Here is a 55,278-nt window from a genome sequence, read left to right as displayed (position 1 = left end):
AAGTCCATAAGACAACAAAAGTGAGTAAAAAGTATCTACATATACAGTTTACACCAAAAAGCCGGGAGAACCCTCCAATTCAAATTCTAAGTTATTTTCCGAAAGCTGGTGCAAGTGTTCCCAATCAATCGGTAGATCGAGCGAATTGCTGTCACTGGCAGAACCTACAATAGATTCAGTAGACTCATGTGCTGTAAATATAACACTTGCCCAATGCAAAAGCGTTGCTGCCAATTTTTCTTTCAATACAGGCTTACTCAAATAGTCATCCATACCAGCATCTAGACACATTTGTCGATCTTCTTTCATCGCATTAGCCGTCATCGCCACCACTATCGGGCGACGACGACTAGCAAAAGAACTTTCCTGCCAACGATGAATTTCTCTTGTGGTTTCTAAACCATCAAGAATTGGCATTTGGCAATCCATAAGAATCAAGTCATAGGGAACTTTTTCTAAAAGCTGTAAAACTTCTTTTCCATTAGCAGCAACATCTGCTTTATATCCCAAACTCTGAAGCTGCTTGAGAGCTACTTTCTGATTCACCACATTATCCTCAGCTAACAAAATTCTTAAGTTGGACACACACTCCCTGTCTCCCCCACTCCCTGTTTCCCCCACTCCCTGTTTCCCCCACTCCCTGTCTCCCTCACTCTTTTCTTGGGTGTCCAGAATATTCATAATAGTATCAAGTAGTCGAGATGCTTTCACAGGCTTGACTAAATAAGCAGAAAATCCGATATTAAGTGCGCGTTGCACTTCATCGCGTTGATTAGTAGAGGTGAGCATAATTAAAGGTATTTTAGCAATCTTCAAATTTGCCTTAATTTGTTCTCCCAGAGTTAAGCCATCAGTTGCGGGCATTTGCATATCTATCAAGACAAAATCATAGGGTATGCCCTGCTTAGCAGCATCTTGTAAAGCTAGTAGTGCATCTTCTGCACTACTAGCTTGATCTACCTGCATCCCCCAACGAGTAGCTTGATGATGGACAATTTTGCGATTTGTAGCGTTGTCATCTACCACTAAGACACGCCGATTGAATAGAAACCTAGTATCCTGTACTGAGGAAACAGATTCTTGTCCTCCCAGCCATCGTGAAATAGCCGCACCAATGAAAGAAGCAAGTATTGCCTTCCCCATCGTCAAGCCGGATACATCCTGAAGTAGTTCTTCCACTACAAAGAGAACTCCGGCGATGGGGGTATTGAAAGCAGCTGCTAACCCTGCTCCAGCCCCAGCCGCTATCATCTGGCGACGGTAATCTGGAGAAGTAGGAAATATGCGACTGAGTTGATTAGCTAATGCCGCTCCTACCTGTAGTGTTGGACCTTCCCTACCTAAGGGCAAACCCGAACCTAATGCTATCACTGCACTGAGCAGTTTAACGACAGCAACCCGTAAATTCAATGCCATTGGTACTTTAGCAAGTACAGCCTTGACTTGTGAAATGCCGCTACCACCAGCTTCTGGAGCCACTCGCTCCACTAGCCAACCTGATAGCAGTCCCCCCACTAAGCCAATTGCTGGTAATACCAACCAAGCTGGTAGTAGATGAGTTGTATGGACTCGCCATCCGCCTAAAGCACCGACGCCTTGCTTTAAGAATACTGCCGCTAGTGCTGCAACTAAACCAATTACACAAGCTTGAAAAATAGCAAAGCGTTTAGGTTGCAACAGTTGGCGGTAAAGCTTGAGCCAAAAAATCTTTCCCCTGACTAACATTTTTAGTAACTAATTTTAAAAGTTGTTTGAGGCGACAGTTTTAGAGCGCCTGAATACCGTTTCATCTCCATAGTTTGATACTAAAAAATGAAATAAAAATGAAATATTTATACTCCAAATGGTAGATGTTTTATCTATCTTTTTAAGAAAAATATTAACTAATTTACAGGTAGCCGCACTGTAAATGTACTGCCTGAACCAATTTGACTGTGTACCTGAATACTGCCTTTGTGTGCTGTAGTGATCGCCTGGACAATCGCCAATCCTAAACCAGAACCGCCAGAGGCGCGAGAGCGGTCTTGATTAACTCGATAGAAACGGTCAAAAATGCGACTTTGATGCTCAGGAGCAATACCAACTCCTGTATCTTGGACTTTAATTAAGACGTGGCGATCGCTACGTTGGAGAAAAACGATAACTTTTCCGCCGTGGGGAGTGGCTTGAATTGCATTTACAATTAAGTTGGAAATCAAGCGATAAAGCTGTTCTTCGTTTCCCATAACATACAGTTTTTCTTGCTGGGATACCTGCGTATGTAGTGTTACTTGAGCATCAATCGCTAAAAATGCCAATTCCTCTACTAAATCGCTAATTAAATCATTAACACAGCAAACCTTATACTCTCCTGTTTGTTGTTGCTGATCTAGCCTTGCCAATAGCAGCAAATCTCTCACCAATTGTGATAGGCGAGTATTCTGCCGCTGGAGAACTTGCAAAATTCCACTTGCTGCTGGCTCAGATAGAGATGGGGTTGAACCGTACAATCTAAAAGCAGCTTCAATGGTAGAGTGCATTGCGGCCAAAGGCGTGCGAAACTCATGGGCTGCATCAGCAGTAAACTGTTCCATTTATTGATAGGATCGGTAGACAGGTTGCATAGCTAAACCTGCCAACCACCAACTTGACCAACCAATCAAAATCATGGAAATAGGCCATCCTAATAATAGAGTTAATTTCAAAGCAGCTAGATGCTGATCTAAGTCTTTGAGACTTCTCCCCAGTTGCAAATAGCCAGAAACTTTGTACTGGGTATGCAGTGGTAAAGTTATTTGACGATAGCTCTTGCCAGAGCGATCTTTGCGGATTTGCCCATGCTGTAGTGATGTAATCGGTAATTGCTCAAGATATAATCCTGCTAGGGCAATTGGTTTTCCTGAACCATCTAGCAAACGCATGTAGTAATTGACAGGATCGGCTGCTTTTGCAAAAGATTGTGTAATGACTGCTTTTTTATTCCAACAATTTGTAGGCGCGACACAAAGTTCTAAAGAAAGTTGTTGGGCTTGCTGTAAGCGATCGCCTTGCTGCCATACTGGTTCAATACTTTGATGGAGTGCTTCTGCTACTGATTCGAGGCCTTGATCGATCGTTTCACGGTAAGCATGGGCAACCACTTGATAAACCCCCACACCAGATAGCCCTAAAATGCATCCCATTACTAGCGCATACCAAGCCGCTAATCGCGTGCGAGTCACGCGGAAAAGTTGATTGCGATTCATTACTGTTTACTTTAAACTTTCAAGCGATAGCCCACACCATAGATTGTTTCAATCAAAGATTCGCTGCCATCATCTCCTAGCTTACGTCTAAGTAAGCGAATTTGTGCTGCTACCACATTGCTCGCTGGTTCTGTACCAATTTCCCACAGTTGATTAATGATTTGATCGCGAGTAACGATTTGGTTTGGATGTTTCATCAGGTATTCCAGCAGTTGAAATTCTTTGATAGTTAATGAGTTTAAAAGTTTGTTCCCTTGGGAATATATACGAGTTACTTCGTGGGTGCTATAATTGGGTGTTAGGCAACCTACTTGAAGGTGTTGAGGTTGGAGTTGAGGCGAGCGCCGCCGTAATGCACGCAACCTTGCCAGTAGTTCTGCCATGTCAAATGGCTTTATTAAGTAGTCATCAGCCCCTGCATCAAGTCCAATAATCTTTTCTTCCAATCGGTCTTTAGCAGTTAACATAAGTACTGGTATACAACTGTTATGCGTTCGCGTAGCGTCTCCGTAGCTGGTTCGCAGCCGTTTACACAACTCTATTCCTGATAAACCAGGCAACATCCAATCAATAATTGCTACTGTATACTCAGTCCATCCACTCTCTACATATAGCCATGCTTGTGTGCCATTAACAAACCAATCAACCACATACGCTTCATGGCTGAGAACTTGTTTAATTGCCGCACCTAAATCTGGCTCATCCTCAACTAATAAAAGTCGCATTTTTTCGCTTGCTAGGAATATTTGTTATCAATCACTATAGACCAAAACGTACCAATCCCTGCCAGATAGAACCTTTCTATACAAGAGATAGGAGTGTTAGTTAGGTTGGAAAACTGGGAAGAATAAATTTGGTAAGACTGTTGAAGTAACTGATTAAATAAAGCTTTAATGATGAATTCTGATTTTGAACCACCACCAAAAAGTTTGTCTTTGTTAGCTTCTGTAGGTGGAGTAGTTACTGCTGTTGTAGCGATCGCTCTGCTCAATTTATGGTCTAAGCACCTGAACAAAACGAATGTTGTACAAACGGTAACACAACAAACTGCCTCAAGCGACAAAAAAGCTCCAACAATAGCGCAACTTGATGCTACGGTAGTTTTGCCAGGGACACCAGTGAGTTCCAACCAACTAACAACCGCCATAACTCCTTATGTTGCGCCGTCCGTGGGAAAACTGACAACAGAAGAAATGGCGATCGCCCGTATGGCTTGGGCTTACTTTCAGCGCAACTGGAACGAGCAGACTGGCTTAGTCAATTCCGTTGATGGCTTTACTTCAGTCACTATGTGGGATCAAGCAGCTGCGATCGCTGCCTTGGTAAGTGCCAAAGAACTCAATATCGTTTCTGCTGAAGAATTTGAAACGAAAATGAGCAAAATGTTGAAGACTCTAGCATCAATGCCTCTGTATAAACAAGAACTACCCAACAAAGTCTACAACTCTAAAACTCTTTTACCCGTTAACTACGGTCAATTAGACAAACGTGAAGAAATTGGTTGGTCGGCTCTCGATTTGGGGCGAATGGCCATCTGGCTCAAAATTGTCGAAGCAAAATATCCGCAGTTACGACGACAAACAAAAGCCGTTTGGAGTCATTGGCAGGTAGCACGTCTGACCAAAAATGGGCAAATGTACGGTACTGCTGTAAAAAAAAGTAAATAATTATACAACTAAGAAGGTCGCTTAGGCTATGAAAATTATGCCGCCTACGGTTTAAAGTTGTGGGGTTTAAATGTTAAAAAAGCTACAGAATATCAGTCTCATACTGCCTTTGTCAATCTCTACGGACAAGGAGTTCCCTATGATCGCCGTGACTATAAAACCTCCGGAGCCAACAACTACGTCCTCAGCGAACCTTATATATTAGATGGGATTGAAACTGGGTTTCAAGCTCTACCAAAAGCCTATGCCGATAGAATCTTAGCTGCTCAAGAAGCTCGCTACCAAGCCACAAAACAATTAAGTGCAGTCACAGAAGACAACTTAGATCGTGCGCCCTACTTTAGTTTACAGTAGCTTATTTGTCAACGGAGAACCTTGGGCTACCATCACAGATACCCGACAAAAGCACAACAATTTACGCTTCCTCAGTGCCAAAGCAGCTGTAGGATGGCATGTACTTTACAACACCACTTACACCCGCCAGTTATTTGATTTTGTCCAAACCAATCTTAAATCTAAAGATGGTTGGTACAACGGGTACTACGAATCTCTACGCGAACCGAATCGATCCCTCACTGCTAATAATAATGGTGTAATTTTGGAAAGCTTACTCTACAAGCAAGTTGGAAAACCACTGATAGTTTGGGCGGGAGTAAGAATCAAATGATACATACTCGTCCACAAAAGTTATTGAAATTGATCGCACTGTTCTTAATTGGAACATTGATGCAATTTTGGTTTTACATCCCGACACCAGTTTTATCGCAAAATCCTCCCAACAACTCCAACAGTTGTAGTAGCATTACAGCCCCGCTGACACCTGATGAGGTAAATTATGCTCGTGCTGCTTGGCAGTATTTTGTCAAAAATTATCAGCCGGCAACTGGATTTACAAATTCCACTGGAGGTTATCCTTCCGGTACACTGTGGGATATGGGCAATTACCTCATGGCATTGAATGCGGTGCGATGGCTAAATCTTACGGATCAAGCAGACTTTGATAGTCGTTTGAATAAGTTTTTGACAACGCTGGGCAACTTGAAACTATTTGAAGATACCTTACCAGATAAAGTTTATCACGCAGCAACCGGACAGATGGTTGATTATGGAAACAATCCGATTGAGCGAGGGATTGGTTGGTCAGCTCTAGACATTGGTCGTGTACTGGCTGCATTTGATGTGATTCGTACTTGTCATCCTCAATATGAAAGTTGGCTCAAGGGGATTGTGTCCAAGTGGCAATTAGGACGAAGTGTCAAAGATGGAGAACTTCAAGGAGCCACAGTACTACCAGATAAAAGTACTCTTTTAGTACAAGAGGGAAGACTGGGCTATGAGGAATATGCTGCTAGAGGCTATGAACTTTGGGGCTTCAAAGCATCAAAGGCAATGGATTTCAAGCCGTTTAAGTTCGTTGAGATTAACGGTGTGCAAATTCCGGTTGATACCCGTGACTTTAAAAGTACTAACGCTAGTAATTACGTTGTCGGCGAGTCTTATATCTTAGATGGAATTGAATTTGGCTTGAAAGGAGAGTTAGCTGATTATGCTGCTAGGGTGTTAGAGGTACAAAAGCGGCGATACGATACTACAGGTCAGTTAACTGCTGTATCGGAAGACAATATTGATCAAGCTCCTTATTTTATCTACAACACCGTTTATGCCAACGGTGAAACTTGGGCAGCAATCACAGATACTAATCAACCTTACCCCAAGTTCCGCAGTATTAGTACAAAGGCTGCTTTTGGCTGGCGTTATCTTTTTCCAGATAATGCTTATGCCCAAAAAGTTTTTGATGCAGTTAAGGATTTAAAAAGTCCTGATGACAGTGGTTACTACGCTGGTATATACGAAGAATCCAAGCAACCTAATAAAGCTTTGACTGGCAATACCAATGGGTTAATTTTAGAGATTTTGTACTACAAAGCTAGGGGAAACCGTCCTTTAATTGGATCGACTGCTAGTGTGGCAACTGCAAAACCCAATTCCAACCCCCAAGTGCCAACAACAACTTCTAGCAGTTCTTCCTCAGTCGGAGCTACCACCTCTGGGGTTACCGAGGTGAGTGTCGCACCAATTCCACCTGTTAGTAGTCCACAGCCATCTACTATCAAGCTAGCTCGACCTTTGACAGTAATTGAACGGCGCTATGCACAAGCAGCATGGCATTACTTTAACGCCAATTATCACTCAAAGAGTGGGTTAATTGATGACCGCAGTGACTTGAAAGGTGCAACTCTATAGGGATTAGGAGATTATTTGGCGGCACTTCATGCAGCGCGAACACTCGATATCATTTCCGCTCCAGAATTTGATCGACGCACCCGCCATCTTTTAGGGGCGCTATCTAAGTTACCCTTGTTTGCGATGGAGTTACCGCATCGGGGTTATGATACGCGATCGCTTAAACCAATAGATTACGGTTAGCAATCCATTCTTGCTCTATGGTCTTGAATTTGGTCTAGATCCGCAATGGTGATCGCTATTACAGCTAATTTTCACTGCTCAAGCTGAACGGTATCGTCGCACCGGAACTCTCACAGCTTCAGGCACGACCTTAATTGATCGTAAACCCTATATAGTTCACAGCACAATTATTGGTCAAAATCAGCCTTGGGTAGCCTTAGGAGATGACGGCAAGCCTATACCATCCGGGCGAGTGGTAAGTACTGCAGTTGCTTTTGCCTATCATGCCTTGCTTCCCGAAGATAAATATAGTCAAGAGTTACTCAAAGCGACAACCGATCAATACAATCCACTTGTGGGTTTTTATGAAGGCTTTTATGAAACAACTGGCAAAACGGCGGTTGGTTTCACCAGCAGTACTAACAGCATGATTCTCCAATCCCTGCTCTACACCGTCATGAATCGGCAACCTCTGATTCGTCCAACTACTGCCTTCAACTCTCCTTGGTGGCAAACAATTACCAAGGGAAATTCTGGTAGAGGGTTACCCAGCACGGCGAAGCAAAAAGCCAAGATGATTTCCGATGGCTCTGGAAGTTACTGGGTTTCAGGCAGATAGGAATCAGGAGTCAGGAGACGGGAGAAAGGAAAATAAATTTTGTAATTAATTGTGTCGGAGTACTTACACCCCTCCCTACCCTCCCCGATCTTCGGGGAGGGTGCGCGGTAGCGCGGGAGGGGTATTTTGTACTTCATTAAGTTGAAATCTGCTGTATTTGACACCGAAATTTGGGCAGGGTTGTTAGTAATGAAATTCTCTGGGGAATACTCAGTAATAAGGCTTTGATTTTTAATAACACAATGACTTCAGTTTCCATTGTTGAAAATTCATCAACCTTTTCGGGTAACAGCCGCTCGAAGTTGAAAGAAAGAACGTTGCTATTTCGCTACCTAGCAGAAATCAATTTAATATTTGGTTTCTGGTATTTACAGTGGGGTATTACTCATTCGATCAACTTTGATGCACTATGGCTGTCTGTACCGTTAGTGCTGGCTGAAATTTACAGCTATTTCGGCGGTGTAATGTTTGTAATCGGGCTGTGGCGTCCCCTAGTTCGACAGATTAAGTCTCTCGATCAGGTTTCACCACCCCTACCCATTTCTGAATGGCCTACTGTAGATGTGTTTTTAACGTGTTATAATGAGCCGCCGGAAATTGTGGAACAAACAGCTAGAGGTGCTTTAGCAATAGATTACCCAGCCACAAAGCTGCGCGTTTATGTGCTGGATGATGGCAACTCGGCTGCTATGCGAACTATGGCAGAAAAACTTTGCCTGGAAGATTTGCGATCGCCTTCATTACAACAACAAGCAAATCGGATTGAAGCAGAGCGCTCTGCTCTATTGGAGCGTTACCAGCAGTTGTGCGATTTCACACCTTTAATTCAAGCAGTGGAACAATGGCTACAAGACTTATCATCACGACAAGTTTACAGTCAAGACCCTTATACTACTGAATTGTTACAGAATCTTTACTCATTCATTCTGTGGTCAGATCCTCAAAATCAAAGTAGAAGTGATTCTCCAGCAAACACGCTTTTGGATCGCTTGAAGGTTGAATGGCTCGAACTAGAAAAAGCTATCCACCAAAAAGAACTCGAACTAGTTGAGCTTGCTCGTTTTCGCTACATTGCTCGTCCCAAACCAGCTGGTGTACCGCATCATGCTAAAGCAGGTAACTTGAATTACGCGATTTTTTCCGGAGAAACTTCAGGGCAATTTATTCTTACCCTGGATGCGGATCATATTCCTAAGCCTCCAATTCTTAAGCGAGTCCTGCCGTATTTCTATACATACAATATTTTTACAGGAAAATACGAGCAAAACAGAATTGCTTTCGTACAGACACCCCAAGATTTTTATAACATCCCAAAAGGCGATCCTTTTGGACACTCAGCACATTTATTTTATGGTCCGCTGCAACAGGGTAAAGATGGACTGAATGCTGCTTTTTATACAGGTACAGATGATATACTGAGACGCGAGGCACTGGTTAGTGTTGGACTGCAATATTTTTCTGATGAGTTTGCCCTTAATGAAAAACGTTTAGATGAATTTGAATTAGTTGGTGGCGTATCTAGCAACAGTATTACAGAAGATATGAATACTGCGATGCGTCTGCATAGTGCAGGGTGGAAATCTGTTTACCACAATGAACTTTTGGCAGAAGGTTTAGCACCCGATGACTTGGGTTCTACTCTGAAACAGCGACTACGATGGGCGCAAGGTACTATCCAAGTGTTAGTCCGCGAAAATCCTTTGACTAAACCAGGGCTAACGTTTTGGCAACGTTTGCACTATTTTAAAACAATGTATAGTTATTTTTCTGGTTTTGCTACTGTTATTTTTATCAGTTGCCCAATTATCTATTTTTTTACAGGAGTCATTCCAGTTAAAACTTACGATCCTGATTTTGCCTTACACTTTTTTCCTGCTTTTATTATTAACCGCCTGACTTTCGTTGCAGCTACTTGGGGTATTCCTGCTCGAGAAGTTTGGCGCTCTGAGCAATATGCGATCGCTTTATTTCCCCTGTTAATCCAAGCTGTATTAAGTGTCTTTACAGGAAAACCACTGAAATTTCAAGTCACACCTAAGCAGCGACAATCAGGAATTTATCTCCATCTAATATGGCCGCAAATGATTGTCTTTGCTCTGATTATTTTGGGCATACTGTGGAGCCTTTACCGCTTTGCCACTGGAAATTTAAATGATCCTTGGGTTCACTTACTCAATGGCGCTTGGTCTGTGTATAACTTATCACTTTTATCTGTAATCATCCGCGCTGCTGTTTGGCAACCACCAACGGAGCAGGGGAGTGGGGGAGTAGGGGAAAAAACTCCTGACTCCTGACTCCTGACTCCTGATTAGAAAAAATAGCTATGAACACTTTGGACTCTCATAACTTAAATCAGCGAAATGTTTTAACAATTTATGCTCATGCTGATGATGAAGTTTTGCCTGCGGCTGGCACTTTAAGTCTGATGTCTAAGGCAGGATGGAACATTCGTTGCCTAATTTTGACGGATGGCAATCTTTCTAGTTCGGCTGTTAAAGGTAAACGTCATCAGGAAGCTGAGGCGGCTGGTAAAATTATTGGTGCAAGTTATGATTTTTATGCACTTGAGGAGTGTAACTTTTCTACTCAAGCTGTAATTAAAGTTACTGAAGAAGCTATTAAGCATTGCCTACCAGACATTATTATTACTCACGCGCCGCAACCCGAACAGTTTGGGCATAGAGATCATGAAGTGTGTGCGATCGCCGTTTCCAATGTTGCTACCCGTAAAAATATCCCTCTATGGTACTCAGCGCCACCTGTTTTTTTACGTGGTTTTGAACCTAATTTCTTTGTGGATATTACCTCTGTAATTGAGGAAAAAATCGCGGCAATTGGTTGTTATGAGTCTGAGCAGGAAAAAGCATTTATGCAACTTGATGCTATCTTAGTTTTGTCTATATTTTGGGCAAGAGAATTAGGTCAAAAGGATGGTTATTTTGAAGCTTTTCAAATTTCTCGTCACTGTGTTGATGCTAGCTTTTTTAGTGCTCTAGCTCATCTTAAAAATCCTGTATTATCATCTAGATAATTTCCTTAAATATATTTTGAAGAAACCTTGCATCTTCGTTTATTATAATGCCAAAATATCAATATAAATTAGTCAAATAAATCTATGAATCCAATTGTAAAAGTAATTCAACCCTCTGGTATTTTAGATGGTATTAGAGGTAATGAACTGCGGCGCGAAGTTAGTGAAGTAGTTAACATTGGAGCAGATATTGTCTTGATTGACCTTCAAGATGTCAAGTTTGTCGATAGTTCTGGTTTGGGTGCTTTAGTATCAGCCATGAAAACAGTACGTAACGCCAATGGTAAACTTTTTCTCTGCTCCATGAACGACCAAGTTAAGATGTTATTCGATTTAACTAAAATGGATCGAATTTTTGAAAAATTTGCTGATCGCGATGAATTCAATCGTCTCATTCTTGCGACTCTATAAAATATATAGTACTGATCGTGTCCTTTGGTAGGGGCAGACGCCCTTAGTTGTGGGCGTTACTAAGTGTGGTTTTGCTTAGGGTAGTGGTAAAGAGATTACGTAAAGAAAAATATACTAAGTAAAAGCACTGAGAAAAAGAAAAGTAAATAAAATAAATGAGGAGAGATTTGGCAAAGCGATCGCATAATCGCTCGCTAATGTAACGGACTGCAACGTATAATGAAAACGATAAAACGATTAAGAAATATTGAAGAGCAGTAAAGTTAAATGCGGGTAGCGATCGCAGGAGCAGGTTTAGCAGGACTTTCTTGTGCAAAATATCTCATCGACGCGGGTTACACACCCATTGTCTTGGAAAGCCGAGACGTACTAGGGGGTTTGGTAGCAGCGTGGCAAGACAAAGACGGCGACTGGTATGAAACCGGGCTGCACGTCTTTTTTGGTGCATATCCTAATATGCTCAAGCTGTTAAAAGAACTGGGCATTGAAGACCGATTGCAGTGGAAAAAACACACAATGATCTTCAACCAGCCGGACAACCCAGGCACTTACAGCAGGTTCGATTTTCCAGATTTGCCCGCGCCCTTGAATGGGATTGCGGCAATACTCAAAAACAACGACATGCTGACTTGGGGCGAAAAGATCCAATTAGCTAAAGGCTTGGTTCCAGCCATGCTGCGTGGACAAAAGTATGTGGAGGAAACGGATAAGTACACATTTTCTGAATGGTTAAAGCGGCAAGGAGTAGGCGAGGAAGTACAACAAGATATTTTTATCGCCGCCGCCAAATCGCTCAACTTTATTAACCCAGACGAAATTTCGGCAGTAGTCTTGCTGACGGCTTTGAGGGCTTTCCTGCAAGAAAAAGACGGCTCGAAAATGGCATTTCTGGACGGTTCTCCCACTGAGAGATTGTGTCAACCATTAGTAGATTACATTACCTCTGGCGGCGGAACAGTGAGATTAAATGCGCCCTTAAAAGAAATTTTGCTTGATGGAGATGGAAATGTTAAGGGTTTTTTAATTCGTGGGTTGAATGGAGCATCAGATGAAGTGGTAACTGCTGATGTGTATGTTAGTGCCATGTCAGTAGACTGCATCAAGGTGATGTTACCAAAACCGTGGCAGCAAATGGAATTTTTCCAAAAGCTGGATGGATTAGAAGGCGTACCTGTGATAAACTTGCAACTGTGGTTTGACCGTAAGCTTACAGATATAGATCAGTTGCTATTTTCACGCTCGTCCCTACTCAGCGTTTATGCTGATATGAGTAACACCTGTCGTGAGTACGCCAATACCGAGCAATCAATGCTGGAATTGGTTCTAGCTCCGGCAAAAGATTGGATTAACTCGTCAAATGAGGAGATTGTACAGGTAACTTTATCCGAATTACAAAAACTTTTCCCCGCCCACTTTGGGGGAGATAATCCAGCCAAATTACTGAAATATCATGTGGTGAAAACGCCGCGTTCAGTTTATAAAGCGACTCCAGGGTGTCAGCAGTATAGACCATCACAAGTAACCCCAATTCCCAACTTCTATTTAGCAGGAAGTTACACTATGCAACAGTACCTGGGGAGTATGGAAGGAGCTGTACTTTCTGGTAAGCTGACAGCGAATGAGATCGCGCAACGCGCAACGCCGCCAGCGGCAAACTCTGAAGCACACCTAGTGGCAAATTCCTGAGAATAAACGCAAACCTTGAGCGCCTGCAACGAATGCTGCAACTGCCTGATTCCCCCCCACGCATGAAACCGTCGGTAACACTAGAGGAGTCCTATCAACTTTGTCGCCAGCTTACCGCAAAGTATGCCAAAACTTTCTACCTTGGTACTTTGCTCATGAACGCGACAAAGAGTCGAGCTATTTGGGCAATTTATGCTTGGTGTCGTCGAACAGATGAACTAGTAGATGGTCCGGCTGCTGCAATTACCACACCAGAAACTTTAGACTTGTGGGAGCAGCACCTGGAAACTATTTTTTCCGGACGCCCAGTAGAAAATTACGATGTAGCTTTGGTTGATACACTCCAGCGCTTCCCCATGCAAATTCAGCCCTTTCGGGATATGATTGCAGGGCAGCGTATGGATTTATACCGTAGTCGTTATGAAACGTTTGACGAGTTATACCTGTACTGTTACCGCGTCGCAGGCACTGTAGGCTTGATGTCAACAGCAGTTATGGGAGTAGATAACTCAACCAACACAGCGCCTTGGCATCAAAACCAACAACTCTACATTCCCAGCGAAGAAGCGATCGCTTTGGGAATTGCTTGTCAACTCACCAATATTCTCCGGGATGTGGGGGAAGATGCAAGGCGAGGGCGAATTTATATTCCCCTTGAAGATATGGCGCGGTTCAACTACACAGAACAAGACTTGTTGAAAGGAGTAGTGGACGAACGGTGGCGCTCGCTGATGCGCTATTCTATCCAGCGAGCGCGACAATTCTACATTAAAGCGGAAACAGGAATTAGTTACCTATCTCCTGATGCCCGTTTGCCTGTATGGGCAGCACTAATGCACTACAGTCGAATTTTAGGTGTAATTGAACGCAATAATTATCAGGTGTTCAATCAACGCGCCTACGTTCCTCAGTGGCAAAAGTTACGTACTTTACCAGTAGCTTGGCTGCGTGCGCAAGTGCTATAGAAGTAAAAAGTAAAAAGTAAAAAGTAAAAAGTAATTTCTTTTAACTTTTGCCTTTTAACTTTTTACTTGTTTTACCTCTTGACATCCCAATTAGAGTTTGATAACATCGTTATTCGTAGACCAGGAGAGGTGGCTGAGTGGTCGAAAGCGGCAGATTGCTAATCTGTTAGGGGATATTATCCTCTCGAGGGTTCGAATCCCTCCCTCTCCATTAAATAAAATTTCGTAGAGACGTTCCGCCGGAACGTCTCTACTGCCATTTGCCCTAAACAACAAATCCTGCCCAGTAATAATGCCGCATCAACTCCATTGTCATCTCTTACTGATAAATGGCAATTAATAAGTGTAAAATTTTACATAGAATGAATATATTCTGATCGGCAGCGAATTTTATTGGCGATCGCTCTTACTAGAGAAGTGGGCATATTTAGATCTTTAGGTAGATGTTATAATTTATCCTTTGGAGTCATAAAATATAAAACCTAGCTCGACCTTGACGGTTTTGAAGCAGATGTTTTTCTCCCATCAATTCCAAAATTGCAGAAGTTGATTTTGTTTAAGCCTATTAAGATATAACAGTTCTCAATTTAGATGAGGTAAATCCTCGTCATCTTTTTGTCAATGTGTGAATCCTAGAGGAGTAAAAAAAATATATGCAAAGAGTTAGAGCAGCTTGCGCCTTGACTTTAATTACCGTCATCACAGGTTTCCTCGCTGCCGCTTGTCAACAAACAAACACTAGTACGGGAAATAGTGAAGGCAGTGCCAACCCAACAGCCACAACTGTTGCTGCTAGCAATGGCGGGGGGTTAAAAATTGGTTCACTGTTACCAGCAACTGGAGATTTGGCATCAATCGGACAACAAATGATCGGTGCTGTTCCTTTGGCTGTTGAAGCTGTTAACGCTTGTGGCGGGGTAAATGGCGAAAAAGTAACCCTCGTAGCAGTAGACGATCAAACAGATCCCAAAGCTGGTGCAGCAGGCATGAGCAAACTAGCAACCTTAGATAAAGTAGCTGGTGTAGTTGGATCGTTTGCTAGCAGTGTCTCAACTGCGGCAGTTTCAATTGCCTCCCAAAATAAAGTAATGCTAATTTCTCCAGGTAGTACTAGTCCTATATTTACCGAAAAAGCGCAAAAGGGAGACTATAAAGGCTATTGGGCGCGTACAGCTCCTCCTGATACTTATCAAGCATTAGCCTTAGCCCAACTTGCTAATAAAAAAGGTTTCAAAAAAGTTTCCACAGCCGTAATTAACAATGACTACGGTGTGGGGTTTGAAAAAGCATTTGTGCAAGCTTTTGAAAAACTAGGGGGAACCGTAGTTAACAAAAACAAACCCGTCCGCTATGATCCCAAAGCGACTACATTTGATACCGAAGCTCAAGCAGCTTTTGCTGGTAAGCCAGATGCAGTACTAGTTGTAGCTTACGAAGAGACTGCTAGTATACTGTTAAAATCAGCCTATCAGCAAGGTGTCGCTCAAGGTGTACAGATTATGCTCACTGATGGCACAAAATCAGATACTTTCCCAGAAAGAGTTGGTAAAGGTTCTGATGGTAAATATATAGTGGCTGGAGCCATTGGTACTGTACCTGGTTCCAATGGTAAAGGATTAGACGCTTTCTCTAAGCTCTGGGAATCTAAAAAAGGCGCTCCACCTGCACCATACACAGCACACGCTTGGGATGCTACTGCTTTATTAATGCTAGCAGCACAATCAGCTAAGCAAAACACAGGTGTGGGCATAGCCAGTAAAATTCGCGAAGTTTCCGAAGGATCTGGTACACAAGTTAGTGATGTCTGCGAGGGTTTAAAGTTACTTAAAGAGGGCAAAAAAATCAACTTTCAGGGAGCTAGCGGTAACGTAGATATTGACAAAAACGGCGATGTCATCGGCGTTTACGATGTTTGGCTCGTTGGCGACGACGGCAAAATCCAGACTGTGGACAAAGTTAGTCCTAAATAAAAGTTAATAATTTCTAATTCCTGTAGAGACGCGATATATCGCGTCTCTACGTCTTTTTCTAAAGTCCTCGGAAGTTGTAACCAACTCCTACCGTCAATCCCACTTGAACATCATCAAAAAATCCGGCATTGACAGCGGCTGTTGCTGTAAATCGAGGACTGATGGGTACATCGACACCACCAGTAAGCAGAAAGCCTACTTCAGTGTCATCACCAGTTTTAATCGCTGCACCAGCACCAACGTAAGGGGCAATCGGTAAAGGATCAGAAAATGGATCTGTTAACTGGTTCAAGGAAAAGTCATAGGCAACGGGAAGTAGAAATGTTGTGTTGTCTCCAATAATTGCAGCGGGACGTACCGAGATAGTATTAGAAAGTCCTATTTTGCTAATGACGGCAAAGTTACTGTCACCTAGAGCAGATTCACCACCGCCCAAGCCAATGTTTCCGGCTATTCCCACGTAACTGGAGCCGCCACGAGTACGTCTACCTGGATCGATGTTAATATCTGCTTGAGCTACATTGGCATTAGATTTGGTGGTAACTGTTGATTTTTGAGTAGTTACAGCATTGGTGTGGGTTTGTGTATCCACAGTGGCGATCGCCTCACTTGTCGTTGCTGTTGTTCCTGGCACCGGTGTAGCTACACGTTGTTCGGTTTGCTGTTGAGTGCTAAGAATAAACTCTGGCTGCGACACTTGAGGTGTATTTTCTCCTAGCGTAGTTTCTTCTGTTTGAGAGGAGAAAGTCTCTATTCTAGTACTTACTTCAGTTGAAGAAGTTTCAGTTTCGTTTGCCTGAGTTAACTGAAAACTATTAGTAGTATCTATAGTTTCAGCAACAGCAGCCTTACCACCTCCGATCACTGTCAAAGCTGATAAGCTGAGCAACCAAAAAACTTCTTTTCCTTTACGAGAAAAAATATTGTTCACGTTCACTCCTTTAAGAATATTGCCGCAATAGATAGCGGATGTATGTTGTTTTGTGTCAATTATTGGCAACATTCAAAATCTAACACCAAAACATGAGTTTCTACATCCTTAGTTTGACGGTGTGGATTCTTAATATTTAACACAAAACAATAAGTAATGTATCTTCTATTCGGTAGATATTACAACTATATAGACAAATAATTATGCATAAAAAAGTACTAAGCTGTTCTCGATAAAATTGCACAGAAAAAGCGTTGCGTTGTACAGTAACGACAGTTAACCTTTGACAGTTAACAGTTTACAGCTGACGACCACTACGAGTATTTAATCCTATTTATGAATACTTCAGCTATCCTCCATAAATTTACAGTTGCCTTCATATGTCTATCTTTTGCGCAAGTTTGTTCCCTACGGAACTAATACGCTCAGAAAACTTTACATAATTTTCATATACTGAGCGGATACTAAATCTAAGTTAGTATAGTTAAAGCTCAAAAGAGCGTACAAATAGATTGGTCAAATAGGGTTTGAATCGGGGAAAATATTATATAAATCAAAAAGATTGTGTTCAAGATATTGAAGAGAAGATATTCCTTTTTGATATTAATTTTAAATATTAGACATGTAGAGACGTTCCGGCGGAACGTCTCTACAACTATCCCAAACTACCGATCGCATCCGCCACTAGCTTAGAGACAAAAGGCAAAATTGTGCGATTCTTCGCGTTGATGCCTTCAGTAAATACTACTAAAAGATAAGGACGTTGATCGGGAATTTCAATATATGCGGCGTCGTGGCGAACTTGACTTGTCCAACCTGCCTTTGACCACATTCTGGCAAATTGAGGAATACCACCACCCAAAAAGCCTGTTACTTGGTCTTCTTCAACATCTTGTGGTAAACTTTCAGAATCGAGAATACGTTCGAGTAAAGCCATCATTGCTTGCGATCGCCCACTGGAAACCGCTACTCCACCGATAATACTATGTAGTAACCTAGCGGTGGCGTTAGTTGTTAACATGTTACGATTTTCCAACAACTCACCCGCAAAAGCTCTTTCCCGCCCATATGCACCATCACACCAGGTTTTTTGACAAACGTTGATTGTCTCCAACTCCTCCCACCCCAAAGATTGAAAATAGCGGTTGACAATATTGCGCTGATTCTTCCAAGTTTCAAATGGTCCTGGTGGTAATTCTGGTCCTGATGTAGTTCCACTTAACACATCTACAACCAAACTAGTAGCATCATTACTCGAGTCAATTATCATATCACTAATGGCTCTTTCTAATTCCCGTGAATTATTCACCATTCCTTTTTCTAGCCACTCGTTGATTGCTACTAAATAAAACAGCTTCACTACAGAAGCAGGGTAAATTCGCTCATCACCGCGATAAGTAAAACCTCGGTGAGGATGTTCCCAAAATGCATTGGGAGTCAGAGCGCCACCAGTATTTACCAGTACAGGCGGATCGTAGACAATATACGTCAGAGCAATTTGGTTGCGAGCTAAAGTTGGAAAAGCTGCCCAAGTCTCCTGTAGGATGTGATTACCTAACTGTTCTAGTTGTTCGTCTTTGTTGAAAAAAATCATCTTTTCATCCCAAATCCACTCATTGGCAATGTTCCCTAATCCAAAATCTCAAACTTACATTCCCAGGCAGGAACCTGGCAACGAGCCAAATCCAAAATTGGCAGAGTATCAGTGCTTGGCAGACTTAAACATTTATGATTCTCCCAATTGCGATCGCTTGGCAACTCAAGCTGCAACTGGACGACATCTACGCATCTTATCAGACGATCGCACCGAACAACCGTTGCATGACAATGTAGAGACGCGCCATGGAACCTCTCTACAAATTTGTTTGTGTGAAGACGACTACCCAGGTTGGTTGTTAGTCGAAGATTTCAGTTTATTACAACCGTGTAGTGTAACCTACCTGGCTAAATTATATTCAGAAATTGAGATTAAAAAACTTCTTCCACAGGTGATAGCTTTTACTCATCAAGCGATGCAACAACCAAATGAATATCTTTGGGGTGGTACGCTAGGGCCAAATTATGATTGTTCTGGATTGATGCAGGCGGCGTTTGCTTCGGTTGGTATTTGGATACCTAGAGATGCTTATCAGCAGGAGGCTTTTTGTGTTCCAATTACTATTCCACAATTACAACCGGGAGATTTGGTGTTTTTTGGTGTTCAAAAAGCAACTCATGTGGGACTTTATTTAGGGGAAAGTTGTTATATTCATAGTTCTGGGAAAAATCAAGGGCGTGATGGGATTGGTATTGATTGTTTGTCGGAACAAGGAACGGAGGTTAGTCGGTCATACTACCAGCAACTGCGAGGTGTTGGAAGAGTTGTGAAGAGTTATGAACCGCGAAGACGCTAAGGACGCTAAGGTGTATGAGGAGTGAGTTGGTTCGGAATGGGTTTGCTGGACAAAATGCGGCGATGTCGTCTTTTGTTCCTGATGTTTCTATTGTTGTGCCTGTGCATGATGAGGTGGAAAGTTTGCCTCATTTGCTTGAGGCGATCACGAATACAATGAGGGATTGTCAAATTAGTTACGAGATTATTTGTGTGGATGATGGTTCTACTGATGGTTCAGTAGCGTTTTTGAAGGAACAAGCGCTTGTGCGTAGTGATTTAAACGCGGTGATTTTACGTCGAAATTACGGTCAAACTGCGGCTATGGCGGCGGGGTTTAATTATGCACGGGGTAAGGCTATTGTTACTTTAGATGCTGATCTTCAGAATGATCCAGTGGATATACCGATGCTGTTAGCGAAGTTGGAGGAAGGTTATGATTTGGTAAGTGGTTGGCGGCAAAAACGTCAAGATGCTACTTTGACGCGGTTACTTCCTTCTCAAGCTGCTAATTGGTTGATTCGTCGTCTGACAAGTGTTTATATACACGATTATGGGTGTTCGCTCAAGGCTTATCGCGCTGAATTGGTGGCGGATATGAATTTGTATGGGGAACTGCACAGATTTCTTCCGGCTTTGGCTTATATTGAAGGGGCAAGAATTACGGAAATGCCCGTGCGTCACCATGCTCGTCGTTTTGGACGCAGTAAGTATGGGTTGTCACGGACTTTTCGAGTGTTGATGGATTTGTTAACCATCACGTTTATGAAAAAGTTCCTCACACGCCCTATGCACGTTTTTGGATTGTTGGGTTTAGTTTCGATAGTATCAGGTGGGGCGATCGGTGTTTATTTGACTTTTATCAAATTAGCTTTTCAGGTGGATATTGGTAATCGTCCTCTGCTAATTTTGGCGGTTTTGTTGCTAGTGACGGGTGTACAATTGTTCTGCTTTGGTCTTTTGGCAGAGTTACTTATGCGTACTTACCACGAGTCGCAAGGACGCCCTATTTATCGAGTACGTGAGGTAATCAGAAAACAAGAACTGGGCATTAATGATTAACATCGCATTTAATTAAATTATGTAGGGGCGAACAGCAGCTCGCCTCTACGTGAATGAATGCTTGATGAAAAGTTATGGAATCGATTAACCCAGAAGTTAAACAGCGTGTTCAAGAACTCAGGCAACTACTGCAACAGGCAAGTTATGCCTATTATGTGCTTGATGCTCCAATTATGGAGGATGCAGTATACGATCGCCTGTATCGCGAGTTGCAACAGTTGGAAAGTCAGTATCCAGAGTTGGTGACACCAGATAGCCCTACTCAAAGGGTTGGTGAGAAACCAGCAACGCAGTTTACCTCGGTGCGCCATAACATTTCACTATATAGTTTAGAAAATGCTTTCAATCTTGATGAATTAAAAAGTTGGGATCAGCGTTGGCGACGACAATCACCCCCCCTTAATCCTCCCCGATTTTCGGGGGGGAATGAAGAACCCCCCCTTGGAAAGGGGGGGAATGGGGAATCCCCTCTTAATCCCCCCCGATTTTCGGGGGGGCAGGGGGGGGTAGAATACGTCTGTGAACTCAAAATTGATGGTTCTGCCCTGGCGTTGACTTATGAAAATGGTATTCTTATTAGAGGTGCAACTAGGGGTGATGGAGTAACAGGCGAAGACATTACTCAAAATGTGCGCACAATTCGTTCTATTCCCTTACGGTTAAATGTAGATGCATTTAACGCAAAATTACCGGAAAGAATAGAAGTACGTGGTGAGGCGTTTTTACCACTTGAAGTGTTTCAACAAATAAATCAAGAACGGATTAAAGCAGGTGAAGCAGTTTTTGCTAATCCTCGTAACGCTGCTGCTGGAACACTCAGACAACTTGACTCACGGATTGTGGCGCAACGACGGCTCGATTTCTTTGCTTATACTTTGCAAATTCCTGGTAGAGATGATGGGAGTTTCGCTAATAGTCAGTGGGAAGCTTTGGATTTGTTGCAAAAGATGGGGTTTCGGGTTAACCCCAATCAGCGATTGTGTTCTTCTTTGGATGAGGTTGCAGAGTATTATCAGCACTGGGATACTGAACGGTTAAATTTACCCTACATGACTGATGGGGTGGTGGTTAAACTCAATTCTTTTCAGCTTCAAGAACAACTGGGGTTTACGCAGAAGTTTCCCCGGTGGGCGGTGGCGCTGAAGTACGCGGCAGAAGAAGCTCCTACCCGTGTAGAAAATATTGCTGTGAATGTCGGTAGAACAGGGGCGCTTACTCCTCTAGCACAAATGCGTCCCGTACAATTAGCAGGGACGACTGTTTCCCGTGCTACACTGCATAATGGCGATCGCATTGCCCAATTAGATATTCGCATTGGTGATACTGTGATCGTGCGTAAGGCTGGGGAAATTATCCCAGAAGTGGTGCGCGTTCTCACTGAACTCCGCCCTGATCATACCAATGCCTTTGTCATGCCTACTCATTGTCCGGTATGCGGTCAACCAGTAGTACGGGAAATTGATGAAGCGGTAACTCGCTGTGTGAATGCATCTTGTCCTGCTATCCTCAAAGGAGCGCTTGAACATTGGGTTAGTCGTGATGCTTTAGATATTAATGGCATGGGAGAAAAGCTGGTGCATCAACTTGTGGATAAACAAATGGTGCATTCGGTTGCTGATATTTATGACTTGACAGAAGAAGATTTTTGTGAATTAGAAAGAATGGGCAAAAAGTCGGCGCAGAAGTTGGTGGAGGCGATGGCTCAATCGAAAAATCAACCTTGGTCGCGGGTGTTGTATGGTTTAGGTATTCGTCATGTTGGCAGCGTTAATGCCCAATTGTTGACACAGAAGTTTCCTACAGTAGAACAATTAGCACAAGCAACGCCAGCGCAGATTGAAACTGTTTACGGTATAGGAGCGGAAATTGCTCAATCTGTCTACCAGTGGTTTCGCATTAGTGCAAATCAAACTTTGATTTCTCGCCTCCAAGCTGCTGGCTTGCAATTTGCACAGTCCGTAGAGACGCAAAATTTTACGTCAGGAGCCTTGGCAGGTAAAACTTTTGTGGTAACTGGTACGCTACCCACCTTAAAGCGAGATGAAGCAAAGGCATTGATTCAAAAAGCAGGTGGGAAAGTCACAGATTCTGTAAGTAAAAAAACAGATTATTTGGTAGTAGGAGAAGATGCGGGTTCTAAGTTGACAAAAGCACAAGAATTGGGAATTACTCAGTTGAGTGAAGAGCAACTTCTGGAGCTTTTAAACCAGTAACATAACTAAACGTGGGAATGCGATATAAGCTACAATCAAAAAATAGATACTTCAATCTAACACTTCTTTACAACCATGGCTGAAGCTAAACAAGAACGTAGAGTACGTCGGGGAAGAATCTTCCCTGAGATTCAGTGGAGCGAAGAACAACAAGCCCAGTGGAAAGCCGAAATTACTGCATTTCGCGTGCGGTGTCAAGAGATTTTTGACAGGGTTAAGCCAGAACTAATGCAAACGCACTACAACTGGTACATTGCAGTCGAGCCCGATAGTGGTGAGTATTTTGTCGATAAAGATTTAGAAGTGGTTTCACAAAGATGCCGCCACCTTCACCCAAATAAGATACCCCATGTTTTCCGGATTAATGAAACAGGGGTGTGTGGCACGATATGATTTCCGGGTTTTTTGGTGATGAGGATGGATTATTTTTTGAGATAGAATTGATAGCTAGTGACGGATTAGAAATACCAGTCGATGCAATGCTTGATACAGGTTTTTCGTATTGGCTGGCGATTGATAACCAGGATGTAGATGCACTTGATTGGCTTCGCTTGGAGCGACAAACAATGCGAACCGCACGGGGAGATTTCGATTTTAATATCCATGCTGGTAAGATACGAATTGATGAACAAGAATTTGATATTCCCGTTCACGTAGGACAAGGAGTACCCGAAGTTTTGCTCGGTCTAAGATGGTTGAAGACACGGCGGTTGTTGGTGGATATGCCGTCAGGGGTGTTGACTTTGGGCGAATGACCTAAAAAAACCAATTATGCCACAACATAGCGGTTCTTAATTGAATGCAGTAGACAATTTTTCTAGTGGGGTGAGCATCTTCGCCTTCCGGGGCAGGCTAGAAGCTACCCCACAAGATGTGTATTTCAAGCTATTATTTTGCCTCACACTTTAGACTGGGGTGGCGACAGAATTAATTACACTCATGTCATCTGATTCTTGTAGGAACATCGGATGAGCGAAGATCGCATCTTCTAGTGTTTCTATGAGTTGTTGGGCGCTTTGACTACTAAGTTTGTACTTCCAGCGTTTTTGAGTTAGAGCAGCCAGATTTTGCGCGTTCAGGATAGTTGTGCAAAGATGGTGGATTTCTTCGTAGCGCGAGAATGCGATCGCAGAATGTAACCACCTCTCCATCATCAGTAAAAAGCTGCACACCTTCGGTATTTAACCAAGTCAGGAAGCGATTGACAGTTTCTTTTCTTTTACTTAAATTGACTGCTATTGCTAGCTTTAATGGTGGTAGATTTTAGGTATAAGTTTCGCTTGGGGCGACGTAACTGATAGATTGTCGAAGATCCCGCGCTTATTAGCTGTAAGTTTTGCCTACATTCACTGCTATTGTTCCATTCTAAATTACGCAAGAGCATCTGAGCTTGGAAACGAGAATACGATCTGCTTCCGCTGCAATTCGTAATTCGTAATTCGTAATTAAGACGCCATACCGTGATGCTGGAGCTTGAATACGGCTGTATCCTATCAGAAGTCGGAAAGCTGGGTCAAAACCATCAATACTTAGGTATGTCAAGATACAAAAAATCATTTCTAAAAAGTTCAATTACGTAGGTAGTGAATATGAATTTCTCAAAATAAAATTCATCAAAACTTTTTTATGTCCAAATAAAATCGTCTAGATGGCTTGGTATCTCGTTCTTTTTCATAATTTTAAGTTCAGATAAATTCTTTGACTAAAAATGATTAACATACTTATTTTTATTGTGTACAAGTTGATTTCTATTTAAGTACTACTCGTTATATAACTCTGAAAATTGTTTTTTTACTAAATTATATATAAATTTTCTTCATATAAAAAATCAGAATAATTTCTCATGTTCTAAACTTATCAGCCCGTTTATAGTCGAAACAAGCAAACAGGCGGAGAAAATTTCATGTTGTTTCGACCCATCCTGATATCTTTAACCTGTATAGCTTTTGCAAGTTGCAATGCAAATGCAGAAATTAAAGTACCGAAAAATATCGATTCGGAGGAATCATCTGCCAATATCAAAAATACGGCTGATTTTATATCTGAGGTATCGCAAAATTTCACTAGCCAGAAGTTGAGTAAGGGTAATCGTAAGTCACAAAAAATATCAACTGGTCCAGCGTTTTACGGAAATGGTAATTACATGAATCTCATCCCTACAGGGCAGGTAAATTCATTAGGAAATCCGCTCTATGAATTGCGTTTATTCGCAAATGGGCAGTTAGTTGGTAGTTACATGACTGTATCTGGTAGGGCTTATACCCAAGACAGAAATCGGAACAAATCTGGAACAGAAGCACCATTGCCTGATGGAAGATACCAAGTTGGATATTTAGTAACTCGCGGCTCAATCCCTGAAGCAGGCGATCGCTTTCTTCCCATACAGCCTCTATTTGCTACTGGTCGTTCTTCCTTAGGTATTCATTACGACCCTTCTTTTGAGAAAAACAATGGCGAAGATGGTACATCAGGATGTGTCGGATTAACAAACCGTGAGGATTTGAGCCAGGTATTAGAATACGTTTATACCTACAAACCTCAATTTCTTGATGTTGCTATTCGGTAATTTTCTACTTTTTTGACTTTACTTCCAAATCAATCACTCTGAAGATTAAGGAGCATCAACCATGTTTAAGGCTTTTTTGACAGGAGCATTAATTCTGACATCAGCAGCATTACCAGCAGCAGCACAAGAAATCGGTCCCGGAATTGGGGGAACAAGAGTCGCCAATGAAAGTTATTACGTTGCTCATGTTTGTACTAATAACTCAAATGGTCGTCTCTCACTGCGTACAGGACCAAGCCAGAGCAACAGAAAGATCATGGAACTTTCCAATCGAACGAATATTGACGTGCTAGGTAACATAGAAGGTCGAGATGGTTTCGTATGGTTTAAAGTCAGATACAATGTTACTGGGGCAAATGGTTGGGTTCGTTCTGATTACGTCTGCAACGGGTCTATAGCTACGACAGAAAGATATTAATTTTTCGGCGTTGCACAATTAAGAGATGACTATGAATGGGGTAGGCATCTTGCCTGCCTCCAATTGTCAGGGACGGGTTAACACAATTGATATAATGAATGCGATCAAGTATCCCTCTGCCTACTTTGCTAGTAAAGTCAAATAAATAAGCGCGTTAATTATGACCACTACCTTACCCAAACTTGTAACCTATGAAGAATTTATCGCATGGCTCCCCATTGATGGTAAGCGCTACGAGCTACATGATGGAGTGATTGTTGAAATGTCGCAACCAACGGGGAAACACGAAAAGGTTACAAGTTTTTTAACGCTAGAGCTAGCTTTACAAATTAGAAGTTTGGGAGTTCCTTATTTACTACCCAAAACTGCATTAGTTAAACCGCTGGAAAAAGATTCGGGATACTTCCCAGATATTTTGTTGATCAATTCTGAGAATCTCCCCAATGAACCCTTGTGGGAAAAAGAGTCAACTGTTACCCAAGGAGCGTCAATACCTTTAGTAATTGAAGTTGTCTCAACAAATTGGCGCGATGACTACTATAAAAAATTTGCTGATTATGAAGAGATGGGCATTCCCGAATATTGGATAACTGATTATGCCGCATTGGGCGGACGTGATTTTATCGGCAATCCCAAACAACCCGCTCTTTTTGTGTGTGAACTTGTGGATGGGGAATATGTAAGAACATTGTTCCGGGGTAACACCCCAATTGTCTCCCCAACTTTCCCCCATCTGAACCTTAGTGCACAACAGATTTTTGCTGCGGCTTCGTAAACAGTAAGAGAAACCCTTGGTAGCACTCTTAGATTTCTTTTCGATGTCTCCAAACTTATCGCCAATTTCCTCAAAGGTGCGACCGTCAGCCGACATCTCAAAGGAACTGAGTGGCGGACCCACCGCTTGGGAAGCTAAAGACGAATTCTTGAGGCTGACTTTGACCAATTCTAGCTTACTTGGGTTGTCTGCCTTGCCAACAAAGGCATTGGGGTCTCTTAAGCCAAAAGGATTCACGCCGTTGAAGATGTCCTGCGCCCGTCGCTCCCGACCTGCATATCCCAGAAAAAAGCTTTTCCCAACTCGATAGCGGCTGTTCTGTCTCTAATGAAGTCTGTGAGATTGTCAGGCTCCGGAACCGACACGGTTTTGAGTGAAGCCAGTGGCGGAGGTCCTGCAATCTGCGCCGACACAGTGTGTCCACTTATGACTGCTACAACAACCATTACAGCAATTTTAATAGTCCTGGAAAACTTTGATAGCAGTCGGGTAGGTTTAAGCAGTAAATAAAGTAATACGCTCATAAAAAGCGATACTAAAATCAGAGCTAGTAATATGCCCATGACGACAATTTTTATTCCGACAAAAATTATTGATACTGTTTATTTGTATAAAAAAGCGCAAATTTAAATAATAAATCAGAAAACTTATTACTTCTTAATTCCTACATCAGTTTCTTGGTAATGCCGCCACCAAAGTAACAACAAAATGGCGCTTCGGCGATCGCGCTAGCTTAAAAATTATGCCAGAATTACTTCAGCAACCATCTATTCGTAACCCAATTGCCGTAAGCTTAGGCGCAATAGCAGGAGCTTTAACCCGTTACTACTTGAGCTTGTGGTTTGCCCAGCACTTCGGTACTAGTTTCCCATACGGTACTTTTTTCATCAACATAACTGGGTGCTTAGTCATGGGGTTCTTTACCACTGTGACATTGGAACAAATTGCCATTATTCCCCCAGAAGTCCGATTGTTGGTAGCAGTGGGATTTTTAGGATCTTACACAACCTTTTCCACCTATGGTTTAGATGCTCTGACTCTACTGAGACGCAGCCCAGAAATAGCAATTTTTTACTGGGCTGGTAGTGCTTTTCTCGGACTTGTCAGCGTTCAGCTAGGTGTAATTTTAGCTCGATTATTTAGGTAAAAAAGGTTCTTTGAATATCAGTTTTACTTATCACCAAAAACTCAATAGAGCCAGAAAAACTCATTCTTTAAATCTGTGCGATCAACTGTACTCTTGATAGAATAATTTAGATTTATTTGCGCTCAAGAAAAATTTTTGAATTTCTAGAGTGTTTAATCACTAAATCTCTCTATAGCTTTGAGGCTTTTCTCATTGTTCTAAATCAGGGTCCTACCATTCTTGGTGTCAACAATCATACCTAGATGGAGGCAAAATCATGAACTTGACTGAACCTAATGTGCTTGCTGGCTGTGTAGCTCACAACTTCGATGCTGTAGTTACGCCTCGCAATCCTTTAGAACCTAACGATAATGTCAATGCATCTGGTGGGGGTGGTTTAGGTACACCAGAGGATATCAATACTTGGAGTGGTGGCAATAACACGCTCATAGGAGATGTGAAAGATGAGCTGATTGATGGTAACAAGGGCAATATCATGTTTGCTCGTGGTAACTATACCAATGAAAAGCTCTATGGTGAGAAAAATACAGATCTTCTAATCGGAGACAAAAATATCCTCGACAGTGGCGCGATCGCACCTGGATTCAATGATGCTAATTTGGTCAAGGCAGAGGTGCAAAATTTAGAGACTCCATCACCATCGCCTCTTTCTCCCGGAGCACCAACTAACAGTTCTGGCAAAGTGTATTACGTCTCACCCAATGGTAGTGATGACAATCCAGGTACAAGCGATAAACCTTGGAAAACGGTTAACTATGCGGTGAGTGAAAAATCTTCAATCAAGCCAGGTGATACTGTTTTGGTTCAACCAGGTACTTATAGTGAGCTAATTACCCTTGGTAAATCTGGTAATAGTGAGTCTGGTCATATCACACTTAAAGCCAATGGTAATGTGACATTGCGCGATCCTGATCCCATCAATGGCGGTTTTCGAGAAGGAGTGATCCAGTCAGCTAATAAGGGCTTTTGGGTTATTGATGGCTTCCGGATTGAGAACACCTCTTGGGCGGGAATCGCTTTGCGTGATGCCAACAACATGATTGTTCAAAACAATCGTACCTACGAGACTGGTGCCTCAGGTATCATCGTTATGCCTGAAACTTACTATGATGGTGGGGAAAGCGAAGTAACCAGTAAAAATATTAAGGTACTTAACAACACTATCGAACGAGCTAACTGGAGATGGCAGGGCGGTAATGATCAAAATGGAACACAGGAGGCTCTCAGTATTTGGGGTGTTGATGGATTTGAGGTAGCTAATAATACTCTCAAAGAAGGCAAACGCGAGGGTCTTGATATCAAAACAGGTTCCCGCAATGGCTCAGTTCACGATAACGTCATCTCTGGTCAAGCGCTAGTTTCTGGTACACCCAGAGGCTACAATGGTGGTCCCGCTCTCTACGTTGATGGCAACCGTGCTAATTCCTTTAACATTGATATCTACAACAATGTTGTCTTCAACAATACCGCTGATGGTATTTTGATTGCTGATGAAGTTCCTAATCAAGGCGATGTATATGATATCAGAGTATACAACAACATTGTCTATGGAAATGGACAGCAGGGAGTGAATGGAGGTCGCGGAATTACTGTCACCAATAATGTTCGTAATGTTGAGATTGTCAACAATACTGTTGCCAAAAATGTCCAAGCTTTTTACATCGATGGCGCTGATTACACCGGCGGTTATAAACCTCGTGACGTAGTGTTGCGCAACAATATCTTTGCTAATAGCACTTACCGAAATGGGTTTGTTGAAGATATGAGCAATTTGACTTTGGATCGTAACTTATTTACAGATAGATTTGAGAAGCTTTATGAAGGAGGAAGTAGAGTTGATAACGCCAAAGTTAAAGACAATACGAAAGTTCCATCGGTTGGATTTACTAATTTAGATGGTAATAATTTCCGTCTCTCTTCTGGTTCACCAGCAATTAATACTGGCTCTGCGGAAATTGGTAAATATGCACAACTCGATAAGGACGGTGTACCACGTAATAAAGGTGGTGCGGCTGATATAGGTGCTTATGAGTTTTAAGGTTGGAGTTGAGAACATTGTTTGGACTTAATTCTTCTAGTAGAGGAGAGAGATAATTAGAAAGGCATATACTGCAATTACCAAGCAATGAATTTAAAAGCTCCTAGTCCAAAGACCTAGCTAGGAGCTTTTTCTTAGCTATTCAACTATTCCTTATGGCTATTAATAATTAGTACTCATGACAGAGGAGATACTAATATTTGAATTGTTATTCTGTAACTGTCAGATAAAAACGTTTACCAAATTAAGAACAATGAACTTTCTTGCTTGGATTGTTTTAGGTCTTTTGGCGGGTGCGATCGCTAAAGCTATCTACCCCGGTCATCAAGGTGGTGGTTTCTTGGGAACAATCTTGCTAGGAATCATCGGTGCTTTTGTCGGTGGTAGTTTGGGTGTATTCTTTAGCACGGGACAATTTGCATTAGCGGCTCCTACTCTCAGCATTCCCGGTGTTGCCGTTGCCGTTCTGGGTGCCATTGTTGCAGTTTTCATTTGGAACTTAGTAACTCGCAGAACCACTGTTTAAGTATTTAAATCTCATTCAATTCATAGTAAACCTCAGGGAAGCTTAACTATTTTTTCTCCCTGAATTTAATTAAATTTATAGCGCTGCTCTGTAGTCAGGGTAGCGCTATTATCATTTTAAAAATCGTTCAATTCCACCTCAAAAGTTTGTTCTCCTACTGTGACGCGATCGCCTGAAACTAATTGCCGTCCTCGTCGCGTTTCCTGTGTATCATTAACTTTGACCTCACCACCTTGAATCATTAATTTAGCTTGTCCGCCAGTGGGCGCTACACCCACTAATTTAAGAAATTGGTCGAGTTTAATCGTGTTGTTACTTGTCTTCATAATTGGTGCTGCACAAAAACTTTAACGTATAAGTCATCAAAGACGTACCGATTTTGTTAAGTATTACATCAATGTACGATCAATGCTGTACTATCGCGGTTGATAATGATTATCGTTAATTCTTGTATATAGCAAATGCCCGAATCGGGATTTTCCGGTTTTGTCCAGTTGTATTAGACCTAAGAGACAACTAGGAATTGCTATTTGTAAAAATTATAGATAAACCAGATGAAAATTAGCATACCGCTGGGGATAGTAGCCGGCACTCTACTGCTCGGTAGTGGCGTGAAAGCAGCTACCCTGACGACAAGCCAGACAACAAATACTGTGATTGAATGGAATAAAGCGGCTTTACAAGCAATTCGTGATACCCGCTCTACTCCGCCGATCGCAGCTCGTGCCTTGGCAATAACACATACTAGTATCTACGATGCGTGGTCAACCTACAATCCAGTAGCAATTAGCACCACTTTTGGTGACACTCTACAACGTCCAGAGTCAGAAAATACTCTAGAAAACAAAAACAAGGCAATCAGTTACGCTGCATACCGCACATTGGTGGACTTATTTCCACAAGAAGTAACAAAATTTAATCATGTGATGGCTAGCCTCGGTTACGACCCCACTGATACGAATAGTGACACTACTACCGCTACCGGAATCGGTAACGCAGCAGCACAAGCCTTGCTAGATTTTCGGCATCGAGATGGCTCAAATCAATTAGGAGATTTACATCCTGGTGCTTACTCCGATTACACTGGCTATACCTCGATAAATACTGCTGACACCCTAGTCGATCCCAGTCGTTGGCAGCCTTTGCGCATCTGGGATGGTAGAGGAGGTACACAAGAGCAAAAGTTTCTCACTCCTCACTGGGGATTAGTAACTCCCTTTGCCCTCACCAACGGTGCGCAATTTCGACCAGATGCTCCGTTAACGCTCTCGGACGATCCCGAAGGATATAGGCAGCAGGCTGAGCAAATTCTCAATCTAAGTGCCAACCTGACTGATGAACATAAGGCGATCGCAGAGTATTGGGCAGATGGACCTGGTTCAGAAACACCTCCCGGTCACTGGAACCTGTTAGCTCAGTTTATCTCACAACGAGACAGTCACGACCTAGATGATGATGTCAAGCTATTCTTTGCTCTGACAAATGCTCAGTTAGATGCTAGCATCGCCGCTTGGGATACTAAAGTTGCCTACGATTCTGTTCGTCCTGTCACTGCCATTCGCTACTTGTTTAACGGTGAACAGGTGGAAACATGGGGTAGCGCTAGGCTAATCAACGGCGAGAATTGGCAGTCTTACATTCCCACTCCTGCTTTTGGTGAATACGTATCAGGACACAGTGCTTTTAGCGCTGCTAGTACGGAAATTTTAAAGCAGTTTACTCTCAGTGATGCTTTTGGCTTTTCTTATACAAAATTAGCAGGAACTTCTTTTATTGAAACTGGACCTGCAACTGATATCACCTTGTATTGGGATACCTTTTCGACGGCTGCTAATCAAGCTGGACTTTCCCGTCTCTACGGTGGAATTCACTTTGAGGATGGGAATTTAGAAGGAAGAAACTTAGGGCGAAAAGTTGCAGCAGTTGCTTGGAACAAGGCGCAAAGTTACATCTCACCACCACAAAGTGTTCCTGAATCGGTTTCTATTTGGGGGCTTTTGGTGATAGGAGCTATTTTCTTATGTAAGATGAAATAGACTTCAATTTAGTTAATGAGTATTTTTAACCACAGATGCACACAGATAAACACAGATAATTTATCTGTGTTTATCTGTGGTTTTATATCAAATCCGCGCTTATCTGAATGATTGAAAAACCGCAGAGACGCTGAGAACGCAGAGGTATAATTGCGTTCTCAGCGGATTTGATATTATTTTTGAAATGCAGGTTTTGTGGATGTAGCTACTAATTAGCCTTTACCTTAAACCTGTTCTTACCAATAAATGCCAGTACACCCAATACACCGATGCTTAGCACGGTAGATGGTTCTGGTACTTGTGCTACTTGAAAATCAAAGTTGAAGGTACCTGATTGTGCTATGGGTGTGCGACCATTTGCAGTGTTAACATCCCAAAGTCGGAATTGGGCGGAGTAATTGCCTGCGGGTGCTGAACTGGCTGTGTAGAAGGTGGGTGTGAATGAGAAATTATCGCCTCTACCTATGGTGTAGGTGTCGCTAGAGGCAAACAAATCTACGCCTTCTGAGTTAGCAACTCCTAAGCCTGGTGTAATTGATACTAGTTGCAAAGCTATTTCGGCATCACCTAGTAATCCTTGCCAGCGTTGAGAGCTAGTGGCGTTGTATAAGTTCTGGGCTTGTATATCGCCTTGGGCTGCTATGTCTACAAGGGTGTTAACAGGTCTTATGGTCAAGTTGGTGTATTCGTTTTCAGTGTTTACACTAATGTATTTGTTGTCAAACACACCTGTGCCGGGAACAAGAGTGATGGGTGGTTGCTGTGTGTAAAGTTCTGGAATTCGATTATTAGTACTTGTTGGTGAAATAATTGGGTTATCTGGTGTACCGCCTGTGATACTGTAAGCTCCGATAGAGTGGAAGTGATTGTTGGTTGACTCTTCAAATAGGTGGGAGAATAGGAAAGTTAGGCGATCGTAGTTGGGGTTAGCTATTGAAGTACCCCCTGGACCTGGTGAGAATTGACGCCCATCTCGTCCAACGTAGAAGTGTTCAAATTCTGGCTTTGGTCCAGAAGGTCCTGGGGCATTCTCATCTACTTGTGCAACAGCAATTTGCACAGGGGCTAGAGAAGTAAGCACTGTTAGTGGTGCAGCTAAAATCAAGCCGACGATAGGGATAGGTAGACGCATTATTTACTCTCCTAATTAAGTTAAATTACGTAGAAAATTTGAATTGACGCACACTTCAGACTCTGATTAAAGTATTTAATGTTCTAAAAGAACCTTATAAATACGTACTGTTTCAGGTAAATTTGACTCATCTTTAAGAATGAATATCATTTTCATTTACTAGTGTCAACTAAAAGCTGAGCAACAATGAAAACCTTTAGTAAATCTTTAGAATAGAAATGTTGCTCTCAGCGTACCGATAACTACATCAGGATTGAGATTAGTTTGGTTAGGCGCAGTCAGCCAAATGACTCCTGGAGTAATCAAGATGTTGTCTGTCAAGCGATACCTGTAAAAGGCTTCAACGTGAAATGGAGTCGCTCGCTCGTCTATGAGACTAAGCAAGTCACTAGTCCCTATAGCATCGGTATTATTAGGAACTCTAGGCGACTGATCTAAAGGAGATGGAACCCTTGATTTAGTTACATAAGGAGAAGCACCAAACACAATACCGCCTAAATTTCCCCGCTTGCCTAAATCGGGAAAAGCTAGAGCGATACCGTAGGTGAGAACATCAGCACTGCTACCGGAGTATCTTGTTCCACTAGCTGTGGTGCCAGATAAACTACTAACATCGCTGTAAGAAACCCAACCGTTGATGGCAAACTTAGGACTAACTTGCCATAACCCAGCAAATCCGTAAGAATCGACTAAATTTGAAGAATTCAATGGATAAATGGGGTTATTCGCTAAACTAGTACCCAAATCGCTAGTAAATATCGGTAAACCAAGCGGATGGTAGCTTTTGCTGTAAATTAAGCCGAAAGATAAACTATCACTGGGTTTGACTGTTAACTGTGCAAGAGCAGAGTATCTACCATTAAACAAACCACCAGCGAAGGTACTATTACGCACTGGTTCAGCAGGATTATTAGCATATGTACCTACATACCCTGCACTCAGACTGATAGCATCGCTAAATTTGTAAGTCAACCCAATACCTGCTCCCGTACCAGTACCGACTCCCATGTTGTAAATAGCACTACGCTGACCGAAATTAGATAAAGAGCCAGTACCGCCATTATCATCATCCCAACTGCTAAAGGTGGTAGGAACATATTCGTGATGCTCTCCACCTACAGCCATCACTACAACATTAAGTTTAGAACCAACGGCAAACTCATAATTTAACTTGCCCAATCCGACACTGTTGTTAGATGGCAATCCACCAAATTCGTTAAAAGTCTGTTGCCCTTCCGTAGTTCTTTGGGCAAAATCTCCGCCCACTGACAGAAAAGCGCCTACAGGATCGGGTCCGTAGCTGAAACCACCATCAGGTCTGTTAGGATGAGGGAAATTACCTGCTTCCAAACGCAGCTTTAAAGCATCTTTACCTGTAAAGCTGGTGATGAAGTTGAGACGAATGCGGTCAGCTAAAACTGTGTTTTGTTTTTCAATCCTAGCATTTAATGGAGCGAAAGGAGGACGATTTACTCCTACCGGGATCGGTCTTCTGCGGGTAAAGGTGACTGTTTGGTTGTCTCCAGAGAGTACATCAGTAAGTGCAAAAATAGCTTCACCTCTGAGTTTGGTGGTGGTAGAAAACTGATTGGCTTCTATTTCGGCAGCTTTTACTTCTACTCTATCCACTCGCCCACGGACCGATGCTAATTCCGCAGCAAATTCCTGTTGTAGTCGTTGCAGCGTAGTTAAATCTTCTTTGTTGACTAAATCAGCAGTGGCTGTAGCAATTAATTCGTTAACACGATCTAAGCAAGCATTCACACCAGCGGCAAACTCGTATCTTGTCAACGCCCGATTACCTCGATAAGTACCATTAGGATACCCTGCTATACAGCCGTAACGCTCTACCAAAGACTGTAACGCAGCAAACGCCCAGTCAGTAGGTTGAACGTCAGAAAACTGTGACACCGAAGTTACTTGCTCTAACGACTCATTGCCTTCGCTTATTGGTGCTACCTCTGTTTCAATTCCTTCATCTGCAATTGCACTTGCTACCGTAGCTAGTAGCGAAATACTTATTGCAAATGTATGACATAAAACGTAATACCACTTTCTCAACATTATAATTTTTTTACTCACACCTGGTTAAAGATAACCATTATCATGATCATCGATCTGATGTAAAGTTAAAAAATTAGAACGGGAGAGGACAGGGGGTGCTTGTGATCAATCAACACTTTCGATCTAATTTCAACCTGGAATCGCAAACAGGTAAGACTTTAGGGTTTTTATATGCCATCATGCCACAACTGTTGGTAGGAGAAGAGCAGTTACATCACGGAATCGAGGCGTTGAAACAGAAGCATTCCCATCTACCTTTTGACAGCAAAGTTGAATCCTTACTATTTGCCAATCTGCCTTCTGAGTTACTGGGGATGTTGCTGCCCACGATGGTGTTAGAACTTAACGTGGCTCGCTTGCGTGGGTTGTTGTCAGGCGTGTCACCCCAAGAGCGATTTACCAGTTTCGTCAAACAATTACAAAATCCAGAAGTAGCGATCGCACTACTACAGGAGTACCCGGTTCTCGCACAACAAGTAGTACTCTACATTAATCAGTGGGTTGCGGCAACATTGGAATTTCTCGAACGCCTGTGTACTGATTGGGAGAAAATCTGCACCACTTTTAGCCAAGAGCAACCCGGTATACTAGTACAAGTATGGAATACAGGCGATCGCCATTGCGGTGGAACAAGCGTAAGCATTGCCAAATTTAGCTCTGGTTTTCAGGTGGTTTACAAACCCAAACCCCTAGCTGTGGATATCCACTTTCAACAACTCCTGACTTGGCTCAACCAAAAAGGCAACCATCCTCAATTCCAAACTGTAAAAATTCTTAACAAAGGTAACTACGGTTGGGTGGAATTTATTACCCCTTCCAGTTGCACATCCTCCGCACAAATCCAGCGTTTTTACCAACGTCTTGGCGGCTATTTAGCTGTACTTTACGCCCTAGAAGCAACAGACTTCCACCAAGAAAATATCATAGCAGCAGGTGAACATCCAATTCCGATTGACCTAGAAACACTTTTCCACCCACGCCTTGTCACACCTAACTCACCAGAATCAATCTTTGTTACTCACCAAGTTCTTGCTAATTCCGTGATGCGCGTTGGGTTACTACCTCAACGTCAGTGGGTAAGAGGTGCAGATGAGGGCATCGACATGAGTGGTATTAGTACTGTCACCGAGCAAATGATTCCTAAGGGTATTCTTTCTGCATCAAAAGTAGGAACCGATGAAATGCAAATTACCCGCAAGCACAAATCAATGCCTAAGAGTCAAAATCGACCGCATTTGAACAACTTAGAGGTGAATGCCCTAGAATATCAACAGGCGATTATTAGTGGATTTACTAATATATATCAGTTATTAATAAAACATAGAGATGTATTACACGATTTACTAACTCACTTTGAATCAGACGAAGTGCGTGTCGTCTTGCGTGATACCCAAACTTATCGGTTATTATTACAAGAGAGTTTCCATCCCGATGTTTTACGTAATACTGTAGACCGTGAACAACTCTTCGATAAACTTTGGGCTGATGTTCCATATCGCTCCTATTTAACTCAGGTAATTCCTTTAGAAAAAAAAGCTTTATGGCATCAAGATGTTCCCTTGTTTAGAACCTGCCCTAATTCAAGGGATTTATGGTTACTTGACGAGCGAATAACCGATTTTTTACCAGAATCAGGCATGACGCTGGTACGGCGACGTATTGAACAGTTAAATGAACAAGATTTAGAAAGACAAGTTTGGTTGATTCAGAATTCCTTAGCAACACTAGCGATGATAGATGCGCAATCGGTGCTGAATACGAGTATGAACTGTGTTTTTGAACCTCACGCAAAGACAAGGCAGTGCGTTGCGGAGGTTCCCTCCGTTGAAGCAACTGCCGCGCAAAGACGCGAAGAAAAGCTTTGCGCCTTTGCGCCTTTGCGTGAGGTTTTCATCCCAAGATTCAGCAACGCCTTACAAGCTGCCTGCGCTATTGCAGACAGGTTGGAGTCACTAGCTTTAAGCGATCGCCAATCAGGTTGGATTGGTTTAGTTAATGTTGGTCAAAGCCATTGGTCTGTTGCTCCCCTGGGTTGGTCTTTGTTTGATGGTCTTCCTGGTATTGCCTTATTTTTGGCTTATTTGGGAGCGATTACTCAACAACAACGCTACACCAAATTAGCCCAAGCTACGCTCTTGACTTTACAACATCAGCTAGAATATGATAAGAACTTAATAAAATCTATAGGTGCTTTTGATGGTTGGGGTGGACTGCTTTATACCCTCACACATCTGGGAGTGTTATGGCATCAATTAGAAGATGATCAGAACTCGCCTTTATTACAGCAAGCAGTTGAAATAGTAGAACTTCTGCCGCCACTGATAGAAAGCGATGAAAAATTGGATATTATTGGGGGTGCAGCAGGCTGTATAGGAGCTTTGCTGAGCTTATATCATTGTATAGGCGATGAACGCATCAAAGAAGTAGCGATCAAATGTGGCGATCGCATATTGTACCGTCTTAAAATGGCACAAGAAACTCAACTTTTGACAGGGTTTTCTCATGGCGCTGCTGGAATAGCTTGGGCATTACTAGAATTAGCTGCACTTACACAAGCAGAACGTTTTCGGACTGCAGCGGTTTCTGCAATAACTTATGAGCGCAGTTTTTTCTCTGTCACTGAGCAAAATTGGCAAGACTTGCGCGTAGGGCAAAAAAAAGATACCTTTGGTGTAGCGTGGAGTCACGGGGCACCGGGAATTGGGCTAGCTCGGTTGCATTGCTTGAAGCATATAGATGACGCAGAAATCCGAGGAGAGATTAACGCTGCAATCTCAACTACTTTAGCGCGGGGGTTTGGGCGCAACCACTCTCTTTGTAACGGCGATTTAGGAAATTTAGAATTGCTATTGTGTGCCAGTCAAATCCTGGATAATTCTGAGTATCGTTCTCATGTCAACCGCATTGCCGCAAGCTTACTGGAAAGCATTAATCAACATGGTTGGCTGTGCGGTGTCAGATACAAGGAGGTGGAAATTCTCGGATTAATGACTGGTATTGCTGGCATTGGCTATGGATTGCTACGTCTTGCAGCACCAAATCGCGTTCCCTCAGTGCTAGTACTTGCACCTCCACAATTTAACAGTAATGAAATATCAGGTTGTTCTACAGCATAGTGAAGAAGATTGCGGCGCAGCATGTTTGGCAGCCATTGCTAAATATTATGGGCAAATTTTTTCTCTCAGTCGCGCTCGCGAAGTGTCGGGAACAGGTACACTGGGAACGACTTTGCTCAATTTAAGGCAAGGTGCTCAAGCATTAGGTTTTGATACGCGGGGAGTTAAAGTAACTCTGGAGCTAGTGGATCAAAAGGCTGTGCCTTTACCAGGGATTATTCATTGGCTGGGTAATCACTGGGTAGTTTTGTATGGGCGGGTGGGGAGGAAGTATGCGATTGCCGATCCGGCGAGCGGAATGCGCTATTTGTCTCAACAAGAGTTGCTTTCTGGTTGGAAGAATGGTGCAATGCTTTTACTTGTACCACGTCCCGACTTTCTGGCGCAACCAGATGATAGAAACAAAATCGGCAGCTTTAGGCGATTGCTCCTGCGCTGTTGGAATTACCGTCACATTCTCGTTGAAGCTTTACTAATCAATCTTTTTATCGGTTTACTGTCTCTTTCTTTTCCCTTTTTGCTGCAAATTCTTACAGATGATGTGTTGATTCAAGGTGATAATAGGGTACTTACTGGGATCGCGATCGCAGTACTGTTGATGAATTTAATTAGTAGTTTACTGAGATTGGTACAATCAAACTTGGTAGCTCATTTTGCTCAACGCTTGGAATTAGATTTGGTGTTGGAATTTGGCAGAGCTATTCTCGGATTGCCCCTATCGTACTACGAATCTCATCGTAGTGGAGAAGTCGTCAGCAGATTGCGAGACATCGAACAACTCAATCAACTCTTAACTAAAGTTGGAGTGACTTTACCTAGTCAATTGTTTGTGGCTGTAACTTCTTTTTTCCTCATGCTCTTCTACAGCCCCAAGCTGGTGATGGTATCTATGTTAATTGTGGTGGTGATGTGTCTGTCAACTGTTGTTTTTCTACCTACACTGCAACAAAAAATTCGTGATGTGTTATTGTTGGCTGGAGAAAATCAAGGTATTCTAGTTGAAACCTTTAAGGGCGCACTGCCTCTTAAAGCTATGAATGCGGCTCCCCATTTTTGGGAGGAGTTTCAAAGCCGTTATGGAAGACAAGCGCACCTGACATTCCGCACGATTCAGATTGTGATTATCAATAATACGTTCTTTGATTTTGTCTCTAAAGCTGGGGGGATTATACTGCTGTGGTTTGGTAGTACTCTGGTGATTAGTCAACAATTGAGCATTGGTCAACTGATTGCTTTTAATAGTCTCAATGGTAATATCTTGATTGTAGTCTCTACTTTGCTGGGCTTTGTCGATCAATTTACTCGTGCCAAAGCTGCCACTGGGCGACTGACTGAAGTAATTGACTCTACGAGAGAAGCTCAGGATGATGTGAAAAAGCCTTTTGCTGAGATTCCCGGTGATGCTGACATCATTTGTAGTAATCTCAATTTTTATCACCCTGGTAGAGTTGATTTGCTCAAGGATTTTTCTCTGACGATTCCTGGTGGTAAAGCGATCGCCTTGATTGGCAAATCTGGCTGTGGTAAAAGTACTTTAGCAAAACTGATTGCCGGTTTGTATCAGCCCCAGTCGGGAAATATACGTATTAATTGTTATAATTTACCAGACCTTTCGCTTAGTTGTATTCGGCAGCAAGTCGTTTTGATTCCCCAAGACGCTCACTTTTGGAGTCGTTCGATTATTGATAATCTACGCTTGGGTTATGAAAATATCACTTTTGCGCAGATTGTTCAAGCTTGTCAAATCGCTGATGCTGATGATTTTATCAGTAAATTGCCGAACAAATATCAAACTGTATTGGGTGAATTTGGCGCAAATCTTTCGGGAGGGCAAAAACAACGATTAGCGATCGCTAGAGGTATTGTCACCGATCCGCCTATTCTAATATTGGATGAATCTACCGCTGCTCTCGATCCAGTTAGTGAAGCGCAAATACTGGAGCGTTTGCTGTCTCATCGTCAAGGCAAAACCACAATTTTGATTTCTCACCGCCCTAGAGTGATTAATCGCGCCGACTGGATTGTGCTGCTCGAAGAAGGAATTGTCATCCAGGGCAACCGTGATGAATTATACAATATATCTGGCAACCATCTAGACTTTTTAATTCCTTAAAATTCGATATATCTACCGATGAATATCATTATCATAATCAAAAAATCATCTTCATAAGCAAAGCCAATGAAAATGATTATCATTCGATGTTAGAGTGGCAATGGAAAGTATAAAAGTTGATTTTTTAATTAGGAGTGCTATGTCTACAGAAGAAATAGTCCGTGCTTGGAAGGACAAAAACTACCGCAACAGCTTGAGCGATCAACAAAAAGCTATGCTGCCATCAAACCCAGCCGGACTAATTGACTTGACAGATGATGACATGATGTCCTTATCAGGTGGGTGTACTATGTGTGGCAACCCAAATCATACCCTAGTTTGGTATGAATGTTTGGAATAATAATGGTAAGTGACTCTCAAGAAAGCTTTCTCCCACCAGCGAAGAGTGAAGAATTTCTGCCCAGCATTAGTTCATGGACAACTATTGGTGGGCTATTTCTCGTTGGTACTGTTTGTGTTGCTTTTACCGTAGCTGCCATCACCAAATATAATGTTACCGTCAGAGCGCCTGCTACCGTTCGTCCGGTGGGAGAACTGCGAGTTGTTCAAGCCGCTGTTGAAGGTAAGATATTACGTATTGAAGTAAAAGAAAATCAGGTAGTTAAACAGGGAGAAGCGATCGCACTCATTGACGATTCACGCCAACAAACGCTCAAAAGCCAACTGCAAAGCAAGCTCGAACTCAGTCGGCAACAACTTGGGCAAATTGATGCTCAATTGAAGTCGTTAGAAAGTCAGAGGGAATCGGAAACAGACTTAATCAAACGTACCATAGCTTCTGCACAAGCCGATCTTAGCGGTAATCAACGCTCATATCAACAGCAGCAAGTGGTAACTCAAACAGAAGTTACTGAAGCAGCCGCAGCATTGGAGTTAGCGAGGGTACAGTTGCAGCAATATCAACAATTGAATAATACTGGTGCGATCGCTCAGTTACAAATTAAGGAGAAAGAACAAGCTTTCAAAGCAGCCCAAGCAAAACTGGAGCGTGCAAAAGCTGCTCTCAATCCTAGTGCCGCATCAGTGAAGATAGCAATAGAGCGAATTGCCCAAGAAAAGGCAAGAGGTGAAACAACTTTAGCTAGGTTGAATAAACAACGAGATGAATTGATTCAGCGTCGAGTTGAAATTAACAATCAACTAAGCCGGGATCAAAAAGAACTGCAACAGATTAATAGTGAATTAAACAAGAGTGTAATTAAAGCTCCCGTAACAGGCACTCTGCTCACACTCAACTTACGCAACCCAAGTCAAATTGTGCGTGCAGGAGAAACTATTGCCCAAATTGCTCCCAACAATGCTCCTCTATATATTAAAGCTCGCGTAGCGGCTGCTGATATTGGCAAGGTTGGAGTTTGCCAAAAACAGGTAAATAAATGTGAACAAGGCAAAGTTTTACTCCGGATTTCTGCTTATCCTTATCCTGAATACGGTGTTCTCAAAGGTGCTGTCAGGGTGATTACTGCTGATACCATTACCTCTGCTGCTGCTTCATACTACGAGGTGACAATTCAGCCAGAAAGAACTTATCTTACCAAGGGCGCTAACTGGTATCATCTCCAACCTGGAATGGAAGTTACAGCAGATATTATTGCTAGAGAGGAGACAGTACTGACATATATTTTGAGAAAGGCAAGACTTTTAACAGATTTGTGAGCAAAGTGTCTATAACTCACTTGATTCTGTAGAACTACCCCTACACCTAGTTACTTACTTTGACGACTTAGGAGAAACCTATGGGAAAACTTCATCAAGTGAGACGGTTTCACCTTCTGCAATTTCCTGAGTGTCCCTCCGTAACGGTTCAAATCAGCGACTGCCGAAAACCTTAAACTCAGCACCGTATCTTTCACAGTCCGCTCCAAGCGAATTGTTAGGCTTCCTCGTTTGTCTCTTCCTGTGTAGAAGGATCACGAACTACACTTTCTACAATTTTCTCAATTAGCTCACGATGCCTCTTCTTATCTTCTTCAGAGGGTGTATCATCAAGTTTCTCAGTGTGAGGTGTAGTTGTGAGTGTAGCTATGTGAATATGACTTAACACTCTCATTACGGCAGCCGTGAAATGTGAACGCGGATCAGCATCATTTTCCTGATAAGAAAAAGATAACTTCTTGCAGCGGTCGCGAATCGACTGAGTTTCAAATGAAATAGTCTCTGTCTTATGTGCAAAATCGTTTCTAATACCTCTAACAATATCTAGATCACACCTGCAATTTCGTGAAATGAGTCCCAAGTAGTAAGCAAGTTTGATTCTGGATGAAAAATTTGATAGAGGTGCTGTTCCTTCAAAAAGATCTTTATCAATATTCTTGTTTTCTACAAGTGATACATAAAGCAGATCTGAAAGACAGACATCTAAATACGCTGCCGCAAACAGCGCACATCCACGATCAGACTCTGATGTTAGTGCTTGACGAAACTGAACAACTTTCTGGGTCTGTGCGGCAAGGTACTCTTGAATTTTTTCGTTCATATCTGAAGCTTATCGGCTCCGTAGTGGGCTAGTAAGACGACGCTATAAACGTGTACCTGTTTCCGAAGCCTAACGGCTAAGTTGAGCGGTGGTTAGTATCCTTTACATCTTCACCAGGATCTCTCGCTCGTCCGCTCCAACGTGTTGTTAGACCGCGCCTCCGCGACAAGCTCACAACTTCTCTACCGCTTGCAGCTTCCTTCTTGCGTAAATCTTCAAATATTGCATCTAGGTCATAATTAAAGGACTTTACGTATGCTTCCCGGATTTGGTGGATTTCTTCGACAATCTCATCTTCCCACATGACCTAATCTCCCATTAGTTCGTTTGGTGTGCACAGAACAGGCAGCACATAGCCGAAATCGAGACTAATCTCCGCCAACTTTCCCTGGATCTGAGCATTTGCAATGTGTTTACAATTCCACGTTAGTAGATAATCCATGCCGTGAACGGTTGCAGCAGCAATGTGAATTGCGTCAACCCTCGCTTTCGGGAGCAAATTACTTCGGAGCAGAAATTGTGCAGCTAAACCCTGTACATCGAACTCGGTAGTCAATGCTGACACGCGCAGAATAGATCGGTTGGCGTTGGCTCACTCGCTTGAACTGCAAACTGTTGTGGTAAGGATCTTCACGCCAAAGTTCATCAGCCTTATCTGCCTGTTCCTGAACTGATGCGGGAAGTCGCTCAAGCCGTTTACGAAATGCTTTTGTGACACTCGATTTCATGGCTTGCGGTCTAACGACCAAGATAAGCGGCGGCGAGAGAGCTAGAACGAAGCGCGAAGACACTCTACCGTCCGCTCCACTGCGTTGTTAGACCGCGCTCACCTATTGACCCCAAAGGACTCTCTGGATGCTGGCATCCTCCGGATTAACCTCAATCATCAAATCTCCACCCCGCCGCCCAATATAATCTTTCGCTCCATAGTTCACTCGCCATACCCAACTACCATCCTGAGAATGTTGAGTTAGGCTAATAATGCTTTGCATGACATCAACATTCAATTCGCGGGCACGTTTATTCGCAGAAGCAATCACGCGGGCAACTGTGACAGCAACATCATCTTGAAGCACATCTGAACTCAACGCTACACTCATAGTTAATCTCCACTCTATAAACCCAAAATCAACGATGTATCCCCGATCTCACTGACTTGTCCATTCGGTTCAATCCAATAGATTTTTGCCTGAGAGATGACAAATTCACCGATGTAAGAAGCTTCCTTCAAATCAGGATCATCTCTCACACCACGCTTATCTGTTTCACTTGGTTCTTGAAGATAATCGCCTCCAGTGTTGGGATGAGTATGAAATGACGCAGCAATGGCAGTTCCTTCAATCTTACACCCTGGATGAGAAGGCAGAAAAATGCTGTTCTGGTCGCCTGTTGCCCAGCGAACAACACTAAAATTTCCTTCAGAATCTTTCAGAATGAAGCCGCCTTCTTCGTGCCCGCCACTTACCCCAGGCTTGGAATCCTCCCACGCCTGTTTTAATTCTGCACAGACTAAAGAATCATTTAAGATTTCTGTATAGCTTTGGTTCATTAGCTAAAGCGGCTGAAGACTTGATGATTATGTCAAACCATTTGGTAGCATAACCTATCTTCAACAAAAAACAAGCCAAGGGAGACTATTAGCTGCTCTAGCCAACAATTCGGTATTGGCAGATTCCCAGATTGTCTTGGCTTTAATCAATTTGTACTTTTACTGTCTATGCTTTGTTTTTCTCTACGCTTCTGCCACTTATCTAACCAAAAAGGAACAGTCAAGATAGGACCAAAATGGGATGGTGATAATGCCGTGTCCATCATCCACAATACCCGAAATCACTTAACCATACGCTCCATGACACCACCACCAAAAGCAGCACCAACATTGTACCCGATTTTGATTCCGAACAGACGAGCATTGGGATGTTTCTCGCTCAAGTATTCAGCAGCACGTAAGCTATTTTCATCAACCTTATAGTCACCTGTCTCAACGTCAATGATGACTATCTTGCCGATGTTTTCTTCAACTTCAACTTCTTGGCGGATTCTGCTTTCGTACAGTTGTTCTGCACGTTGAGCAACTTCCTCACGGCTGAAAAGAATCGCTTGCATATGTTGACTCCCGATCGCTGCGCTGCTTCTTTGAATTCCTCCATCATATCTTATGAGCCAATCTGCTCACACACAACCTTACTGTCCACGTCCTGGTTTACAATCTGCAAAACCTAACGCCTCTGTATCAACAAAGCTAGCGATCGCCATCTCAACCACTGCTTCGATAGGATATTCGATTTCAGCCGCACGAGCAACTAGAGCGGCGCGAATTCGTTCAGGCAAGCGTCCTAAGATGGCTTCGGCATCAGCAGGAGAAAGCTGTTCTTGAAGTTTGGCTTGCATAACTTTACATCTCCGTCGGAATTTGGACGTTGTCAGGTAGTTCAGTGGCTCTTAAAATAATCGCTTCTAGCTCCAATAATAACGCAGGGCTTTCCCAGTGCGAAATTAACTGCATTGCAATTCGCACATCCTCATCGTCATATTTGTCGAGCCATGCCCACAGAAAAGCTTTATGCCTGCCACTGAAACGGATCCCGCAAGCTTTTAGTTTTACCGATGTAGAGTAATCCGTCAGTCCTGTGCCTGATTGCGTAAATGCCAGGACGAGGAGGAATATTTTCAAACCCACGGCTTAAGGGCTGGCATTGTTCAAAGGGAATAAAGGCGAGAAATGTTAGGTAACTGAGGATGCCATCAAATGCACGTCGTTCCCCAAGAGTGAGATTGAGGTAATCTGTTACGTCTTCTGCAATTGATGTTGAAATTGCCAAGAGTATTAAACTACAGGAGGAATTAGAGTTAGATGTTCTAGTTCATGATGAATTTGAACGCACCGACATGGTGGAATTTTTTGGACAGCAGTTATCTGGTTTTGCTTTCACCAAAAATGGTTGGGTGCATTACGGTAGCCGTTATGTTCGTCCGCCAATGATTTACGGTGATGTGGTTCGCACTGCGCCAATGACAGTGCGTGAGTTTAAAGTAGCTCAATCATTAATTTATGCAAGCAGAATGGGCATTATTGAAAGGACAAGACTATGTACAAGATTAAATAGGCTTTTGATGATTTAACGGTTCGCTTGAGCAGCTGTAAGTAACCCTGAATTCAAAACCGAGATTTTTCATCAGTCCGCTCCAAGCGAATTGTTAGGCTGTTTCTTGCTGTGATGCAGTGTGCTTTTCTATCGCTTCAAGAATAACAGACCAGTCGTTGCGATGCAGTTCGTGTCCTGTTCTTGGCAATGGTAGTAATACAGCATCCGGGATCTCTGCTTGCAACGCCAAGCTATGGGCATAGGGTAAAACAGGATCTTCTGTGCCATGAATGACCAGAGTGGGTACAGCGATTTCGTGGAGGCGGTTAACCCATTGTTCTCCGCCGCCAATCAAGGCATGATTAAAGGTCGTCATGAGATTAGGAGTGCGATCGAAGTCAGCCCCAGCTAATTCGCGGATTGCTGATTCATCAAACGGATGGGCTGAACCGGAAATTAATCGCCACGCACCAATCTGATACTCAATCACTGCCTCACGGTTTGCCCAATCCAGTTTACTGGCTTTCGCATGGTATTCAAGGACAGATGGATCGATCCCTTGCATTGTCGGGTCGGTTTCAGCCAAGCGTTCCGAGGCGATTAACGTTAGACTTTTGACCCGTTGAGGATGCTTGAGCGCCATGAGTTGAGCTAGAAATCCTCCGAGCGATATCCCCACTAAATGAGCGCTCTCAATTCCATAGCCATTGAGAACACGAAAAGCATCATCCGCTAGATCTTCAATGGAATAGTGAATGTGACCTGGCTCATAACTTGTTGAGCGCCCTGTGTCTCGGTGATCGTAGCGAATCACATAGCGTCCGAGATCAACTAATTGGCAGCAGAAATCTTCTGCCCACCACACGGCTGAAGCCATCGCTCCCATGATTAATAAAGTTGGTGGATCATCTGGAACACCGAAAGATTCGGAGAAAAGGCGAACTCCGTTATGGCTAATCCATTTACTTTCCATATCTTTTCATATATTGGTTTTCTCATATTTTAGACAATCTCGATTCCAGAGCATTCGTGAGGAGAGATTGTAGAAAAATATAAACCCGTTGTAGAAATACAATTCTTCTAACAAGTAATCTGCTAACAGCGATACGAAATAATTCTCTGATGTGGGGTTATCAACAGAAAAATAATTCCCAGCTGGGAGAAAGAATGAGTATCCGGTTGAAGCAGTTATTGAGATGGCGAACGCCAGTTTCCTCGACACAGAGGCATTGGGTTTTGCTGATTGTAAACCAGGCCGTGGACAATAAAACCTTAACGCATTGTAATTTCAGCTTAGTAACGCTTTTGTATTATAATTGTAGTAAGAGCGTTGCTAGGCGGTAAATGATATGACTTCTTTACTTGACTACAGCCAGATTGCTCCAGAGGAAGAGAGGCGATTGGGATATATCCTGGAGCAGTGTTTTACCATGTCGCCGGGTGAGAGCAAAGTCTTCTTTGAGCGGATTGGCTTAGAGAACTTCCGTGTGATCCGTCGAGATGAGCAAATAGTTGGTGGATTGGCGACTATCCCGATGGGGCAATGGTGGGGTGGTGAGCGTGTACCAATGACGGGGATTGGTGGAGTAGGTATTGCTGTAGAACATCGCGGCACAGGTGCTGCATTATCATTAATGCAGTCTAATGTCAAGGAACTTTATGCAAAAGGTGTAGCGATATCGGCTCTATACCCAGCTATTCAACGCTTATACCGAAAAGTCGGGTATGAGCAGGGAGGTAGCTATTGCGGTTGGGAAATTCCCACTGAGAGTATCCAGGTGAAGGAGCAGCCACTTCCTATTACACCTGTTTCAACAGATTATAAATTTAATGAATTATATGACAATCAAGCAAAACTTACCAACGGATACTTAGACAGACATCAAGGATTGTGGAAGCAATTAATTCGACCAGAAGAGAACGAAGCCGTGTACGCTTATCTCATCGGTTCACTAGACCAACCCCAAGGTTATATTATATTTAGCCAACACAGAGCAGAGAATAGCACTTTTATACGTATTAGGGATTGGGTAGTTCTGACAACTGCTGCTGCACAAACTTTGTGGTGTTTTCTTAGCAATCAACGCTCTGTAATAGATATGGTGCGCTGGAAAAGTTCGCCGATTGATTTGTTAACATTGCTGTTACCTGAACAAAATGTTAAACAAAGGTTTGTGGATCGTTGGATGTTGCGGGTAGTAAATGTTGTGAAGGCGCTGGAGAAGCGAGGCTATCCACCAGATATTCAAGCTCAACTGCACCTCACAGTTGAAGATGAACTGGTAGCCCAAAACAATGGTAATTTCATTCTATCTGTCGCCAACGGACGTGGTGAAGTTAGCAAAGGTGGAAAGGGCGAGTTGAAGTTAGAAATTAAAGGATTAGCTCCGCTCTACACAGGTTTATTTACACCTCATCAATTACAACTAATGGGAAAACTAGAGGCAACACAAACAGCCCTCCTAGCCGCAACTCAAATATTTGCAGGTTTTTCTCCTTGGATGGCAGATTTCTTTTGAGATTAGTAGTTACTCTATAATGGATGGAAATAGAGGAAGCCTTATGACGAAAGTGATTGAAGCATTGCAGTCAGCTCAGTTTCTTGTAGATGCTAACGGTCAGCGAATTGCTGTGCAGCTTAGTCTTACTGCTTGGGAAACCTTGTTAAATTGGATTGAAGATCAAGAAGACAAAGCTATTATAAAAGAGGCTCTACCTAAATTGCAAAGCTTACGAAAGCATTCGGAAAATCCAGATTGGGTAGACTGGTCTGCTGTAAAAGATACTTGGGACAGCGAGTGAGGCTAGTGAATGTACAATTTTCTCACCTTAACCCCATCCTCTGCTTTAATGCATCTGGCACATTCACAGCCTTATCTAAGCCGCGTACACCTTCCCACTCTAGATTCTCATTCCAAGTCATTTTTTCTAGATTAGCTTCGCTCAGGTTAGCGTCACTGAGAATAGCGTAGCTGATATTTGTATAGCTAAGATCTGCACCATTTAGGATTGCACCACTGAGGTTACTACCACTGAGGTTGGCGTTACTGAGATTGGCACTGCTAAAATCTGTGCCAAACAGCATCGCGTTACTTAAGTTAGCACCACTCAGGTTAGCTTCACTGAGAAGAACTCCGCTAAGGTCGGCTTCATTAAGGTTAACTCCCTTAAGATCTACATTGCTAAGATCTGCACCCATTAGCATTGTGCCTTTGAGATTAGCGTTGTTGAGTTTTGCACCATTAAGTTTGGCGTAGCTAAGATCGGCAGCATCAAGTATCGTATCTTTAAGATTGGTGTTGAAAAGAATTGAGTCGCTCAGGTTTGTGCCTCTGAGGATTCCTTGACTCAGGTTTGCACCACTTAAATCAGCACGACACAAGTCAGCGTAACACAAATCCACACCAATAAGATTGGCGTCGCTCAGGTTCGCACCAAAAAGGATCGCATCACAAAGTTGAGCATGACAAAGTTTCGCATCCTTAAGATTGGCGTTTGTTAAGTTAGCACCTCTAAGGTTAGCACCACTTAGGTCGGTGCTGCTGAGATCAGCGCTACTTAGATTTGCACCACCAAGATCTGCACTATTGAGATCGGCACCACTTAGGTTGCTGCTACTTAAATCGATGCGCCAGAGGGTTGCACCACTAAAGTTGGCACTACTAAGGTTGGCATCGCCCAGATTTGCAGCGCTAAGGTTGGCGTGACTGAAGTTCGCACCAATTAAGTTAGCATCGCCCAAATTGACGGCACTAAGGTTTGCTCCACTGAAGTTAACACCTGTTAGGTTGGCATCACCCAGGTAAGCTCCGCTAAAGTTACCGCCTCTAAGAAATTCCCCAACTGTACTACTGAAGTTACCAATTTCTAAAGAATCACTGTAGTTAATTATACGTACCATTTGAGAGGTAAAGAAATAGTTGGAATCTGGTTGACCTGAAGGAAAGAAGATTATTTGGTGCTTTAAGTTTTCTCGCTCTTGAGCATACAGATGTAATTTTAAAAGCAAAATTAATATATTTAATCCCGTATTTATATCTATTTGCCGCAATCCCACGGTCATGTTTTGCGCTAACAGAGTAAGCATCTTTTGCTGAGGTAAATTATCGGGAGGTGCAGCATCAATGAATTCTCCCTGACACCAGCGGCAATAAAAATCATTTAATCGCAGAAAAAGTGGCACTAGGTGAACATCACTAGTAATGAGCTTATTCATCACTTTTTCCACTAATTCAGGTTGTAGTACGCACTCGCCCATCAAATCATAAATTTCATAGTGCATTTGGCGATCGCTAATTTTAAAAGTCTCATCATTTCCTCGTTTTGACCATTCTGCCAAGCTTTGTTGTAGTTTTGATGCATTACAAAACTGTGGTAAATTATTTTGCGCCAACTCAAATTTTGTGTTTTGTGTTTTGATCATTCTCCTTGATGGCAATATAACTTCCGTTGGCACAGAAGTTTTCTGAGGTATTTCTTGTCCCCACGATCTTCTGACATAAGTTAAAAGCTTCCAAACCTGAGATAACTGTGGCATTTTTGTTTCCGTTGCTACTATGCACTTACTGACTAAATAGAGCTTTTTGAGATTTTTTTTTGGCTCCCTATGGATTTTCTCTTTTCAAGAGTTTAGTATTAATAATTACAGTGTTTTTACGTTGAGCATAAATGTGTGCTGTTTTCTTCCTCCTTGACAAAGAAAAATATTTCTAGAAAAAGTATTTTACTTTTCAGTAAAATCAGGTGTTCAAGTTAAGTTGTGATACTATCATTTCGGCAATTTTCTGGTAGTAATGTAAAAATAATACGTACAGTTGGCTAAAGATGCAATTTTTGGGAAAAATACTACAGTACAAAACTTCAAGGCTAAACAATGGCGGTGACATATGATCCCACAAATTAGCTCTTAGATATCCGGCAGCTTACAGTGCTTTCAGGCTAAGCGATTGAGTGAGGAGAGTACAAAGAGTGCAATGCGGGCAATATAACTAGTGAGATTTTTGTCAGGTACATATTTAATGAAGAGATTTACACTTTACACCATTTTGTGGCATGGTTTATTTTTTGGCATCACAACTGTTGACGCCCAGTCTCTAACTTCAACAGAAGCTAGAACACGCTTATACCAAGAACAGAGTAGAGAGGAACGCTCTTACACTCCCCCAAATAATTTCTCCCCCACTCACAAACTCACAAACTCCCCCCAACCCCAGAGGGGACCCCTAGCCCCCACTCCCTCACAGCAAGTTTGGGTGATCGACCAAAATCAATCAGCGCAGCGTCATCCTTATATTTGGGTGGTAAGAAATACTCAACATAGTGGACAGCAACCATTTTTACAAGTTAGTCGAAAACAATTGGTCAAAAATGGTGACGAAAAGTCGGATAATGATTCTAAACCAGCAAAAAAAGAAGAAATAGAGCAGTTTGATCGAGTAGTTAAAGATACTCAAAAGTTACAAGGGTTATTTACGCTCTACCGGAATAAAGAAAAAAACAAAATTTACTTAGAAATTAAGCCAGAACAATTAAATAAAAATTACCTAGCAACAGCGACATTAGAATCTGGGATCGGCGAAGCTGGAATATATAGTGGAATGCCGTTACAAGATTTTTTATTTTACTTTAACCGCGTCGGTAATAACTTGCAATTTGTAGTTCGCAATGTAAACTTTAGAACAAATGAAGGAGATCCACAAGCGCGATCGCGTTCCCGATCCTTCAGCGACTCAGTGCTATACAGTATTTCCATCAAAAGTATTCATCCACAACGCAAAACGATTCTCATCGACTTGAGCGAGTTACTACTTACAGACCTAGCTGGATTATCTTCTAGTTTAGGAGTATCTAGCCCAAGTACAGAGAATTCCTACTTTGGAAGTGCTAAAGCATTCCCAGAGAACATGGAAATTGAATCAGTTTTGAATTTTTCCAGTATTGGTGATAGTCATCGAGCGGAAGAAAAAATACCATTATTTGCCACTCTCCCCGACCAACGTGGCTTTACCCTGCGCCTCCACTACAGTTTGTCTCAACTACCACAAAACAACTACCAACCACGTTTAGCTGACGATCGCATCGGCTATTTCCTCACCGCTTACCAAGACTTATCCAACGACGATCGCCGCGATCCATTTGTCCGCTATATTAATCGCTGGCATTTAGAAAAACAAGATCCCAAAGCCGCAATTTCTCCACCCAAACAACCAATAGTCTTCTGGATTGATAACGCCGTTCCCGAACAATACCGTGCGGCAATCACAGAAGGAGTCCTTATGTGGAACAAAGCTTTTGAAAAAGCGGGATTTAAGAATGCAATTCAAGTGCGGCAAATGCCAGACAAAGCCGATTTTGACCCTGCCGACATACGTTATAACACAATTCGCTGGATCAATACAGTAGATGGATACTTTGCCATGGGACCATCTCGTGTTAATCCTTTAACAGGGCAAATTTTGAACGCCACCATCTTAGTAGATGCTAGCTTTGTCCGCGCTCTCAAGAGTGATTATCGCCGAATTGTCCAACCACAAACTAACACTCGCACTTCTTTATCAGCATTCATGCAAAATCGCCTGCTGTGCGCCAATGGTTTAGAACCAAGAGGTAACAGTATACAGAAAAATGCTGACATTCAAAAACCCATCAAGGATTTTACACAGCGTTTATCCAAACTTGCTGGGGAGTACGACCTTTGCTACGGTATGGAAGCTGCTAACCAGTTCTCTTTAGGTACAATGGCGATGTCACTTTTACAAAATGTACCACCTAGTAGCGAACAAATTAAAGATTACATCCATCAATATTTACGGTTAATTATTGCTCATGAAGTAGGACATACTTTGGGGTTAAGACATAATTTCCGTGGTAGTACCATGCTACCACCAGAACAGCTCAACAATAAGGAGATTACTCAGAACAAAGGTTTGGTTACGTCGGTGATGGATTACATTCCACCAAATCTTGCACCCCAGGGGATCAAGCAGGGAGACTATTTTCCCACTAAGGTAGGACCTTATGATCAGTGGGCAATTCAGTACGGCTACACACCAGCACCTACAGATGAAAAAGCATTTTTGGCGAAAATTGCTGGACAATCTTACAAACCGGAGTTAAGTTACTCTACAGATGAGGATGTGTTTGACCTTGATCCAACTGCCGATGCTTGGGATAACAGTGGTGATGTGCTGATGTACTCTCAGTGGCAGTTAGATAATTCTCGGTTAATGTGGGATCGTCTCAACACTCGTTATCCAAGTAAAGGAGATAGTTATAGCGATGTAAGCGAAAGGTTTGGTACTGTCTTAGGTAATTATTTTCAGAATATATATTATACCACAAAATACATAGGTGGTCAATCTTTTTACCGAGTTCATGCAGGCGATCCCCATGGGCGATTACCATTTCAACCAGTGCCAATAGAAAAACAAAGACAGGCATTGACAATCGTACAAAAATATGTATTTGCCGAAGATGCTTTTAACTTCTCACCGGAACTATTGAATAAATTAGCACCTTCCCGTTGGCGACATTGGGGCAGTTCTCCCCGAATTGGAAGGTTGGACTATCCAATTCATGACTTGGTGTTGTTCATGCAGAGTTTGGTGTTGTCGGAATTACTATCAGGCGATCGCCTCGGACGACTTAAGGATATCGAACTAAAAAGCCAACAAGATGAAGCTCTGACGCTTCCCGAACTATTTAACACATTGCAATCAGGAATTTGGACTGAGGTGTTAAAACCAAAAGGTGATCTAATTAAAATTTCTAGTTTACGTCGTGGCTTGCAGCGAGAATACCTGGACATCTTAACAGGTATGGTGTTGCGCCAAGAAAAAGTGCCGGAAGATGCACGTACACTGGCTTGGTATAAACTTCGGCAACTAAGCGAAAAGCTGGAGCAAGCGCGTTCAAACGACGAATACACCAAAGCACACTTGCTCGAAACACGCGATCGAATTAACAAAACTCTGAACGCACCATTGCAAGGAAAGTAGCAGCTGTGGAGTGGGCGTCCCCGCCTATTATCTAGGACGGGCAAGATGCCCATCTCACAAAAGATGCCCATCTCACAAAAGATGTAATTTATTTAGTTTGTATTCCTATATTAGACTGGCATGGGCGCTTGACCTCGCATTTGCCGTATAGCATTAAGACAAGATGGGCAATCACAACCAAACATCGCGATCGCAGTATCACTTTCTTCCTCAGTGAATTGCAACTCAGGAACTCTATTTGACTCAGATTGGGGTGTTGTCACCTTTGGCTTAGGAGTCACTGTAGTTGTTTTACTTACCCGTACACAAACTAATTTTTTGTTAGCGGCATGGGGATTGGGTACGCAGTTGACACCATTGCCTGGAATTACTGTTTGATTAGCCATAGCTGGTTGGGTAGTCATAACCACAGACAACACAGAGGCAAACAGTGCAGGAGATGAAAGCAAGGCGAGGACAAACTTTTTGCTCATTAACTCAAAATCTATCTTTAGTAACTAGACAAGTATGGCACTAATGTTTTCACATCACTAGTTAACAATCAGTGCAACCAGAAACAATTGCACAAACAAAATTGTAAAATAACTAGCCAAATCAATGGCAAGTTTAAACCCTCGACCAATTTAACATCAAGCAAGTTCCCCATACTTATATACTAGAGTTAGTAGTAGTGATATCAACTCATAAGCCAATGCCAACTTATGAAGAAGTTCTCAGTTTAGCTCAACGTCTGAGCCGTGATGAGCAAATCCGGTTGCGGGAAGCATTAACAACTTTAGTACAAATTCCTGTGGAAGTGGAAGGAACTGATGAGATCATCCCGCCAGAAGAAATTGCCGAAAGTGAGGTAGCTTTACAGGATTATCTGGCAGGGCGCGATGTTGGAGTATCAAAAGAGGAATTAAAACGCAAGTTATTTAGGAGCAAATTTGGCTGATTGGCAGTATATAGTTTTGAAACCCGCTCTACGGTATTTGGAGCGAATGTCAGCTGAAGATCAACAGCGTATTATCAATGCTTTAGATATTCTTGTTAGCGATCCTACCACCCTTGATATAAAACCTCTCAAAGGTCGTCCGGAATCGCGGCTTCGGGTGGGGAAGTACCGGGTTTTATTTGTGGAGGATAGCGATAATCGCACATACATTATCACTGTAACCTATATTCCGCACCCAATAGTGTCACAATCGGTAATTACTGAAATAAAAAAGCAAACCAAGAATAAAATGAGA

Annotated in this window: 50 protein-coding genes, 1 tRNA gene and 4 pseudogenes; 32 read left to right on the top strand and 23 right to left on the bottom strand. The window is 42.6% G+C overall.

Annotation, left to right across the window (positions count from 1 at the left end; genetic code table 11):
- Positions 1-75 precede the first annotated feature (75 nt).
- The 4 genes and pseudogenes from ICL16_RS40310 to rppA form a co-directional block, all read right to left on the bottom strand.
- Positions 76-1,725: pseudogene (locus ICL16_RS40310) on the bottom strand (chloride channel protein); the annotation flags it as partial.
- 158 nt (positions 1,726-1,883) lie between these two features.
- Entirely contained in the window at positions 1,884-2,573 is a 690-nt protein-coding gene (locus ICL16_RS47520) for a sensor histidine kinase (RefSeq protein ID WP_337907209.1), read from the bottom strand.
- On the bottom strand, positions 2,574-3,224 hold the full coding sequence (locus tag ICL16_RS47515; RefSeq protein WP_337907208.1) for a hypothetical protein: 651 nt from the start codon (positions 3,222-3,224) through the stop codon (positions 2,574-2,576).
- Between the two features lie 11 nt (positions 3,225-3,235).
- On the bottom strand, positions 3,236-3,949 hold the full coding sequence (gene rppA, locus ICL16_RS40300; RefSeq protein ID WP_190837437.1) for a two-component system response regulator RppA: 714 nt from the start codon (positions 3,947-3,949) through the stop codon (positions 3,236-3,238).
- 171 nt (positions 3,950-4,120) lie between these two features.
- Here rppA and ICL16_RS40295 point away from each other — a divergent pair.
- The 10 genes and pseudogenes from ICL16_RS40295 (at position 4,121) to ICL16_RS40255 (ending at position 15,979) form a co-directional block, all read left to right on the top strand.
- Positions 4,121-5,558, top strand: a pseudogene (locus tag ICL16_RS40295) (DUF3131 domain-containing protein).
- Positions 5,555-7,318, top strand: a pseudogene (locus ICL16_RS46510) (DUF3131 domain-containing protein). Before ICL16_RS40295 ends, ICL16_RS46510 begins: the two co-directional pseudogenes overlap by 4 nt.
- Positions 7,319-7,385: 67 nt before the next feature.
- Complete coding sequence (locus ICL16_RS46505) at positions 7,386-7,916, top strand: DUF3131 domain-containing protein (RefSeq protein WP_337907211.1); 531 nt, start codon at positions 7,386-7,388, stop codon at positions 7,914-7,916.
- A gap of 242 nt (positions 7,917-8,158) precedes the next feature.
- Entirely contained in the window at positions 8,159-10,210 is a 2,052-nt protein-coding gene (locus tag ICL16_RS40285) for a glycosyltransferase (RefSeq protein ID WP_190837435.1), read from the top strand.
- Between the two features lie 29 nt (positions 10,211-10,239).
- Positions 10,240-10,947: a PIG-L deacetylase family protein gene (locus ICL16_RS40280; RefSeq protein ID WP_190837433.1), complete on the top strand. Its 708-nt coding sequence runs from the start codon at positions 10,240-10,242 to the stop codon at positions 10,945-10,947.
- A gap of 84 nt (positions 10,948-11,031) precedes the next feature.
- Positions 11,032-11,358: an STAS domain-containing protein gene (locus ICL16_RS40275; RefSeq protein ID WP_190837431.1), complete on the top strand. Its 327-nt coding sequence runs from the start codon at positions 11,032-11,034 to the stop codon at positions 11,356-11,358.
- Positions 11,359-11,625: 267 nt separating this feature from the next.
- A complete protein-coding gene (gene pds, locus ICL16_RS40270; protein WP_190837429.1) occupies positions 11,626-13,044 on the top strand; it encodes a 15-cis-phytoene desaturase in 1,419 nt (472 codons plus the stop codon).
- Positions 13,045-13,076: 32 nt separating this feature from the next.
- Positions 13,077-14,009, top strand: a complete 933-nt coding sequence (gene crtB, locus ICL16_RS40265) for a 15-cis-phytoene synthase CrtB (RefSeq protein WP_190837427.1) — start codon at positions 13,077-13,079, stop codon at positions 14,007-14,009.
- A gap of 123 nt (positions 14,010-14,132) precedes the next feature.
- A tRNA-Ser gene (locus ICL16_RS40260) sits at positions 14,133-14,220 on the top strand.
- Positions 14,221-14,662: 442 nt separating this feature from the next.
- On the top strand, positions 14,663-15,979 hold the full coding sequence (locus tag ICL16_RS40255) for an ABC transporter substrate-binding protein (RefSeq protein ID WP_190837425.1): 1,317 nt from the start codon (positions 14,663-14,665) through the stop codon (positions 15,977-15,979).
- Between the two features lie 58 nt (positions 15,980-16,037).
- Here ICL16_RS40255 and ICL16_RS40250 read toward each other — a convergent pair whose 3' ends face one another.
- Together ICL16_RS40250 and ICL16_RS40245 are read right to left on the bottom strand one after the other, a co-directional pair.
- Entirely contained in the window at positions 16,038-16,910 is an 873-nt protein-coding gene (locus tag ICL16_RS40250; protein WP_190837423.1) for a hypothetical protein, read from the bottom strand.
- Positions 16,911-17,565: 655 nt separating this feature from the next.
- Positions 17,566-18,504, bottom strand: a complete 939-nt coding sequence (locus ICL16_RS40245) for a serine hydrolase (protein WP_190837422.1) — start codon at positions 18,502-18,504, stop codon at positions 17,566-17,568.
- A 28-nt stretch (positions 18,505-18,532) separates the two neighbouring features.
- On the opposite strand from ICL16_RS40245, the gene ICL16_RS40240 reads away from it, so the two are divergent.
- The 5 genes from ICL16_RS40240 to ICL16_RS40220 all read left to right on the top strand — a co-directional run bounded on the left by ICL16_RS40240 (position 18,533) and on the right by ICL16_RS40220 (position 23,311).
- Complete coding sequence (locus ICL16_RS40240) at positions 18,533-19,303, top strand: C40 family peptidase (RefSeq protein WP_190837420.1); 771 nt, start codon at positions 18,533-18,535, stop codon at positions 19,301-19,303.
- 14 nt (positions 19,304-19,317) lie between these two features.
- The gene (locus tag ICL16_RS40235) at positions 19,318-20,343 is read left to right on the top strand and encodes a glycosyltransferase family 2 protein (protein ID WP_190837418.1); all 1,026 of its coding nucleotides are present in this window, start codon (positions 19,318-19,320) and stop codon (positions 20,341-20,343) included.
- Between the two features lie 74 nt (positions 20,344-20,417).
- On the top strand, positions 20,418-22,556 hold the full coding sequence (gene ligA / locus ICL16_RS40230; protein WP_190837416.1) for an NAD-dependent DNA ligase LigA: 2,139 nt from the start codon (positions 20,418-20,420) through the stop codon (positions 22,554-22,556).
- A 75-nt stretch (positions 22,557-22,631) separates the two neighbouring features.
- A complete protein-coding gene (locus ICL16_RS40225) occupies positions 22,632-22,949 on the top strand; it encodes a hypothetical protein (RefSeq protein ID WP_190837415.1) in 318 nt (105 codons plus the stop codon).
- A complete protein-coding gene (locus ICL16_RS40220; RefSeq protein ID WP_190837413.1) occupies positions 22,946-23,311 on the top strand; it encodes an aspartyl protease in 366 nt (121 codons plus the stop codon). Before ICL16_RS40225 ends, ICL16_RS40220 begins: the two co-directional genes overlap by 4 nt.
- A gap of 150 nt (positions 23,312-23,461) precedes the next feature.
- Here ICL16_RS40220 and ICL16_RS40215 read toward each other — a convergent pair whose 3' ends face one another.
- Entirely contained in the window at positions 23,462-23,710 is a 249-nt protein-coding gene (locus ICL16_RS40215) for a hypothetical protein (protein WP_190837411.1), read from the bottom strand.
- A 749-nt stretch (positions 23,711-24,459) separates the two neighbouring features.
- On the opposite strand from ICL16_RS40215, the gene ICL16_RS40210 reads away from it, so the two are divergent.
- The 3 genes from ICL16_RS40210 to ICL16_RS40200 all read left to right on the top strand — a co-directional run bounded on the left by ICL16_RS40210 (position 24,460) and on the right by ICL16_RS40200 (position 26,315).
- Positions 24,460-25,122: a L,D-transpeptidase gene (locus ICL16_RS40210; RefSeq protein ID WP_190837410.1), complete on the top strand. Its 663-nt coding sequence runs from the start codon at positions 24,460-24,462 to the stop codon at positions 25,120-25,122.
- A 61-nt stretch (positions 25,123-25,183) separates the two neighbouring features.
- Positions 25,184-25,540 (top strand): SH3 domain-containing protein, encoded by a 357-nt coding sequence (locus ICL16_RS40205; protein ID WP_190837408.1) that lies wholly within the window; start codon positions 25,184-25,186, stop codon positions 25,538-25,540.
- Between the two features lie 160 nt (positions 25,541-25,700).
- Positions 25,701-26,315: a Uma2 family endonuclease gene (locus ICL16_RS40200; protein WP_190837406.1), complete on the top strand. Its 615-nt coding sequence runs from the start codon at positions 25,701-25,703 to the stop codon at positions 26,313-26,315.
- Between the two features lie 233 nt (positions 26,316-26,548).
- Here the strand turns inward: ICL16_RS40200 and ICL16_RS46500 are convergent, their stop codons facing one another.
- Positions 26,549-26,839: a hypothetical protein gene (locus tag ICL16_RS46500; protein WP_238361166.1), complete on the bottom strand. Its 291-nt coding sequence runs from the start codon at positions 26,837-26,839 to the stop codon at positions 26,549-26,551.
- A gap of 218 nt (positions 26,840-27,057) precedes the next feature.
- Here ICL16_RS46500 and crcB point away from each other — a divergent pair, with 218 nt between their 5' ends.
- The 3 genes from crcB (at position 27,058) to ICL16_RS40180 (ending at position 30,026) form a co-directional block, all read left to right on the top strand.
- Entirely contained in the window at positions 27,058-27,462 is a 405-nt protein-coding gene (gene crcB, locus ICL16_RS40190; RefSeq protein WP_190837404.1) for a fluoride efflux transporter CrcB, read from the top strand.
- A 256-nt stretch (positions 27,463-27,718) separates the two neighbouring features.
- A complete protein-coding gene (locus ICL16_RS40185) occupies positions 27,719-29,500 on the top strand; it encodes a right-handed parallel beta-helix repeat-containing protein (protein ID WP_190837402.1) in 1,782 nt (593 codons plus the stop codon).
- Positions 29,501-29,753: 253 nt separating this feature from the next.
- Positions 29,754-30,026: a GlsB/YeaQ/YmgE family stress response membrane protein gene (locus tag ICL16_RS40180; protein WP_190837400.1), complete on the top strand. Its 273-nt coding sequence runs from the start codon at positions 29,754-29,756 to the stop codon at positions 30,024-30,026.
- Between the two features lie 116 nt (positions 30,027-30,142).
- On the opposite strand, the gene ICL16_RS40175 is transcribed toward ICL16_RS40180, so the two are convergent.
- Positions 30,143-30,352 (bottom strand): RNA-binding S4 domain-containing protein, encoded by a 210-nt coding sequence (locus tag ICL16_RS40175; protein WP_190837398.1) that lies wholly within the window; start codon positions 30,350-30,352, stop codon positions 30,143-30,145.
- Between the two features lie 228 nt (positions 30,353-30,580).
- Here ICL16_RS40175 and ICL16_RS40170 point away from each other — a divergent pair, with 228 nt between their 5' ends.
- On the top strand, positions 30,581-32,062 hold the full coding sequence (locus tag ICL16_RS40170; protein WP_190837396.1) for a vanadium-dependent haloperoxidase: 1,482 nt from the start codon (positions 30,581-30,583) through the stop codon (positions 32,060-32,062).
- A 208-nt stretch (positions 32,063-32,270) separates the two neighbouring features.
- Here ICL16_RS40170 and ICL16_RS40165 read toward each other — a convergent pair whose 3' ends face one another.
- A complete protein-coding gene (locus tag ICL16_RS40165; RefSeq protein ID WP_190837393.1) occupies positions 32,271-33,194 on the bottom strand; it encodes an all3515 family Zur-repressed PEP-CTERM protein in 924 nt (307 codons plus the stop codon).
- 207 nt (positions 33,195-33,401) lie between these two features.
- Entirely contained in the window at positions 33,402-35,258 is a 1,857-nt protein-coding gene (locus ICL16_RS40160; RefSeq protein ID WP_190837391.1) for an iron uptake porin, read from the bottom strand.
- Between the two features lie 101 nt (positions 35,259-35,359).
- On the opposite strand from ICL16_RS40160, the gene ICL16_RS40155 reads away from it, so the two are divergent.
- From ICL16_RS40155 to ICL16_RS40140, 4 genes are all read left to right on the top strand, one after another.
- Positions 35,360-38,374: a type 2 lanthipeptide synthetase LanM gene (locus ICL16_RS40155; protein WP_202895949.1), complete on the top strand. Its 3,015-nt coding sequence runs from the start codon at positions 35,360-35,362 to the stop codon at positions 38,372-38,374.
- The gene (locus ICL16_RS40150) at positions 38,346-40,487 is read left to right on the top strand and encodes a peptidase domain-containing ABC transporter (RefSeq protein ID WP_190837389.1); all 2,142 of its coding nucleotides are present in this window, start codon (positions 38,346-38,348) and stop codon (positions 40,485-40,487) included. The genes ICL16_RS40155 and ICL16_RS40150 overlap by 29 nt, the downstream gene beginning before the upstream one ends.
- A 139-nt stretch (positions 40,488-40,626) precedes the next feature.
- A complete protein-coding gene (locus ICL16_RS40145; RefSeq protein ID WP_190837386.1) occupies positions 40,627-40,827 on the top strand; it encodes a mersacidin/lichenicidin family type 2 lantibiotic in 201 nt (66 codons plus the stop codon).
- A 2-nt stretch (positions 40,828-40,829) separates the two neighbouring features.
- Positions 40,830-42,143, top strand: coding sequence for an HlyD family secretion protein (locus tag ICL16_RS40140; RefSeq protein ID WP_190837384.1), 1,314 nt, complete (start codon positions 40,830-40,832; stop codon positions 42,141-42,143).
- 217 nt (positions 42,144-42,360) lie between these two features.
- On the opposite strand, the gene ICL16_RS40135 is transcribed toward ICL16_RS40140, so the two are convergent.
- The 9 genes and pseudogenes from ICL16_RS40135 to ICL16_RS46495 all read right to left on the bottom strand — a co-directional run bounded on the left by ICL16_RS40135 (position 42,361) and on the right by ICL16_RS46495 (position 45,785).
- Entirely contained in the window at positions 42,361-42,963 is a 603-nt protein-coding gene (locus tag ICL16_RS40135) for an MltR family transcriptional regulator (RefSeq protein ID WP_190837382.1), read from the bottom strand.
- A gap of 76 nt (positions 42,964-43,039) precedes the next feature.
- On the bottom strand, positions 43,040-43,267 hold the full coding sequence (locus tag ICL16_RS40130) for a hypothetical protein (protein WP_190837380.1): 228 nt from the start codon (positions 43,265-43,267) through the stop codon (positions 43,040-43,042).
- 3 nt (positions 43,268-43,270) lie between these two features.
- Positions 43,271-43,498: pseudogene (locus ICL16_RS47510) on the bottom strand (PIN domain-containing protein); the annotation flags it as partial.
- A complete protein-coding gene (locus ICL16_RS40125) occupies positions 43,464-43,691 on the bottom strand; it encodes a type II toxin-antitoxin system RelE family toxin (RefSeq protein WP_190837377.1) in 228 nt (75 codons plus the stop codon). The gene ICL16_RS40125 and the pseudogene ICL16_RS47510, both read right to left, overlap by 35 nt.
- A 102-nt stretch (positions 43,692-43,793) precedes the next feature.
- Entirely contained in the window at positions 43,794-44,063 is a 270-nt protein-coding gene (locus ICL16_RS40120; RefSeq protein WP_190837375.1) for a hypothetical protein, read from the bottom strand.
- Positions 44,064-44,077: 14 nt separating this feature from the next.
- Complete coding sequence (locus tag ICL16_RS40115; protein WP_190837373.1) at positions 44,078-44,512, bottom strand: DUF4329 domain-containing protein; 435 nt, start codon at positions 44,510-44,512, stop codon at positions 44,078-44,080.
- A 281-nt stretch (positions 44,513-44,793) separates the two neighbouring features.
- Positions 44,794-45,069, bottom strand: a complete 276-nt coding sequence (locus ICL16_RS40110) for a hypothetical protein (protein WP_190837371.1) — start codon at positions 45,067-45,069, stop codon at positions 44,794-44,796.
- Positions 45,070-45,147: 78 nt separating this feature from the next.
- Positions 45,148-45,354: a hypothetical protein gene (locus ICL16_RS40105; protein ID WP_190837369.1), complete on the bottom strand. Its 207-nt coding sequence runs from the start codon at positions 45,352-45,354 to the stop codon at positions 45,148-45,150.
- A 170-nt stretch (positions 45,355-45,524) separates the two neighbouring features.
- Entirely contained in the window at positions 45,525-45,785 is a 261-nt protein-coding gene (locus tag ICL16_RS46495; protein WP_238361165.1) for a GIY-YIG nuclease family protein, read from the bottom strand.
- Here ICL16_RS46495 and ICL16_RS46490 point away from each other — a divergent pair.
- Positions 45,766-46,086 (top strand): hypothetical protein, encoded by a 321-nt coding sequence (locus ICL16_RS46490; protein ID WP_337907210.1) that lies wholly within the window; start codon positions 45,766-45,768, stop codon positions 46,084-46,086. The genes ICL16_RS46495 and ICL16_RS46490 overlap by 20 nt on opposite strands.
- A gap of 75 nt (positions 46,087-46,161) precedes the next feature.
- Here ICL16_RS46490 and mle read toward each other — a convergent pair whose 3' ends face one another.
- Positions 46,162-47,022, bottom strand: coding sequence for an alpha/beta fold macrolide esterase (mle, locus tag ICL16_RS40090; protein WP_190837367.1), 861 nt, complete (start codon positions 47,020-47,022; stop codon positions 46,162-46,164).
- A 376-nt stretch (positions 47,023-47,398) separates the two neighbouring features.
- Between mle and ICL16_RS40085 the strand changes: the two genes are divergently transcribed.
- On the top strand, positions 47,399-48,568 hold the full coding sequence (locus ICL16_RS40085) for a GNAT family N-acetyltransferase (protein ID WP_190837365.1): 1,170 nt from the start codon (positions 47,399-47,401) through the stop codon (positions 48,566-48,568).
- 43 nt (positions 48,569-48,611) lie between these two features.
- Positions 48,612-48,851, top strand: a complete 240-nt coding sequence (locus ICL16_RS40080; protein WP_190837363.1) for a hypothetical protein — start codon at positions 48,612-48,614, stop codon at positions 48,849-48,851.
- 22 nt (positions 48,852-48,873) lie between these two features.
- Here ICL16_RS40080 and ICL16_RS40075 read toward each other — a convergent pair whose 3' ends face one another.
- Positions 48,874-50,586: a pentapeptide repeat-containing protein gene (locus ICL16_RS40075; RefSeq protein WP_190837360.1), complete on the bottom strand. Its 1,713-nt coding sequence runs from the start codon at positions 50,584-50,586 to the stop codon at positions 48,874-48,876.
- Positions 50,587-51,067: 481 nt separating this feature from the next.
- Here ICL16_RS40075 and ICL16_RS40070 point away from each other — a divergent pair, with 481 nt between their 5' ends.
- Complete coding sequence (locus tag ICL16_RS40070; protein WP_190837357.1) at positions 51,068-54,046, top strand: zinc-dependent metalloprotease; 2,979 nt, start codon at positions 51,068-51,070, stop codon at positions 54,044-54,046.
- A gap of 110 nt (positions 54,047-54,156) precedes the next feature.
- Here the strand turns inward: ICL16_RS40070 and ICL16_RS40065 are convergent, their stop codons facing one another.
- Entirely contained in the window at positions 54,157-54,519 is a 363-nt protein-coding gene (locus tag ICL16_RS40065; protein ID WP_190837355.1) for a hypothetical protein, read from the bottom strand.
- A gap of 218 nt (positions 54,520-54,737) precedes the next feature.
- Between ICL16_RS40065 and ICL16_RS40060 the strand changes: the two genes are divergently transcribed.
- Positions 54,738-54,983 carry a hypothetical protein gene (locus tag ICL16_RS40060; RefSeq protein ID WP_190837353.1) on the top strand — a complete coding sequence of 82 codons (246 nt, stop codon included), beginning with the start codon at positions 54,738-54,740 and terminating at the stop codon, positions 54,981-54,983.
- Positions 54,984-55,029: 46 nt separating this feature from the next.
- On the top strand, positions 55,030-55,278 hold a 249-nt coding region (locus tag ICL16_RS40055; RefSeq protein WP_202895948.1), incomplete at its 3' end, for a type II toxin-antitoxin system RelE family toxin.

This window comes from Iningainema tapete BLCC-T55 (assembly GCF_014698965.1).
Classification (GTDB): Bacteria; Cyanobacteriota; Cyanobacteriia; order Cyanobacteriales; family Nostocaceae; genus Iningainema; species Iningainema tapete.
Note: the sequence above shows the minus strand (reverse complement) of the source record. Positions and strands in the feature narration are given on the sequence as shown.

What these genes read in the sequence shown, in the direction of transcription:
- pds (WP_190837429.1), top strand. Translation starts at nt 11,626, where the DNA reads ATGCGGGTAGCGATCGCAGGAGCAGGTTTAGCAGGACTTTCTTGTGCA.
- ICL16_RS40240 (WP_190837420.1), top strand. Translation starts at nt 18,533, where the DNA reads ATGTTCCCTAATCCAAAATCTCAAACTTACATTCCCAGGCAGGAACCT.
- ICL16_RS40145 (WP_190837386.1), top strand. Translation starts at nt 40,627, where the DNA reads ATGTCTACAGAAGAAATAGTCCGTGCTTGGAAGGACAAAAACTACCGC.
- ICL16_RS40085 (WP_190837365.1), top strand. Translation starts at nt 47,399, where the DNA reads ATGACTTCTTTACTTGACTACAGCCAGATTGCTCCAGAGGAAGAGAGG.
- ICL16_RS40235 (WP_190837418.1), top strand. Translation starts at nt 19,318, where the DNA reads ATGAGGAGTGAGTTGGTTCGGAATGGGTTTGCTGGACAAAATGCGGCG.
- ICL16_RS40280 (WP_190837433.1), top strand. Translation starts at nt 10,240, where the DNA reads ATGAACACTTTGGACTCTCATAACTTAAATCAGCGAAATGTTTTAACA.
- ICL16_RS40060 (WP_190837353.1), top strand. Translation starts at nt 54,738, where the DNA reads ATGCCAACTTATGAAGAAGTTCTCAGTTTAGCTCAACGTCTGAGCCGT.
- ICL16_RS40175 (WP_190837398.1), bottom strand. Translation starts at nt 30,352, where the DNA reads ATGAAGACAAGTAACAACACGATTAAACTCGACCAATTTCTTAAATTA.
- rppA (WP_190837437.1), bottom strand. Translation starts at nt 3,949, where the DNA reads ATGCGACTTTTATTAGTTGAGGATGAGCCAGATTTAGGTGCGGCAATT.
- ICL16_RS40165 (WP_190837393.1), bottom strand. Translation starts at nt 33,194, where the DNA reads ATGCGTCTACCTATCCCTATCGTCGGCTTGATTTTAGCTGCACCACTA.
- ICL16_RS40065 (WP_190837355.1), bottom strand. Translation starts at nt 54,519, where the DNA reads ATGAGCAAAAAGTTTGTCCTCGCCTTGCTTTCATCTCCTGCACTGTTT.
- ICL16_RS40075 (WP_190837360.1), bottom strand. Translation starts at nt 50,586, where the DNA reads ATGCCACAGTTATCTCAGGTTTGGAAGCTTTTAACTTATGTCAGAAGA.
- ICL16_RS40115 (WP_190837373.1), bottom strand. Translation starts at nt 44,512, where the DNA reads ATGAACCAAAGCTATACAGAAATCTTAAATGATTCTTTAGTCTGTGCA.
- ICL16_RS40200 (WP_190837406.1), top strand. Translation starts at nt 25,701, where the DNA reads ATGACCACTACCTTACCCAAACTTGTAACCTATGAAGAATTTATCGCA.
- ICL16_RS40245 (WP_190837422.1), bottom strand. Translation starts at nt 18,504, where the DNA reads ATGATTTTTTTCAACAAAGACGAACAACTAGAACAGTTAGGTAATCAC.
- mle (WP_190837367.1), bottom strand. Translation starts at nt 47,022, where the DNA reads ATGGAAAGTAAATGGATTAGCCATAACGGAGTTCGCCTTTTCTCCGAA.
- ICL16_RS40205 (WP_190837408.1), top strand. Translation starts at nt 25,184, where the DNA reads ATGTTTAAGGCTTTTTTGACAGGAGCATTAATTCTGACATCAGCAGCA.
- ICL16_RS47515 (WP_337907208.1), bottom strand. Translation starts at nt 3,224, where the DNA reads ATGAATCGCAATCAACTTTTCCGCGTGACTCGCACGCGATTAGCGGCT.
- ICL16_RS40080 (WP_190837363.1), top strand. Translation starts at nt 48,612, where the DNA reads ATGACGAAAGTGATTGAAGCATTGCAGTCAGCTCAGTTTCTTGTAGAT.
- ICL16_RS40110 (WP_190837371.1), bottom strand. Translation starts at nt 45,069, where the DNA reads ATGCAAGCGATTCTTTTCAGCCGTGAGGAAGTTGCTCAACGTGCAGAA.
- crcB (WP_190837404.1), top strand. Translation starts at nt 27,058, where the DNA reads ATGCCAGAATTACTTCAGCAACCATCTATTCGTAACCCAATTGCCGTA.
- ICL16_RS40170 (WP_190837396.1), top strand. Translation starts at nt 30,581, where the DNA reads ATGAAAATTAGCATACCGCTGGGGATAGTAGCCGGCACTCTACTGCTC.
- ICL16_RS40150 (WP_190837389.1), top strand. Translation starts at nt 38,346, where the DNA reads ATGAAATATCAGGTTGTTCTACAGCATAGTGAAGAAGATTGCGGCGCA.
- ICL16_RS40125 (WP_190837377.1), bottom strand. Translation starts at nt 43,691, where the DNA reads ATGAAATCGAGTGTCACAAAAGCATTTCGTAAACGGCTTGAGCGACTT.
- ICL16_RS40215 (WP_190837411.1), bottom strand. Translation starts at nt 23,710, where the DNA reads ATGATGGAGAGGTGGTTACATTCTGCGATCGCATTCTCGCGCTACGAA.
- ICL16_RS40210 (WP_190837410.1), top strand. Translation starts at nt 24,460, where the DNA reads ATGTTGTTTCGACCCATCCTGATATCTTTAACCTGTATAGCTTTTGCA.
- ICL16_RS40285 (WP_190837435.1), top strand. Translation starts at nt 8,159, where the DNA reads ATGACTTCAGTTTCCATTGTTGAAAATTCATCAACCTTTTCGGGTAAC.
- ligA (WP_190837416.1), top strand. Translation starts at nt 20,418, where the DNA reads ATGGAATCGATTAACCCAGAAGTTAAACAGCGTGTTCAAGAACTCAGG.
- ICL16_RS40160 (WP_190837391.1), bottom strand. Translation starts at nt 35,258, where the DNA reads ATGTTGAGAAAGTGGTATTACGTTTTATGTCATACATTTGCAATAAGT.
- crtB (WP_190837427.1), top strand. Translation starts at nt 13,077, where the DNA reads ATGCTGCAACTGCCTGATTCCCCCCCACGCATGAAACCGTCGGTAACA.
- ICL16_RS40140 (WP_190837384.1), top strand. Translation starts at nt 40,830, where the DNA reads ATGGTAAGTGACTCTCAAGAAAGCTTTCTCCCACCAGCGAAGAGTGAA.
- ICL16_RS40225 (WP_190837415.1), top strand. Translation starts at nt 22,632, where the DNA reads ATGGCTGAAGCTAAACAAGAACGTAGAGTACGTCGGGGAAGAATCTTC.
- ICL16_RS46500 (WP_238361166.1), bottom strand. Translation starts at nt 26,839, where the DNA reads ATGAGCGTATTACTTTATTTACTGCTTAAACCTACCCGACTGCTATCA.
- ICL16_RS40255 (WP_190837425.1), top strand. Translation starts at nt 14,663, where the DNA reads ATGCAAAGAGTTAGAGCAGCTTGCGCCTTGACTTTAATTACCGTCATC.
- ICL16_RS40220 (WP_190837413.1), top strand. Translation starts at nt 22,946, where the DNA reads ATGATTTCCGGGTTTTTTGGTGATGAGGATGGATTATTTTTTGAGATA.
- ICL16_RS40105 (WP_190837369.1), bottom strand. Translation starts at nt 45,354, where the DNA reads ATGCAAGCCAAACTTCAAGAACAGCTTTCTCCTGCTGATGCCGAAGCC.
- ICL16_RS40070 (WP_190837357.1), top strand. Translation starts at nt 51,068, where the DNA reads ATGAAGAGATTTACACTTTACACCATTTTGTGGCATGGTTTATTTTTT.
- ICL16_RS40180 (WP_190837400.1), top strand. Translation starts at nt 29,754, where the DNA reads ATGAACTTTCTTGCTTGGATTGTTTTAGGTCTTTTGGCGGGTGCGATC.
- ICL16_RS40120 (WP_190837375.1), bottom strand. Translation starts at nt 44,063, where the DNA reads ATGAGTGTAGCGTTGAGTTCAGATGTGCTTCAAGATGATGTTGCTGTC.
- ICL16_RS47520 (WP_337907209.1), bottom strand. Translation starts at nt 2,573, where the DNA reads ATGGAACAGTTTACTGCTGATGCAGCCCATGAGTTTCGCACGCCTTTG.
- ICL16_RS40135 (WP_190837382.1), bottom strand. Translation starts at nt 42,963, where the DNA reads ATGAACGAAAAAATTCAAGAGTACCTTGCCGCACAGACCCAGAAAGTT.
- ICL16_RS40185 (WP_190837402.1), top strand. Translation starts at nt 27,719, where the DNA reads ATGAACTTGACTGAACCTAATGTGCTTGCTGGCTGTGTAGCTCACAAC.
- ICL16_RS40275 (WP_190837431.1), top strand. Translation starts at nt 11,032, where the DNA reads ATGAATCCAATTGTAAAAGTAATTCAACCCTCTGGTATTTTAGATGGT.
- ICL16_RS40130 (WP_190837380.1), bottom strand. Translation starts at nt 43,267, where the DNA reads ATGTGGGAAGATGAGATTGTCGAAGAAATCCACCAAATCCGGGAAGCA.